Source organism: Pseudoalteromonas sp. S2721 (assembly GCF_005887425.1).
Taxonomy (GTDB): domain Bacteria; phylum Pseudomonadota; class Gammaproteobacteria; order Enterobacterales; family Alteromonadaceae; genus Pseudoalteromonas; species Pseudoalteromonas simplex.
Window position 1 is genome coordinate 1 of sequence record NZ_PNCZ01000055.1, and the last position, 57671, is coordinate 57671.

The following is a 57671-nucleotide window of genomic DNA, read 5'->3' on the forward strand; positions in this document are numbered from 1 at the left end:
AAAGACTCATCGAATGAAGAGGTTCAAAAAATTATAACTAACTCAAGAGCAAATATAGCTGAACTGGCTTTACTTTATGAAATGCCTGAACAAGTCCTTAATCGTGTTGTAGAGGCAGAAAAACATTCAGATAACCCAGAGAACTTAGCCGTGATGCAGTTTATTCGCTTTTTACTTGACGATAAAACGATTGAAGAGGTTTTTACTGCCTTAACCAGAATCCCAACGGACGTAAAATTAGCGTGGAACTTTAGTGAGATTAAAGATTACCTAACCGATAATTTTGAAGGGAAAAAGCAGCAACAAATACAAGCTGTTGTGCAGTATTTTGAGCAACATAAAGATATTGAGCAATTAAGGGTTGAATTAGGTATTGTAAGCTAGTCTTTTCCTTTTTAGCGCCATAAATGACAACCTACGTAGGACGTGCTTTAGCGCGTTGGTATGAGAGTTAAATGTCTTTAACCTTCACCGCGGGGTTACCTGCTACTAGAGTATTTGCCGCGACATCTTTGGTAACTATAGCCCCTGCGCCAATCACGGCATTATCAGCAACTTTAATACCCGCAAGTATAATAGCGCCTGCACCAATCCATACATTGTTGCCAATACTAATCGGCGCTGCAAAATTAGCTTTTGCTAAACGCTCGGTTGGGTTTATTGCATGCGATACCGCGAGTATTTGCACATTAGGGCCTATTAAGCAGTCATCGCCTATCGTAATTTGCGCATCAGTTAGCGGTGCATCGAGCATAGTACAGTTAATATTTATGAAGGTTCGATCACCTATTTTAATACCACTGCCATAATCACAATGAAAACCAGCTTCAATAACAACCTGCTCGCCACAGTGAGCAAACATGTCTTTTAGTCGTTTTAAATTGCCTTTACTTGGGCTTTTGGCAAATAAACGGCAAACTTCATGGGCATTTTTTCGTTGTTCGAGTAAGGACTTATCGAGGCTATTAAACTCTTTCATGGGGCATGTTCATGGTTATATTTGCCAATAGCTTAGCGTGTTGGTGATGAAGATCAAAATTAAAGCTGTGTAGGTTAACGATCATTCACTTGCCATTTATATTGTTTCGTTTAAAATCTCACAACTTTCGAAACGAAACTTATGTAATTCACTTTATGACAAAACGAAACACTCAACAACGTCGCCATACTATCTTAAGCCAAGTGAATGAACTTGGTGAAGTTGCTGTTGAAGCGTTAGCAGAGCAGTTTCAAACTTCTGAAGTGACGATACGTAAAGATCTGACAGCTCTAGAAAAAAGTGGCTTGTTGCTACGCCGCTACGGTGGCGCTATTGCATTGCCGCAAGAAATCGTTGCAAATAGCAACGAGAAAAGCGACTCGCTTCGCAAAATGGCAATCGCACAGGCGGCTGCAAAGCTTATTAAAGATCATAACCGCATCATCATTGATAGCGGTCGCACTACAGCAGCGATGATACCTGAGCTTGCCAAAAAGCGTGGTTTAGTGGTGATGACAAATGCTATTAATGTCGCTAACCGACTGCTTTCATTAGAAAATGAGCCAACACTTTTGATGACCGGCGGAACTTGGGATCCACATTCAGAATCGTTTCAGGGCCAAGTTGCAGAGAATGTTCTACGCTCTTACGACTTTGACCAACTGTTTATTGGTGCCGATGGCATTGATATTGATAGAGGTACTACAACCTTCAATGAATTAGTGGGGCTTAGCCAAGTGATGGCTGAAGCAGCCCGTGAAGTAGTGGTGCTGGTAGAGTCAGAAAAAATTGGCCGAAAAATACCGAATTTAGAACTGCCTTGGCAGCGTGTAACCACTGTTATCACAGACAACAACCTAAGCGCAGATAAGCGCGAGGCGATATCAGCATGTGGTGTACAGCTGATCTGTGCAGAAATTGAATAACCCGTAATAAGACCGACAACACCTTATTACGCATCATTTATGACAACACATACCGCCCAAAGTAGAGCGCTTTGGCATGTGCAAAAGGAGAAATTATGTGTGGAATCGTTGGGGCTATTGCAGAACGCCCAGTAAATAAAATTCTTGTTGAAGGCCTTAAACGCCTTGAATACCGTGGCTATGACTCAGCTGGTGTGGCTTTACTTAAAGGTACTGAGCTTAACACTGTAAAAACAGTGGGTAAGGTTGCTAACCTTGAAGCGGCACTTAACGATGCAGCAGTTAATGGTACTACTGGTATCGCGCATACGCGCTGGGCAACTCATGGTGGCGTAACTGAAGCGAATGCTCACCCACATGTTTCGAATAGCGAAATTGCCCTTGTTCATAACGGTATTATCGAAAATCATGCCAGCCTACGTGATGCGCTTAAAGGCGACGGTTATGAGTTTTTATCAGAAACAGACACTGAAGTTATGGTGCACCTTATTCACCAACTTCGCCAACAACACGATACGCTTTTAGCTGCAGTACAGGCTGCTGTGAAGCAGTTTGAAGGTGCATTTGGTACGGTTGTTTTTGATAAAGCGAACGACAACGAAATCATCGTAGCGCGCTCTGGTAGCCCACTGGTGATTGGTTTAGGTCTTGGCGAAAACTTTATTGCCTCTGACCAACTTGCTCTATTACCTGTTACACGTACCTTTATTTACCTTGAAGAAGGTGATGTTGCTCGTATTACTCGTGACAGTGTAGAAATCTTTGATGCAAATGGTGATGCAGTTGAACGCGAAGTGATTGAATCAAACATTACGCAAGATGCATCAGGTAAAGGCGAATATCGTCACTACATGCTGAAAGAAATTTACGAGCAGCCGCTTGCTGTACGTAACACCCTTGATGGCCGTTTAGTTAATGACACTGTAGCGATTGATGCCTTTGGCGAAAGTGCTCAGCAAATCTTTAAAGACGTAAAACACGTGCAAATTATTGCCTGTGGTACTTCATACCACTCAGGTATGGTTGCTCGTTACTGGCTTGAACAATTTGCTGGCGTGAGCTGTAATGTTGAGATTGCTTCTGAGTTCCGTTACCGCGAATCATTTGTACATGAAAACAGCTTACTTGTGACCATTTCACAGTCTGGTGAAACAGCCGATACGCTTGCTGCACTGCGTCTAACAAAACAGCAAGGTTACATGGCGTCAATGACCATTTGTAACGTACCGGGTTCATCGTTAGTACGTGAATCTGATTTAGCCTTTATGACTAAAGCCGGTGCTGAAATTGGTGTTGCATCAACTAAAGCCTTCACCACACAGCTTGTTGGCTTATTAATGCTTACGGCATCTATTGCCCAAGAAAAAGGCCTAGATCAAAGTGCGATTGTGAATGCAATCAAAACACTTCCTAACAAGTTAGAAGAAGCACTACTGCTTGCTGAAGGGATTGAAGATTTAGCTGAAGAGTTTGCTGATAAGCACCACTCACTATTCTTAGGTCGTGGCTCACAATACCCAATCGCGATGGAAGGTGCGCTTAAGCTGAAAGAAATTTCATACATTCACGCCGAAGCATATGCAGCGGGTGAGCTTAAGCATGGTCCTCTTGCGTTGATTGATGCCGACATGCCAATCATTGTTGTGGCACCAAACAACGAGCTACTTGAAAAGCTTAAATCAAACGTAGAAGAAGTACGTGCCCGTGGCGGTATTATCTATGTATTCGCAGACAAAGATTCAGCGTTTGAATCTGACGAAACAATGCGTGTAATCAACGTAAACCATGTGGATGACGTGATTGCTCCAGTTGTATATACAATTCCGTTACAGCTGCTTTCATACTATGTCGCGGTCATTAAAGGCACCGACGTAGACCAACCTCGAAACCTAGCAAAATCGGTAACGGTTGAGTAAGTTAAGAGTTTTATTTTTATTAAGGCGCAATATGCGCCTTTTTTTGTACCAGTAATTCTGTTAGCTTAAAAAATTACCAATTTTTCTTAAGGATAAGTCGTGCGACTATTTAAGTTATTCTGTATTAGTGGTTTTTTACTCTGTACTAGTCATGTAATGGCTCAACCCGCTGCAGATGATGCGGTTACACATTACAGCCAGCATACGCATACTATCGAATCAAGCAATCTTAGTGAGCAACGCACTGTCGTTGTGCAATTACCTAAAAGCTATCAAACACATCCAAACAAAAAGTATCCCGTTATTTATCGTTTGGATGGGGCTGGTAATTTACCATTGATTAATGCTGTGCTAGAGCGCTTACAAGAAAATGATCAAGCGCCAGAGGTGATTGTAGTTGCGATTGAAAGCACTAATCGACTTAGAGATTTTTATCCGACAGTGAACAAAGAACCACAAGGGCCTGTTGGCGAAGGCGGTGGTGCAGCAAAGTTTTTAGCTTTCGTAGAGCAAGAACTGATGCCTTTGGTTAATAAACAGTATCGTACGCATGATTATAGAGTTATTGCAGGAGCCTCAGCTGCGGGTGTATTTGCTCTTTATGCTATGCAGGCTGATCCTGAGTTATTTCAAGCGCACATTGCTTATAGCCCTGCGGTATGGTGGAACTATGGCGCCCCGGCTAAAAGTTTAAATACCTTTGTTACTAAAGCCAAAAGTATTAACAGCTATGTATATATGAATATCGGCGAAGAAGCCGGCATTATGCGCGAAAGATACAATAATATGCAGCAAACAGTGCAAAATAGTAAGGTGCAAAATTTGCGCTTTAAGAGCGATGCCTTTGCAGGCGTTTCACATAACCTAACCTCAGCCGCTGGGGCATTTAATGCGTACCATGGCTTATTTTTATCTAAACATATGCCTTTGAGTGCACTAGGCGATGATGTTTCATCAATTGATGCTTATTATCAACGTTTATCTCAGCAATGGGGTGAGCAAATAGCGCCACCAGACCGCGCTGTTCGGATGCTGGGTTACAGCTTAACGGATAACCAGCAATTTGAGCGGGCTATTGAGGTGTTTAAGTACAATATCAAAAACTACCCTAAATCAGCGTATGCACTGTCAGCTTTGTCATATGGCTATGAAATGCAAGGTAATGTTCGCCAAGCATTAGTTCAAATTGAGGCTGCAATCGCTGTTGCCGATGACTCTTATCCCTACCCAGATTACTTAAAAGAGACAAAAACGAGGTTACAAGGGCAGCTATAATTAAGCTGCCTTAAACAAATCAATGGTCTTGGTGATAATAGCTTAGGGTTTGTAGGGCAAGCGCAAATACATCTGCGCTGTTATCACCATTAACGTTTTTAACCACAGTCACCGCGACAGTAATGCCCGGCACAGTTTTCGCACTCACCGCAGATTGAAAGGCGGCATCAATCGCTTTTGGTAGTTCAGCTGCGCTGCTAACATGAGCTGTATCCTTTTTGAGTAACCTTGCAGTCACTCTTGTTATTATTTTTAAGGCATTTTTGATTGCTCAAATTTTCTCTAGATGACAACCCATAGGCGCTTAATTGCACACTTTTCACGTTGTGTTAGTTTGGATAAATATTAAACTGCACCAAAAATTTAGAACAAGTAATGTGTATTAGTTTGTATATACAAGTTTGAATATTAGATATTTAGTAAAAATAAACCCCGCATTGCAGCGGGGTTTTTTGCTTTTTAACAACCAGTTAAGAATTAAAAGTCAGTCGGTGCTGGTGGCACGGTGAGTGGCTTTTTCGGGTTGTCTTTTAGCTCTTTTAATAGCTCTTCTACGGCACGTTCAATCGATGGATCTTTACCTTGGTAGATTAACTCTGGGCGGTCAACAACCTTGATATCTGGAGTGACACCTTCGTTTTCGATGATCCAGTTGCCATCGTTATCTAAAATGCGGAATGTTGCCGCGATAACTTGGCCGCCATCGACAAGGCTTGGGTTACCTGAAATACCAATTAATCCACCCCAAGTACGGGTACCAATAAGCTTACCTAACCCCGCTTGGCGGAAGTAGTAAGGAATAGCATCACCGCCAGAACTTGAGTAACCATTGATCAGCATGGCTTTTGGACCATCATGAGCAAATTGTGGTGTTTTCGTTGGCTCAACACCGCGGCGCTTCCAATAGTTAAGCGGTTTACGGGCAAGCCAGGTGATCATGTGCTCAGGAATAAAGCCGCCGCCATTGTATCGGTCATCAATAATCATGGCGTCTTTGGTGGTTTGCGGCATGTAGTTTTTGAATATGGCGCGGTTACCTTCGTAGGCTGTATTTGGTAAGTGAACATAACCAATTCGGCCATTTGATAGCTTATCAACGTAGGCTGCACGAGAGTTAACCCAGTCTAAATAACGCAAACCTTGCTCGCTGGCTACAGGCTTAACGGTAACTTGCCATGCACCTTTGCTGCGCGGCTTACTGTTAAGAACTAACTCAACTTGCTCACCTTGAGTGTTCTCTAGTAGTTCGTAGAAGTTAGCGACGTCTTTTACTGAGCGGCCATTTACGGCAATGATGTAGTCGCCGTTATGTGCTTTTACCCCTGTTGTGCCAAGTGGTGAGCGGAAGTCTTCATGCCAGTTTTCACCTTGGAAGATCTGCTCAATTTTTACGTATCCTGATGGATCGCTGGCAAGTTTTGCACCCAATAAGCCGTGCTTTTTACGCTCTGCTTTTGGCATATCACCCGACTGCACATAAATGTGGCCTGAGTTAATTTCACCTGCGATTTCACTGAGAATGTAATCTAGGTCACTACGGTGTGAGATTGCATCAGCCATAGGTTGATACTTAGCTAAAATTGCGTCCCAATCTTGGCCGTGATGGTTTTCATCGTAGAACCAATCACGTAATGTACGCCAGCCTTCAACATACATTTGCTGCCATTCAATTTGTGGCTCAATTTTTAAGGTCATGTTACTAAGATCTAGCTTATTCGCTGCTAGGTCTTGTTTTGCTTTAGGCTCAATTAAGCTGTAATCGTTACCCGCATGTACTAACAGGTGTTCACCGTTGCTCGAAATAGTATAACTACGAACCCCTTTAGCCACGGTTTCAAGCTCGCTGTCGTGAGCTGTGCCTATCAATTGTAGGCCGCCATTAGCCAGTGTTAGCACGCCATCCTTTACTGCCGTTAAACCGCGATAATCTCCAGCTGGCGCATTTAAAGCGGTTACACGCTGCATAAAGTCACTGCTTTGCAGGGTATTTTTAGCTTTCTTGTCGTCATCTTTTTGTTTATCGCTGACGATCGCTGTTTCATCACTTTGTAGTGCGATAAGTGGTTTGATGCTGTCATTTACGGCTGCGGCATAAATACGCGTTGCACGATTAAACATGTAGTCAAACTCGTAGCTGCTAAAGGCTAAATTAAAGTCGCGCTCAGAACTAAAATACAGGTATTGACCATCAGGAGAGAAAGTTGGGTTTTGCTCATTGGTCATTTCATCCGTTAAGCGAGTCACTTTCTTTTTATCAACATTGTAGTGCCACAGTGAGGCATAGCGGTTTTCATTGTTTTTCACATACACAATGTCTTCGCTATTTGGCGACCAAGTATATTGGCGAATGCCTTCTTCATCGTAGATGCTGGTATCAATTTTGTGTTGTTTACCTGATTTTGCATCTATCCACCAGAGTGTGTGGTTTTTATCTGCAAATAATAGTTTTGAGCTATCTGGTGACCAAATAGGTGTAAAACGCCAAATAGTGCCGTTGCTGGTTAGCTGCTTGGTGGCATTATTTTTACTGCGGTCTTTTAAGTAAATTTCGTATTCGCCACTTTCATCGCTCATATAAGCAATATAACGGCCATTTGGCGACCAACTTGCGTCAATTTCGCGGCCTTTTGCTGTGTAAGATAAGTTACGTGTTGGGCCTTGTTTAACCGGTACGCTAAATAGCTCACCGCGGGCAGTAAAGAGTGCACGCTTACCATCATGAGAAATCGACATTGAGTCGATAAAGTCACTCACATTTTTTGTGTACGGCATTGCGTATTGACGCACACCAGCAATGTTAATGCTCAGCTTGCTGCTTTTTTGAGTTTTTGGATCAAAGCGATAAAGGAAACCACCATTTTCATAAACAACAGCATTTGGGCCAGCTGATGGCCACAGTACGTCAAAGTCTTTATGGTTGGTCAGCTTATTAGGCTCTGCGCCTTTTTGGTATTGATACAGGTTAAGGGTGTAATCACGGTCAGATACAAAGTAAATGTTGTCGCCAACCCAGGTTGGTTGCTGATCGGTAGCGCGGTTAGTAGTTAGCTGCTCTGAGGTATTGTTTTTTAGATCGTAAACCCAGACATCTTGTGCGCGACCACCACGGGTGCGCTTCCAAGTACGAAATTCACGGTCAATAGGCGTGTAAACATATTTACTACCATCTGGCGAAAGCATACCGCCGCCGGTTTCTGGAATAGCCAGAGGCTGCTCAAGGCCACCGTCAGCAGGCACCCTATATGGACGACCCATACGTTTACCCCACGGTGTGCGGTTAGCACGGAATACTACATTTTTGCCATCTGGTGTCCAATCGAGAACACGATAATCAAAACCGCCGCGTGGTGGCATTGGGCCAACATCGTTGTAGTAAGTCAGTTGTTTTAAGCCTGAACCATCGCTGTTAATTACATAAATTTGGCGGCTGCCATTGTACTCGGCTGCAAAGGCAATGCGTTTACCATCAGGTGAAAACTTAGGGAAGGTTTCAAAGCCAATATGGTCGGTTAAGCGTTTGCTCTCGCCTGTTTGCGTATTAGCAATGTAAATATCGCCACCATACACAAATGTAACGTTTTGGTTATGAATATCTGGAAAGCGCAGTAAACGCGTGTCTTTAGTTTCGTAAGCTGATGCCCAAGGTGCCAGTGTCGCAGCCATGGCCAGTGCCAACGTTGTTAGTTTTTTCATGGGATTACATCCTATTCTGGGAACTGTTACATCATAACAATTCAGTTTTAAATAGCGATGCAGTTGCGATGAAAGTCTGTTACAAAATATGAATAAAAAAAGGTTGGCACTAAATGCCAACCTTTGCGAGCTATGTAATACCATAAAACACAACTTCTTAGTGGTCGTGATCGTCACTTTCTTCTGCGATACCTAACCAAGTGATGGCTTTTGGTGCAAAAGTCAGTTCAAGATCACCTTCAATTTCAAGGTCTTCGATATGTACTTTAAGTACGTGCTGAGCGATAGGATCAGCAACGTAAGCAAACTCACTATTTTGTGACACAGTCATGCTGAAGTTCATGCCTTCTGGCATTGTTGTTACGTCTTCTTCAGTGATATCTACTTTACCAGCAAGTTCCCAGTGCATGTGGCCGTCGTGCTCATGGGCTTCAAGCACGTTTAAAAAGCCTAAGCTATCAAGTACTAAAAAGTGCTCTCCGCTTGCTGAGAATGAGTAAGATACAGCACTTGCGCCTTCATCAAGTTGCCACTCAAGCACTTCCATTTCAGCTTCGCTTGGATTGATACTTACAAGTACACCCGATGCAATTGCAATAAAGCTTTCGCTACCTTCATGGCCATATAATGTGCCAATACGTGTATCACCTAGCGCATCTATATTGGCGATTTTTTCTGCATGGTATTCATCGTCATGCTGGTGGGCTATTAGTACACCGTCACCACAACCAAATGCTACATAATCATGGTTTTGCGCTGCACCGTGTAAATCTGGGCAAGTAACTTCAAATGTTTGTTCAAGCTCATATTCACCGTCATGAAGGTGGAAAACACCCACTTGATCCGGCAGGATTTTAGCGTTTGAAGTGCTTTCGCTATCAGCACGACGCAAGGTTGCAACTAGGTGCTCGCCACGTGGCTCTGCAACACCGTGCATATTGATGTCGTACTGAATACCAGCAAGTGTCGCGGTTTCGTTAGTAATGTCGTTATCGGTTAACACTTCTACAGAAGCAACTGTACCTGCGTCGGCATTCCCATCGTAAAACACGGCCATTTGGCCATCATGTTTAACGATGTGAGTAGGGCGGCTGCCAGTTGTTAGCTCGTAGTCACTAAATGCTGGACCTTGTTTATAGTCATGTAAATGCTCGCCATGATCTTCACGCCATAAACCGCCATCGATAAAACCTAAGTAATCTTGGTTACGGTTAGCAATAACCGCATAACGGTAGCTTGGTGAAACATTTAGTGAGCTTGATTCATGAGTAAGCGAAAACGTTTCTAGTAACGAGTCGTCATCTAAATCAAAAATATTCGCTTCGTTGCTATCTGCTGCTAAAACCGCTAAACGACCCATTGAGTCAATGGTATAGCCATCGTCATGATCGTGATCATGGTCATCACCACCGTCGTCTGGAACCTCAATAGGATCTTTCTCAACAATATTTGTTTCTGCATCACCACATGCGGTGATCAGGGTGCTACTAATTGCCAGTGCCAATAGTTTTAATCTAAATAAGTGTGTCATGTAGGTTTCCTTTATTTGTAATTTTGTTTTAGAAGTAGCCGCGAACACCAAGCGCAAAACTACGCCCAGGACGTGGTGCAATATCTTTTAAGAATGAGCTATGAACGCGGGCTTCTGTGTCCGTTAAGTTAGTGCCTTTTAGGTAAAGTGAGACGTCTTGGTTCAATACCGATAAGTCATAAGAAATACTGGCATCAACAAGGGTGTAGCCGTCTGTTGTGGTTTCTTCTTGTGCTATGCGGTCTTGCTCTTGGTAGCGCGTAACGTGAATATTTGCCGTTAGGTTTTCGGTTTGATAGCTAAACTCAGTACCAAAACGCAGTGGTGGAGTACGCGGTAAATCTCCGCCGTCTTTTAGGCGAGCGCGTACATAATCAGAGAATAAGTCGACTTTAAATTCGTCGGTTAACTGCCAAGCAACTTGCGCTTCAAAACCATGTAAAACCACGTCGTCTGTTTTAAATAAATAAACCGGTAGTTCAGATGAATGATCGTGCTCATCTTCGTGAGCATGTTCGTCGCCATGGTCGTGATCATGGCCACTTTCTGCGTATAGACCTGTGTTGATCTGGTAATAATAGTTATCTACTTGGTTGTAAAACGCATTGAAGATAAAGCCAATATCACCTTCGGTTTTACGGAATGTCAGGTCGATATTATTTGCCGTTTCTAAATCGATAGCGTCTTCTGAAAGCTCAAAATGACCATCATGAGTGTCAAATAGCGCACCAACTTCATAAGTTGCAGTACCAATGTGTGGGCCGAAAGATAACAGCTCAGAAGCAGATGGAGCACGTTCAGAACGCGATACCGATAAACCTAGGTTATAACCCGGTGTAAAATCCCATACCACCCCTGTTGATATGCTTACCGGTGTAAACTCTTGGGCGACATCAAATACACGTGTGTAGTTTGATTCTTCGTGTCCATGATCATGACCGTGGTCGTGCTCATCACCGTCTTCATCATGTGCATGGGCGCCAATGTCTGGTAAAAGCACATTGTTAGCATCAATAGTAACTCGCTCAACACGGCCACCTAATTGCACTAAAAAATCGCCAAAATGCTTTTCTTCCATAATTGCAAAAGCAATACTTTCAGTAACAGACGGAGGGGTGAAGGCTTCAGAGCCTTGTGCTTCTACATCACTTTTTTTGTAATGAAAGCTAACGCCACCATTCCACTCATCAAATTGGCTATGCAGAATGTCAACGCGCAGCTCATTGGTTTCGTTTTTGAAGGTTGTGCCTACTGCACCGTGTTCGATTTCAGCGTGTTCGTAGTCAGTGTGGCCCGCACGTAAGTTAATTTTGCTTAGCCATTCACTGTCGATATTGTATTCACCAAGTAGCTGAACTTTGGTTTGTTCAAGATCAGCAAAAACGGCTTCTTCTTCGCTGTGCTCCTCTTCATGGTCATGTCCTTCATGCTCTTCTTCTTCACCATGAGTATGGCCAGGAATACCGTATTGGCGGTTAAACTGCTCAACCGCAACACCAAGGTAACCTTGCTCAAATAAATAGCTAGTGCCTAAAGTAAAGCCATCTGAGTCTTCATTACTGTTTTCTACTACGTACTTTGAGCTGTGCTCTGTGTCGTCAATATCGGCGGCAACAGGTACTTCGTAATCGTCTGATTCACGCCAGAATGCATCAGCATAAAAGGCAAATGACTCTGTCCCTGTGGTGGCATTAAACGAAGCAACTTTTTGCTCATCTACAGAGTTATGTTCTAGGTTCCATTCACCACGTGTTGTGCTGTCTGTTGGTACGCGACTATCAACTACGTTGACGACACCACCAATTGCACCGCTGCCATAAAAAAGAGTTGCTGGGCCACGTAATACTTCAATTTGCTGCGCTGTTGATGCTTCAGATGCCACTGAGTGATCAGGGCCAACACGTGACACATCACTGACATCTAAGCCATTTTGCGTAATTAAAACACGTGGGCCGCTTAAACCACGGATCACAGGGGTACTGGCAACCTTGGCATGAAAGTTTGTGTTAACGCCAGGCAGCTTTTCGAGGCTATCGCCAAGCGTTGATGCTTGTTGGCGTCGTAATTGTTCGCCAGATAACACACTAACAGGTGAGGCAGATTCCATCGCTGACATATGAATCGGCGTTGCTTCAACATCAATCACTTCAATCGGTGAGCGCTTTAGATTAAAGGTTGCGCTGTGGTCTTGGTCATTGGCAAGTGTGATATCTCGATGTAAGTGAGCATAACCTGGCGCTGAAATATGTAGCTCTTTTAAGCCGTTATTTAAGCCGCTGATTTCAAACTCACCTTTGTCATTGGTTGTTACTTTTTGATCAGAGCCTTCAAGGTCAACGGTGGCATTTGCAACCGCTTTGCCTTGGTTATTTAACACAACGCCTTTGATTGATTGCGCCAAGACACTGGCTGGTAATAACGTCGCTATGACGACAGCTATTTTTGATATGTTATTCATTAGTTACCACTCTTTTAGTACGTTATAATGTATCAATTGTGCTTTAATTGTTATAATGTATCAAGTGTGAATCGATGAATGAGTTTTATTCTTTTTTGTAACAGCATATTTATAGTGAGGTAAATGGAGTGGTTCGGGTTATGAAAGCAGCAAAGTTGGCAGTGATATGCTTTATGGTTGGATGTATTTTTTCAGCTCAAGGGCATCAACACCATCACCATTCACATGGTGAGGGAGTGCTTTTTGTGGTTCATGATCAAGATAAATGGCAGGTTAAGTTCATTTTACCGGCTGGAGATATTTTTGGCTTTGAGCATCAGCCCGAGACAGCTGAGCAAAAGCAAACTATTAAAAAAACATTAGCCCAATTAGCAAATTCACAGCAGCTAGTGACATTTAACGGCGAATGTAAGCTTATTCATGCTAAATTTGAAAACCCATTTGAGCATCACACTCATCATTCACATCAAGACCTTGAAGTTGAATACTCGTTTAGCTGTGATAAGCCCGTTTCTAAAGTCACTGTGACTCTATTTGCATGGACTGAAGCCATATCTGTTATCGAGGCGCAGTGGATCACAGAGCAAGCGCAAGGTATAGCAGAGCTGACTGCAACAAAGCCTTATATTGAGTGGCCGCATGAATAAACAGCGATTAACCAGCACACTTAATAAAGCAAAGCAGGTTTGCCTTGAGCATGGCAGAAAATTCACCGTTCAGCGCAAGCAGATACTGCAAATATTACTAACCACAGACGTGCCGCTATCAGCATACGAGTTGGCCAGTTGCTACAAGCTGCGCACAAGCTCTAGTGTATCTGTTATGTCTGTTTATCGAATCTTGAGCTTTTTGGAGTCGGTAAACCTTGTTCGCAGGCTTAATAGTGCTAACAAATATATTGCTTACGGTACCGACAGTGAGGTTCTTAAGCGTGAGATTTCTTTGTTTTTGATTTGCCGTCATTGCCAAAAAGTGGAGACTTTAGCGGTTTCACAAAGTGATGTTGCAAAGCTTTTCCCTCACTTTGCTGATGTGGGCTTTACCTCACAAACAAAGCAATTTGAAATGATGGGAGTATGTAGTGAGTGCCAAGCTAAACTTGCTTGATGCACTTTTTTTAATTCATGTGTTCTATTTTTTAGGAATTTTTCAGTGAAATTACAATTAATGATGGATAAGTTTGCCATCGGGTTATCAGCTATGTGTGCGATTCACTGCTTAGCTGTGCCAGTATTATTAGTTTTATTACCAAGTGCCGCTGCACTGGGTTTAGGTAATGAACAATTTCATTTTTGGATGTTGGCAGCTGTGTTGCCAAGTAGCTTATTAGCGCTATTTTTAGGGTGTAAAAAACATAAACGATATCAATTATTAATACTGGGGATTGTGGGTCTTGCTCTATTATTGTCGGCTGTAGTATTAGGCGAAAATATCATTGGTGAAGCTGGCGAGAAAGTGCTGACCTTATTAGGTTCATTATTTGTGATTGCAGGGCATTGGTTTAATTTTCGCTTATGTAATACAAAAGTAGATGAACACTGCCCTTGTCCTAGCGAACAGCGATAGGTTGCAGAATAAAATTGAGTAATGAGTGTTTAACTGATGACTTTAATTGGAGAGCTTTTTAATCGGCAGATACTTGAATTAGTGTTGATGATAACGATTGCAGCGGTGATCACCGCCTTTATTCCCGCAATAGAAGTTTATAAGCAGGCCCTACATACAAGCTTGTCGGCCAATAAGTGATTGACCAACACGCTTGTTCAGTAAAACTGATTTACTTGTAGAATACTTCTACAGTCCCTTTTACTTTTAATAGTAAAGGTTGGCCACGGCGATCAAGCGCTTTTGGTGAAGCGATTTTGATCCAGCCTTCGCTGATATTGTATTCTTCAACGTCAAAACGCTCTTTGCCGTTAAGTTTTACACCAATTTCATGCTCGAAAACTTCTTCCACATAAAATTTACTACGTGGGTTGATAGAAAGTTGGTTTGGTAATTCTGGTTTTTGTGTATCAGTCATAGTCGCGATCTGCATTGAATAAATTGTGCGCCATTGTAGGCAATAGCTGGCATTGGCTCAAGTATCTACATGGCAATTTTATTGTTTACTCGCAGGCTTGTTCTGAATGCTCTTCACGCATGGCTATGGCTTCACTCTTTTGTCGAAGTCGTGTGTTAAGTAGTAGTCAAAATGACGGGTTAAAAATTAGCAATAAAATGCATTGTTATACTATAACCTATTTTTTATTTGTGTTATTTTATAACAAATCATTTTGCTTAATTTCTATAATCAGACCTTATGAAGTACTCAACACTAAGTTTAGCTTTAGCTGCGGCGTTTGCAGCGAATACACATGCAGCTGATAACAGCGATATCGAAACAATCACCATTGAACACAAACAGGCGTTTCGTGGTGATATTCCAACAAAAGATTTACCGCAGTCGATCACCACATTAAGTAAAGACATGATGACTGATAACGGTGTTACTAAGTTTCGTGATGCACTGGATTTTTCTGCCAGTATTACTCGCAAGAATAATGGTGGCGCGCTGTGGGATAGCTATTCAATTCGTGGCTTGTCAGGAAACGAAAATATGCCGTCTGGGTATTTAGTTAACGGTTTTAGTGGTGGTCGCGGCTTTGCAGGCCCGCGTGATGTATCTAACATTGAATACATTGAAGTATTAAAAGGGCCAGGCTCAGCACTCTATGGCCGCTCAGAGCCGGGTGGTACCGTAAACATTATTACTAAAAAGCCACAGTTTTATCAGCAAGGGCAACTTCAGGCTGAGTTGGGTAGCGATGATCACAAGCGCATTCAAGGTGATTACACCAATGGTCTAACAGATGATTTAGCGTTTCGTATTAATGGCGCATGGCAAGATAGCGACAGCTTCAGAGACTATGTACACCACGACAAATTTGTTATTACGCCTTCGCTTTATTATCAAATCAACGATAACTCATCGCTGACTTATGAGTTTGAGTATGTTGACCAACAGCAAATGTATGACCGCGGTATTGTGGTGTTAAATGGTGATTTTGATACCGTGCCTGAGTCACGTTTTTTAGGTAACCCAAATGATGCACCAACTAAGGTGCACTCGCGCGGCCATCAATTAAATTACAGCAACGATCTAAACCAAGATTGGAGCGTGTTATTAGGTGCGAGTTATCGTACTGCAACGTTAACGGGTTATTCGTCAGATGCTGAGCTGTCACCATCGCGCCAGTCATTATTTGATGATGGCAGAACCTTAACTCGCCAACACAGATACCGTGACTATGAATCTGATGATTTATCGTTGCGCTTTGAATTAAGCGGTCACTTTGATGTTGCCGGTATTACTAACCATGTACTAATTGGTGTTGATGGTTACGACTATGAGCTGCGCACTGGACTTTATCGCTACCGTGGTGGTAATGGCACTTACACCATTGATATTTATGAGCCAGAGTACAGCACTACTGAAGGCCCTGAAGTGGGCATGCAGTACGAAAATAACGAACAACAAAATGCGTACGGTATTTATCTGCAAGATCAGCTCGATCTAACCGATAACTTAAAAGTGATGTTAGGTCTGCGTTTTGATGAAATTGAACAAGATATTTTTGAAACTAAGTCTGGTGTGGCATCAAACAGCAAAGAAAACCGCATTAGTCCACGTTTTGGTGTGGTTTACGCATTTAATGACGACGTTAACCTTTACTCAAGCTATTCAGAAGGCTTTTTACCACTGAGTGGCACCGATGCCGAAGGTAATCCATTCGGTTTTGAAGAAAGTGACTCGTTTGAAGTGGGTATTAAATTTAGCTACGCCAATATCAGCGGTACGCTTGCTTATTTTGATGCGAGCAAGAGCAACATGCTGGTGGCAGATCCAGTAAATGTGGGTTATTCAACACCTGTAGGTAAAGCAAATAGCACAGGCTTTGAGTTAGATTTAACAGGTTCATTGGGTGACAATACCGAGTACAACCTATCTTATGCCTATGTGGATGCCGAGACTGCAACAGACAGTCTAAATGTTGACTGGTTAGTGCCAATTCCTAAGGGCAGTCCGCTTGTGAACGTACCAAAGAATAACCTTTCGATTGGCTTAAACCATGACCTAAATCTATTCGCACAAGAAATAAAGATTGGTGGTCATTATCAATATGTGTCTGACCGCTTAGGTGACCCAGCTGATCTCACTTTCCGTTTACCGAGTTACCAAACGGTTGGTTTATTTGCTAAATGGCGAGCGACTGAACGTACTACGGTATCATTGAATGTTGATAACGTGTTTGATGAACAGTATATTGCCAGTTCTTACAATGCATTGTGGGCCTACCCGGGTGCGCCGACGCAATTTAAACTTGGCGTAAGTTATGACTTCTGAGCAAGTTAAAAGCCGTATTCACAGTATCGACATCATGCGTGGTGTCGTTATTCTGCTGATGTTACTTGATCATGTGCGAGAGCGATTTTTCTTGCACATGCAGGTGGCCGATCCCATGGTGGTTGATACAACTTCGCCGGGGCTTTTTTGGAGCCGCTTTGCTGCGCACTTTTGTGCGCCAACCTTTATCTTTTTAACCGGTTTGTCGGCGTGGCTTTATAGTCATCCAGCAAGTGGCGTGGCGCGTTCAGCACGAAGCTTTTTAATCAAGCGAGGGCTGTTTTTAATCGCCCTTGAAGTGACACTGATTTGTTTTTCGTGGATGGGTTACTACCACACCATTTGGCTACAAGTGATGTGGGCGATTGGCCTTTGTATGCTGGTGTTAGCAGCATTGATTAAGCTGCCACGCAACCTATTGCTGGTGCTTGGTTTAGTTATTGTATTTGGTCACAACTTACTGACGCCAATCAGCTTTACGCCCGATGAGTTTGGTTACTCGCTGTGGACGATTTTGCATGACCGAGGCTATCTATCACAAGGCGGTTTAATCGACGTCAAAATTAGCTACCCAGTGCTGCCTTGGATTGGCGTAATTTTGTTGGGTTACTGTGCAGGTCCTTTATATGCGCATACTCAATCGGCGGATTCACGTAAACGAGCATTACTGCTGTTAGCGCTGTTATGTGTGGGATTATTTGCGCTGCTGCGTGGTTTTAATATTTATGGTGAAACTTTGCCATGGCAAACGTTTAGTACCACAACCGAAACCATGATGTCGGTGTTTAACGTGACTAAGTACCCACCGTCACTGAGCTTTTTGCTGATCACGTTAGCAGGCATGTTTGTAGGCTTGTGGTTATTTGAAAGACCACTCAACCGCTTTACGAATGCGCTCCGAGTGTATGGTTCTGTGCCTATGTTCTTTTATATTTTCCACCTCTATGTACTGCTATTTATGTATCAAATAGGCATGCTGATCTGGGGGGCAAATCAAGGACAATATTTAGGAGTCAGTGATATATCAGATATTTGGTTTATTACTTTGTTGCTGGCAATAGGGCTTTACTGGCCAACCAAGAAGTTTAGTGAATACAAGCGTAAGGCTAACAAGCCTTGGTTAAAGTATTTATAACGAAAAATGCCGATATGCTAAGCATATCGGCATTACTTAACTATCCTAATTAACTCGTCCTTAGTTAATCTGAGATCTTTTACGACGAAGTGCCATCAGTGGTGCAACTGCTAGTAGTAACCAGCCGAATGAACCGCTTGATGATTTCTTGTCTTTTTCAATTTCTGTCTCTGGGATTACTGCCTCAGGGAAAGTACAGCTACCATTGTCAGTATTGGCGTTTTCATCATAGTTAGTTGCTGAGCTGTCAGTACAGCCAAGCTCTTCACCATCAGACATCACTGATAATACAAATGAGCTCATTGCTGCATCAGTTGGGTTAACGTTGTCGCTAACCTTTACTGTTACATCAATATCACCATGGAAGTGCGCCGCAGGTGTAATAGTCACAGTGCTACCTGAAGTGTGACCAGATACTTCATACGTGAAGTTTTCACCTAACACCTCGATTTGGTTGCTCACTTGGTTTTCGTCAGCATAAAGCACGTCAAAACTAATCGTTTCGTTCTCTGCGACCGACATATCAGTTAAGCCTGCCATTTCTAGGTTACCGATAACTTCAAGCTCAAGGGTGATGGTTTCATCATCTGCACCTTCTAAGCCGTTCACTAAGGTTAGTTGGTGAGTTTGGTTTGCTGCTTGTTCACCAATATAAGCCTGGAATTTTACGTCAAACTTAGAGATTTCAGGGCCTGTGTAGTCAAGACATACAACTAGGTCGTCGTGTAAGACTTCATCCATATTATTAAAGCCTAGCTTGTTACCGATATTTAAATCTATGGGTATGTCACCACTTATGAAGGCTCTGCCATCAGCGGCTTTTAGGCCAATAGAGCCCTGAGCATCGGCTAGATTAATATTGTCATACGCAAATAGTAGCTCATACTCACCTGGTTCATAATCAATCCCCATTCGCATAAACATCTCTACATCAATAAGTTGACCTTCGGTGTTGCTGCGTTGAATGTTATCCCATTCAAGTACTAACCACTCACGTGAAACTGTGTAAGTAGGGGTGATACCCGCATTGGCATCATAATTACCATAACCACCGTCCACACGCTCTGGGATCATGTTGTCACCAACCCAGAAAGGAGCGATAAGGTATGGCGGCGGAGGCGGCTGAGTGTAACCTTCTGGTAGGTCAACATGAAATGGTGATGTGCGACCTTGCGAACCAAATGTTACTAAGCCTGCGGGGTTGAGCTTTATAGCATCAAAGTGATACTTATTAAAAAATGGAAATGACACATCTAGATCTGTGTTCATTAGTTCTTTAAACGAGTACTCAAACTCATTGTAATATTGACCTTCAACTCCCTCAAGTGTTCGCCAGCCAAGTTCTCTTAGCTCTAAATAGTGAGGATCAGGCGAATGAGCCGCGGTTAATGAGCACATTTCATCGGTGATATTGGTAGTAATATTATAATTTCGGCCTACATCTTTTGTGGTTTCTTGTATGCCTACTAACGAAAGCATATTGTTATCTAACACTGGTTCAACAGGCGTTGAGTGTGTTGCAACAAGGCTATCAGGTATAATATTGATCCCATTAGGGAATTCTGTATTGAGCGCAAATTGACGTGCTTCATCCTCATTATTGGCAATGACACTAATTTCAAAGTCGACTAAATCACCGACAAATGTTTTTTCTTTGCTCGCCGTAAAAGTAACGTCCTTATCAACTTGCTCGATAATCACAGGTACAAAACCAAGATTGCCAATATCTTCTGGATTACTACCGATATCAAAGCCACCGAAGTAGATATCTCCTACTTCCATATCAGGTAAATTGTATGCAAGGTCAAGCTCAAAGTTATCGTAACCTGCTACGCTACTTGGTCCTGTCACAGTAAGTGAGCCATTGTCAGAGGTTGTAATTGCGGTTGCAAATGAAACTTCTATTCCTTCATCTACTTCACCGTAATCGTAGTTTTGCAAGTTCATATACAGAGTAAAATATTCACCTGCTTCAGGGTCTACAATGTTACAGAAGTTAGTTAGGGTGTAGCTAGTTGACATACATAGCGTTTCTTCAAAAGACGCAATGCCATCACCATTACTATCTTTACCCATAAATACCAATACGCGAGATTGTTCATTCATAACACTGGCGCTCAGCATTTTTGCGTCTTCTGGTACAGTGGTCCACTGAATGTGGTTGTTGTTTACAGCTTCACCGTCGACATCAACACTATCAAATGGGTCGCCTGGTGTGGTGTCGTTGAATAGGTGTACTGTTTCAACCTGACCTTTTACTAAGCCGTATGACTGTGTTGTTAAGTTGCTTATTTCACCCGTATTGAAAGGTCCTACTTTCATTGTTGCAGAGCGTCGGTGTGCGTCAATTTGAATAAATTCAGGTAAACCGGTGTCACCGGCAAATGTCCACACTGGCATCTCTAGAATCGGTGACTCAGGGTTATTAGAAGTCATGACGACTTGACCTTGATTGCCCGTGTAATCAATTAACTCTTGTGGCGTTGCTTGTTGGCTTGCTTCCACAGTAACAATGATACTTTGTGTTTCGCCAGCCCTGATATCAAAGCTGCTTGGCTCCACCGTTATTTTGCTGTTACCAATCCAATTTTCGGTATGTAGAGTCCAGCTTGCGTCTTCAGTTGCTGTAAAGGTTCTGATAAATGTACATTTAAAGCCGCAGTCATTATCAACCATGTAAGCCGTGTTTAATGCTTTTTCGCGGCCACCAAGACTTGGGTTTGCAGCAGCCATGTTAGCAATGCTTTCATCAAGCAATAAGCCTGTTTTATCTGCTCGCTCAACTTGCATTTTACCCGCACCCATTTCAGCAAGTGCTGCATCAAAGCCATCGTCTGCATAGTTGTTTAAGTATTGAGCAACTCCTAGCTGATTATTTGCAGTTAACATCAATGCAGATTGAATTTGCATTGGCGACCAGTCAGGATGAGATTGTTTTAACAATGCTGCCGCGCCTGCAACGTGTGGGCTCGCCATTGATGTACCAGACATAGATTGCCAATCTGAAGTTGCAGGATTATTTGTAAACGGTTGATCGTCTGATGATGGTGCGTAAATATCGACCCCAGGGGCTGCTACATCAACGAGTAAAGTATCAAAGCCAAAGTATGATGGACCACGACCAGAGAAATAAGCAATGCGGTCTTTATCCACTGCGTCTACGGTGCCCTCGGTTGCTTCAATGGTGCCTACGTGGCTGTCGCCTACGCTCAACCATTCTAGTAAGCTTGTACCATCAACATTTTTTATATGTATTGTAGGGATTGGGTAGGAAATAGAAGGAATAGTATAGCGATCATAAAAGGCACTTTGGTTATACACGATGAGGCCTTCAGCACCGCCCGCTTGTACATTTAATGATTTAGAATATAACGGATAAGAGCTGCGCTTACATACCACAATGACATCTTGTGCGCTTTCGTCAATAGCGGTTGCAGGATCATCAACTAAATCAAATGTACCTTCAGGGAATGGTTTGTCACAGTTAGCAAGTGCATAGCTAGAACTTTCATTCGGATTTTCAAAATCAGTCGCAGCAACAATTAAACCTGTTAACTCGTTAAAGTTGACACCAGCACCTTCAAAAGGACCAGGCGCTGAATTATCACCACCAGTTAAGTTTTTAAGTTGTTTATTGCCAAAGTTAACTTTGCTTGCAGGACTATATGCTGCAACAGTGGTAACCCAAGGAGAAGAGTGATCGGCTGTTGAATACTCAGGGCCACTGTTACCTGCCGCTACAGCGACAAATACACCACTTTCGGCTGCATTCATGAACGCTTGCTCAATTGGATCGCTCCATGGATCTTCTTCAAGACCGCCTAATGAAGCATTAAGTACATCAACATTATCAATAGCAGCTTGTTCAACGGCGGCTAAAATAGCGCTTGTTGGACAGCCTGCATAAGGGTCGCCAGAATTACCCGGCCAACATACTTGATATGAAATGATATTGGCATGGGGTGCCATACCTGATACTTGCGGGAAAGTTACATTGGTTTCTAAACCTGATGATTGGCTTTCATACTCAGTCAGTTTGTAAGGAATATCGTATAGGATATTACCCGCTGCTGTACCAGCAACGTGTGAGCCATGGCTATGATAGTCTTCACCATTTTCTGGGCGAGTCTCTTCAAATACCGAATCCACATAAGCTGCGGTGATCTCGGGATAAGAATAAACACCAATTAGCTTGTCGTTACACAGATCAGCAAATTCAGCGGTTGCACAGTCACCTAGGTACTTGTCGCCTAGTGGGTTGGTGTGAGTGTAGCCATCGCCGTCTACTGCTGCGAATGATGGGTGATCGGTATTGATACCTGTATCTATGATACCTACAACCGTGCCTTCACCTTTGTTGCTGCTAGGATTGCTAGCACTTGCGCTCCAAAGTGCAGAAGCACCTGTTTGTTCAATGGTATTAAAGGTATTTAGGCTGTAGATTTTTGAGCGAGTGATTTTCTTCACGCCAGCCACTTTAGCTAGGCGCTTCGCTTCATCTTGTGTCATTTTGGTGGTGAAACCGTTTAATGTCACATTAAATGTGCGCTCAACATTTAGTTGTAAGCCTTGTTGGCTCATTGCTGTATTAACAACTGATTGGCGCTTACTTGCTAGGTGGTTAGCGTAAGTTGCAATAGCAGGCTGCGCCATATTAAGCGTTGAGCGCGTTGATGCTTGTTGCGTCTGCATTACCACATCTTTAGTGCTCGCAAGCCCTTTAACACCACCTTGGTAAGTCGAAATTGGTGCATCGTCTAGTTGCACGATATAAGTTTGAATACCACTAACATCTTTCTCTGGTGTGAAAACGCGGCTTTGTTTTTTAACTGTGTTGTTAACCTTTTCTTCCCACACAAATTCATTGCTAACGGTTTGTTTTGGCGCATAGCCTGCCGGCTGTTCTGGCCATACTTGGTCATTTAGCGCAGCAGCAGACGTACCTACACCTAAGTAAAGTGCAGATGCGACCATCACTGATACTTTTTTCATATTGAACATGTGATCTAACTTCCCATGGATTTTATTTTTTTGGGGCAATTCCTAGCGGAATAGCAAGTTGGCTTGTAGTTATGTGAATTGAAAGACAAACTAAATGTTATGGTATAACAAATCTTTTTTAGCCAACAAACGAGCGGTTTTGGCGAAAAGCTATAAATATTGGGTTTTTCGCTTAAAAACCTTGCTGAATAGTTAAATATGTATGTGTTTTCATCAATAAAGCGTGAATAAATGGTTCACTTTGATACAGATTGATACATTTCTATAAAGGAAAGATGGGCCTAAATAGGATACTTGCTCTTGCTCCGCTTAAGGTTTGTGCGTTATCTAAGCTAAATTTGGCGTTGTTCCACAGGCACAGCTGCTTAACGATTGATAAGCCTAGGCCAACACCTTGGTAGCCTGTTTGGTGCACCGAAGCGGTTTTTGAAAATGGCTGCATAAGGCTGACGCGCTTGTGTTCTGGGATCCCCGGACCATCATCTTCAATCACTAACAAAGTGCCGTTTTTGCATTGTGAAAGCCTGATAAGAATTTGTGTTTTAGCAAAGCGAACCGCATTCCCGAGTAAGTTTTGCAATAAGCGTTGAAAGCTTTGTTTATCAACGCAAATTGCTGTTAATTCGCAGTCAAGACGAATAGCCAAAGGACAATAGCTTTGGAACTTAGTAATGCAGGGCTGTAATAGTTCGTCTGGGCAGTAGTCTTTCACTAGCAAGGCGGGTTCACATTGTTCAAGCTCGGCATAGGTTAAAAACTCTTCGACTAATAGCTCAAGTTCAATAATGTCTTGCAACACACTGTGCCGATAAGCATTGTTATCAACGACTGCTTCGAGGGCGAATTTAGCTCGCGATATAGGCGTTAAAAAGTCATGGGAAACAGCATTGATTAATTCACGCTGGCTTTGATTACGGTTATGAAGCGCTAATGCCATGTTATCGAAAGTATCGCCAATGCTCTTTAGCAGGCTAAAACGTGTGAAGTGCACTTGTGCTGTAAAGTCGGCGTTAGATATTTTACTACTGGCTTTGCGTAGCTTATTTAAGTCAAACAGCAGTGGACCTGTAAAAATCACCACAGCTAAGGCAAGGCTAGAGTAAAACAGTAGGCTCACTAAAGACTGATAACCCTGATCAGCAGGCTGGCTGTAGGGGCCAATGCTTAATAAGGTGTGCCTGTCATCAGCTAACTTATGAAAGTAAAGGTTGCTATTGGCATCGTTAACACTAATTACCTGACCTGCTAAAAGTGATGCCTGTAGTTGTTCACCAAGGTAAAAGTTTGCAAGAGGTGTGTGTTTAATAGCAGGATTATTGGGCGTAAGGCTTAAGATGCTTTCTGCTAATTGCTGTTCTGTACTGTAGCTCGGTGGGCTTGGAAAATAGGTTTCTAGTAACCAAGCGGCACTCCCTAGACAAACTGCTAGCGTTAAATACAAATAGCAAAATAGGCGTAGCAAACTGCATTACCCCCATGCTTGTGGAGAAAAAATATATCCTTTACCCCAAACAGTTACAATTTTTTGTGCTGGCACCGCTTCGTCACCGAGCTTTTTGCGTAAGCGGCTAATGCGGCCATCGATAGTGCGGCTTTGACCATCGTATTTACGGCCAATGGTGCCATCAAATAATTGGTCTCGACTGACCAACTGACCAGCTGATTGAGCTAGTTGGATCAGTATTTCGAACTCTGCACTGGTTAGTTCAAGTGGTTGGCTATACAAGTAAGCCTCGCGCTGAATGGTATTAATGCTTAAAGAACCAAAGCGAATGTTATGGGCGTTGTGAGTGGTACTTGTTGGCTTTACAGCTAGGCTGCGGCGAATGGTATTGTTAATTCGCGCTAATAAAATTGACGGGGAAACGGGTTTGGTTAGGTAATCATCGGCGCCTAGTTCAAGGCCAGTGATATGATCGACTTGGCTCTGCCTTGCAGTCATAAAAATAATTGGCGTATCTTGGACTTGTTTTAGTTCTTTAAATACCTCAAAACCATCTTCTGAACCTAATCCAATATCTAGCAAAATTAAATCGTATTTCTTACTGCTTGCTTGGTAACAAGCATGGCAACCACTGTCAAAATGTTCAATGATATAACCATGATTACTTAAATAATTAGAAACTAGCTGGGCAAGTTTTAAATCATCTTCAATGTATAAAATAGTATGCTGGCTCATCAAAAAATACTCCATGCGATATCACGACGACGTTTTTTTACGTGCTGGTGGAATAAACTAATTTCAGTGCTTTCTAAGGGTTCGAGCTGTTCGCTGAGTAGCTCTAACACAATGTTGCGATTGTTTTGCACTGTGATTGCAAAGTTCTGTCCTTGGCTTGGTTTATGGCAGAATAGTCTAATTTGTTGATCAGTAACGCGAATGCACACTGTTTTGCTGACTTCGGTGTACCAATTAATCGAGACATCCATCACACAGTCTTGCTCTGCCGTCACACAGTTTTCTGGTGATACTTCAATGTAGCCTGCTTTTGCGAATGTGCTGTCGATATATACGAGGCTACAGATGAGTAAAAATGAGAGAAGCTTGCTAAGTAACATCATTAGAAATTCCATGCAAAGCCAGCATAAAAAGACAGTAAGTTGCTGTCATTGATAAGGGGGCTATCGGCGATACCTGATGATAAGCGTTGGTATTTTATATCGCTTATAAATTGCCATTGTTGATTAAATTGATATTGGTAACTGGCTTTAAGGCTATATTTTTGACTAGAGCGACCTAAATAAGGGCTAAATCCAGCGCCCATTTCTTGCAACGCACTACCATAGTAGTAATCCACTAAACCAGCACTTAAATGCTGTAACTCTACGCCGAGCAAAACCAGATGTTGATCAAATAAAAACAAGCGCTGTGCAGACAATGCGCCTTGTAACCCTTTGTGATAGTTGGTGAGTTCCATTGACCAATACGCGCTAAAACGCCAGTTTTGCCAGTCAACGATTGCTTCAATACCGCTCATGGCCGACAGTTTACGTTTTGATATTTTAGTAATATCACCGCGGCGTTTTATCACCACTGGTGTTTCGACACCTGAACCGGGTGGTGGTGGCGTCATTGAGGGGCGACCGCTAGCTGTTCTAACCGCGGCTAATATAGCTGAATGCTTAGTAAAATATAGGCCATCCTCATTAAGTTGGGTGAATAACGACACTTGATAGTTATTGCCCCACACGGGGGTCCAAGCAAACTGAGTATTTGCAAATGAAAAGTCACCGGCGAATACCTCAATACGCGGTAGGGCATAAAGAGGAATGTCGTCTTTTTTATAAACCGGGTTGGCGAGCTGACCATAGCCTAAGCTTACACCAAGGCTTACTCCTTCATCTGCTAAATACGCAGAATTAGTGCTACTTGCCGTTGGTGAAAGGAAAAATGCACTAATTAGAAATAAAACTCGTAGCCCAAGCGAGCAACTACCTAGAACAGTCACAAATAAACAACCTAAATGAAAAGTCTCGTTAACATTAAGTCGTTATTAATGGCTTGAACAATGAAATAATGTACCAAATTGTAGCAAGGTCTGGCTCTTGTAATCTAAATTAGTTAAGGGAATTACTTGATAAATAAGCATATTTCACTACTTTTGCTTGGTTATTTTGAGCGGTGTTTTCATTTCTTTAGTTAGAAAAAGTTATTAACAATAAAATGGTGTTAAAACCTGCGCTTAGCGGTACAAAATGGGCCTAAATACACGTCATTACTGGCATAGCGCTTTATTAAGTTGCTATTTGGGTGAGTTTTTGCGATATTATTTATATTATAATATTAACAGGAAGCTAATAAGATGACTCTGCCTAGTTCTCAATCTGCAAATGCTATTCGCATACTTGCTGTCGATGCCGTTCAACAAGCTAACTCAGGCCACCCTGGTGCGCCGATGGGTATGGCTGATATTGCAGCTGTATTGTGGCAAAACTTTCACCGTCATAACCCATTAAACCCAGACTGGTCTAACCGTGACCGCTTTGTGTTATCGAATGGCCATGGTTCAATGCTGCAATATGCATTGTTACACCTTAGCGGTTACGACGTAAGTATTGAAGATATTAAGCAATTCCGTCAGCTTCACTCTAAAACACCGGGTCACCCAGAATATGGTTACACACCGGGTGTTGAAACAACGACAGGCCCATTAGGTTCTGGTATTGCTAACGCAGTTGGTATGGCAATCGCTGAAAAAACCTTAGCAGCGCAATTCAATAAGCCACAATTTGATATTGTTGATCACTTTACTTACTGCTTTATGGGTGATGGCTGTTTAATGGAAGGTATCTCGCACGAAGCATGTTCGCTGGCAGGTACATTAGGCCTAGGCAAGCTAATCGCATTTTGGGATGACAATGGCATCTCTATCGATGGTGAAGTAGAAGGGTGGTTTACCGACGATACACCTGCACGTTTTGAATCTTACGGTTGGCAAGTTATCCGTGATGTTGATGGTCACGATATGAATGCAATTGCGGGTGCAATCGAAGCGGCACAAAGCAATACTACGCAACCAACACTAATCTGTTGTAAAACAGTGATTGGTTTTGGCTCGCCAAACAAATCAGGCAGCCACGACTGTCACGGTGCACCACTGGGTCACGACGAAATCGCTGCAGTACGTGAGCAGCTAAATTGGCCACACCCAGCATTTGAAGTTCCTCAAGAGGTTTATAACGAGTGGAATAATCAAGCGAAAGGCCAAGAGCTTGAAGGTGCATGGCAGCAAAAGTTTGCAGCTTATAGCAAAGCACACCCTGAACTAGCAAAAGAATACACACGTCGTGTTCTTGAAAAAGCATTACCAGCTAACTTCGCTGAATTAGCTGATGAGTACATTGCTAAATGCCAAGCCGACATGCAAAACATTGCGACACGTAAAGCATCACAAAATGCGATCACTTTCTTTGCTAACCAGCTTCCAGAATTAATGGGTGGCTCTGCTGACCTTGCCGGTTCTAACTTGACCTTATGGCCAGAAGCAAAAGGTTTACAAGATGCAGCTGATGGTAACTACGTATTCTATGGCGTACGTGAGTTTGGTATGAGCGCAATCATGAATGGTATTGCATTACATGGTGGTTTCATTCCATTTGGCGCAACCTTCTTAATGTTTATGGAATACGCATGTAATGCTGTACGTATGGCAGCATTGATGAAAGCACAGAGCATTTTTGTGTATACCCATGACTCAATCGGTCAAGGTGAAGATGGTCCAACTCACCAGCCAATCGAGCAAATCGCTAACCTTCGCATGACACCAAATATGACTGCATGGCGTCCGTGTGATGAAACTGAAGCTGCGGTAGCTTGGCGCCAAGCGTTATTAAAAGAAACAGGCCCAAGTTCACTGATCTTCAGCCGTCAGGGTACAAAAGCGATGGCACGTGATGCACAGCAAGTTGCTGACATTGCTAAAGGGGGTTATGTACTTGTTGATAGCGAACAAGCTGCAGAGCTTATCCTTATTGCAACGGGTTCTGAGGTAGAACTAGCTGTGAATGCTGCTGCTGAATTAACAGCACAAGGCAAGCAAGTTCGCGTGGTATCTATGCCATCAACGAATCAGTTTGACAGCCAAGACAAAGCATACCGTCAAAGCGTGCTACCAGCGGGTACACCAAAGATTGCTGTTGAAGCTGCACACCGTGACTTCTGGTTCAAGTATGTTGGCCAAGATGGTGATGTACTAGGTATGGACACATTTGGTGAGTCAGCGCCTGGCGCAGTACTGCTTGAGCACTTTGGTTTCACAGTGGCAAACCTAGTTGCAAAAGCAAACGCATTACTTGCTGAATAATGTGACTGGCTAAAAATTATCGTAATCGCAACACGATAAGCCTGCCTTTGTGATGATGTGCAGGCAATAAAAAAGCCCGCAAACTTTGGTTTGCGGGCTTTTTGCTGCTTAAACAATCGGTTTAAACTAATTCGCTTAAGATTGACTCTAGTTTCTCTTGGTCAATTGCGAACTGACGAATACCTTGGCTTAGCTTTTCAGTTGCCATGGCATCTTCATTCATTTCCCAGCGGAAAGCCTGCTCGGTCATGGCTGCTGGCGCGTCTGCTTTTTCTGTTGCTGGTAATAGCTTTTGAGTTAATGGTGCGTCAGTTGCAGCTAGTTCAGCAAGTAATTTAGGGCTGATAGTTAAACGGTCACAACCTGCTAGTTCTTGGATTTCACCGATGTTACGGAAGCTTGCGCCCATTACAATCGTGTCGTAGCCGTGCTTTTTGAAGTAGTTGTAGATATGCGTGACTGACTTAACGCCCGGATCGTTAGCACCGTCGAAATCAGCGCTTGCATCTTGTGCTTTGTACCAGTCAAGAATACGACCAACGAATGGTGAAATTAGGTAAGCACCTACTTCGGCACAAGCGCGTGCTTGAGCAAATGCAAATACCAGCGTTAGGTTACAACGGATACCCTGTGCTTCAAGTACTTTAGCCGCTTGAATACCTTCCCATGTTGAAGCAATTTTGATTAACACGCGCGATGTATCGATACCTTGCTCTTTATATAGAGCAACAAGCTCAAGTGCTTTATCAATGGTTGCTTGAGTATCAAATGATAAACGCGCATCCACTTCTGTTGAAACTAAACCCGGCACTTGCTCCATTAATTTAGAGCCAATTAATACCGCTAGCTTGTCAGCTGCTTTTGTTACAACTTCAGCTGCGTCACTGCTTTGTGCTTTTGCCCATGATACGGCTTCGGCAGCAAGTGGGCGATATTTCTCAATTTGAATCGCGTTTAAGATTAGTGATGGGTTTGTTGTTGCATCTTGCGGTTTATATTCGTTGATTGCTTCAAAATCACCCGTGTCAGCAACAACGGTTGTCACTGCTTTAAGTTGTTCTAATTGACTAGACATAGTTATCTCATTCTTATCATACAAAAGTTAATGTAGTGGCTTTAACCTATTATTTGTGCTGAAAAAACAATCTAATCTTCCAGAGAAACTGCGCAATAAATCGCCCGCCAGCAGCAAATAATCCTGTTAATAATATTTTTATAATACCTTTACAATCTGGTATTGTTGATATTATCATACAAATAAAGATAATGACTAACAATGTTAGTAAGCAATTAGTGAAAGGTAATTATGTCTCGTTATACGTTGGGATTAGACTACGGGTCAGACTCGGTAAGAGCATTACTCGTTGATGTTGCGACTGGTGAAGAACTTGCCAGCCATTTAGTAAACTACCCGCGCTGGGCACAAGGCTTATATTGTGACCCAAGTAAGGATCAGTTTCGTCAGCATCCACAAGACTATATTGATAGCCTTGTAGAAGTAGTAAATGGTCTATGGTCACAAGTTCCAGCGGGTACTGCAGACAATGTAGTGGGTATGAGCTTTGATACAACTGGCTCAACGCCTGTGGCAATTAATAGCCAAGGTACACCACTGGCATTAACTGAAGAATTTGCAGAAAACCCAAATGCAATGTTCATTTTGTGGAAAGACCATACGTCTATTAAAGAAGCAAATGAAATCACTGCAGCTGCCACTAACAACGAAGTGAACTACCTTTCACACATGGGCGGTATCTACTCTTCTGAGTGGTACTGGGCCAAAGCATTACATATTTTCCGCGTTGATAGCAGTGTAAAAGCAGCCACTTATTCATGGGTTGAGCACTGCGATTGGATGACCGCGCTAATGTGCGGCACAACTCACCCTGAAGTATTAAAGCTAGGGCGTTGTGCAACGGGCCACAAACAAATGTGGAATGAGCAGTGGGGCGGTTTCCCACCAAACAGCTTCTTCAGCAATATCGATCCACTATTAGATGGTGTTGTTGATACGTTAAATGCAACCACAGAGCCAAGCGACCAAGTTGCCGGCAACTTAACTGCTGAGTGGGCCGAGAAGCTAGGTTTACCACAAGGTATTGTTGTTGGTTACGGTGCATTTGACTGTCACATGGGGGCAGTTGCAGCCAATGTTCGCCCTGGTGTTCTAACTAAAGTAATGGGTACCTCAACGTGTGACATCACTGTAACGTCTCAAGTGCAGCTAGGTGATACTTGCGTTAAAGGTATTTGTGGTCAAGTTGACGGCTCAGTGATCCCTGGAATGGTTGGCTTAGAAGCAGGTCAATCTGCGTTTGGTGATTTATACGCATGGTTCAAGAACCTCGTACTTTGGCCAACTCGCCAACTTACAAATTTATCTGACGCTGAGCAAGCGTTAGTTAACAAGCTAGAAGACTCAATCTTAGTTGAGTTATCAAAAGCGGCAGCTGCATTGCCTGTAACAAGCAACGATGTAACGGCGCTTGATTGGGTAAATGGTCGTCGTACGCCAGATGCTGACCAAAGCGTTGCCATGGCATTAACAGGCTTAAAAATGGGCACTGATGCACCTAAGTTCTTCAAAGCGCTTGTTGAAGCAACTGCGTTTGGCGCACGTGCTATCACTGAGCGTTTCCGTAGCGAAGGCGTGCCAATCGAGTCTGTGGTCGTTATCGGCGGTATTTCTAAAAAATCAGACTACGTAATGCAAACCTGTGCTGATGTTTGGAATTGCCCAATCGACGTTTTAGAAAGTGAGCAAAGCTGTGCATTGGGTGCGGCAATTATGGCTGCGGTTGCTGCAGGTGAGCACGCAACAGTAGAAGATGCTCAAAAAGTAATGGCGTCGTCAGTATGTCATCAGTACTTACCAAACCCTGAGCGCGTTGCTGTGTATGACGAGCTTTATGCTAACTACCAAGCACTTGCAAGCTATGTAAACGGAGACAAAGCATGAGTTTTACTGAACTAAAACGTGAAGTCTATGAAGCGAACATGGAGCTGCAACGTCGTGGCTTAGTAATTTATACCTTTGGTAACGTATCGCAAATCGACCGCGACAAAGGTGTGATTGCAATTAAACCAAGTGGTGTTTCGTACGACCAAATGAAAGCCGACGACATGGTTATCGTTGACCTTGAAAACAACATTGTTGAAGGTTCTATGCGTCCGTCTTCTGACACAAAAACACATGTTCATTTATATCGCCACTTTGATTCAATTGGCGGTGTAACACACACGCATTCGACCTATGCAACTGCATGGGCGCAAGCAAAACAAAGCATTCCTTGCCTTGGCACAACTCACGCTGACTATGTACACGGTGACATCACCTGTACTCGTGAGCTAACCGATGAGCAAGTGAATGGCGATTATGAATTAGAAACCGGTATTCAAATTACTGATGCGTATCAAGACCGCGATCCGAAAGCTGCACCTATGGTGATTGTTGCGGGTCATGCGCCTTTCACGTGGGGTAAAGATGCCGCTCAGTCTGTATACCATGCCGCGCTACTCGAAGAGATTGCACGCATGGCGTATTTAACACGCACTTTAGATCCACACGCAGCTGAACTTAAAAAAGCTGTGATGGATAAACATTATCTACGTAAGCACGGTAAAAACGCGTATTACGGTCAGAGCAAATAGCAAGAATTTAGAGGATTATTAACATGACGACGATGACGAAAGAAGTCTGGTTTGTTACCGGCTCACAACATCTTTATGGTCCTAAGGTGTTAGAAACGGTTGCCAAAGACAGCGAAGCAATTGTAGCGGGCTTAAACAGCGAAGCGAACCTACCAGTAAACTTGGTATGTAAGCCTACCGTTAAATCACCTGAAGAAATTCACGCTGTTTGCCAAGCGGCAAATACGGATCCTAACTGTGTTGGTTTAGTTTTATGGATGCACACTTTCTCACCTGCGAAAATGTGGATTGCTGGCCTAAGCGAATTACGTAAGCCTTGGTTACACCTTCATACTCAGTTCAATGCAGCCCTTCCTTGGTCTGACATCAACATGAACTACATGAATACGCACCAAAGTGCACACGGTGACCGTGAGTTCGGTTTCATCGGTACTGTAATGCGTAAAGAGCGTAAAGTTGTTGCAGGTCACTGGCAACGTGCTGACGTACAACAGCAGTTAGATGACTGGTGTCGTGCGGCAAAAGGTTGGGCAGAAAGCCAAACACTTAAAGTTGCGCGTTTTGGCGACAACATGCGTCAAGTTGCGGTGACTGAAGGTAACAAAGTTTCAGCGCAAATTACTTTTGGTTATGAAGTACATGCGTTTGGTGTCGCTGAGCTTGTAAAAGTGGTTGATACAATCACAGAAGACGAAATCGATGCACAGTTAGAGCTATATAAGCAAGACTATGTAATTGCTGACGAAACTCTACAAGACGATTACGCAGTGAAAATGCTACGCAACGAAGCACGTTTAGAGCTTGGTATGGAGCGTTTCTTAGAGAAAGGTGGCTTTAAAGCATTCACAAACTGTTTTGAAGACTTATCAGGTCTTTCTGGTCTTCCGGGTCTTGCTACACAGCGCCTAATGTCGAAAGGCTATGGTTACGGTGGTGAGGGTGACTGGAAAACAGCTGCTATGGTTCGCATCATGAAAGTAATGGGTGAAGGCCGTGAAGGTGGTTGTTCATTCATGGAAGATTACACTTACAACATGGGTGAGACTGACCAAGTACTTGGCGCACACATGTTAGAAGTGTGTCCTTCAATTGCAGCGCAAAAACCACGTCTTGAAGTTCACCAGCACACTATTGGTGTGAAATGTGATGTAGGTCGTTTATTGTTTACTGCAAAACCAGGTGCTGCAATCAACGTATCACCAATTGATATGGGTAACCGTTTCCGTATTCTAATTAACGAAGTAGACACAGTGGCTCCGCCAGCTGATTTACCTCACTTACCTGTTGCTTCAGCGCTTTGGGAACCAAAACCAAATCTATCTGTAGCATCAGCTGCATGGATCCACGCCGGTGGTGCACACCACACTGCATACAGCCAAGCAGTAACAACCGATATGATTATCGATTTTGCTGAAATGGCTGGCGTTGAAACGATGATCATCGATAACGATACGACGATCCGTGGTTTCAAAACAGAGCTTCGTCATAACGCAGCTTACTACATGCTAAAACGTGGCCTGTAAGAATTAGTACTTTATGTACTAGAACGTGCTGTGTGTGAGCACGTTCACCCCAAATTTTGTTGTCGATTAAGCCAGTGATGAGCCACGCTCTTCGCTGGCTTATGCTATTGTGAAGCGAAACTTTTTAGGAGTAGATATGATCGATTTAAGCGCCTACCAAGGCATTATTTTTGATATGGATGGCACCTTGATTGACTCAATGGGCAGTCACTTAAAGGCATGGCAAAAAGCTTGCGAAGCTTATGGGTATCCATTCGATTACGACTACATGTATAGCTTAGGCGGCATTCCGACCGTTAAAACAATTGAAATGCTTAACGAAAAATTTGGTTTAGATCATGACCCCTTGGTTGTGGCAAAAGATAAACACCAGTTTTGGGTTGATTTACAACATCATCCACTGGTGATTGACGAAACCGTCGCAGTACTTGAAAAGTACCATGGTGTATTGCCAATGGGTGTGGGCACGGGGGCTGATCGCGAGCATGCAATTGATCATCTAACAGAGACTAATTTAATTAATAAAATTGGTGCCTTAGTGACTGCCAGTGATGTTAGTAAAGGCAAGCCGAATCCAGAAACATTCTTAAAAGTAGCAGCGCTTTTAGGTGTTGAACCAAGTCAATGTGTGGTGTTTGAAGACACGCAAATTGGCTACCAAGCCGCCAAAAGTGCGGGGATGGATTGCATCATGGTGAAAGACGGCAAAATCCAACTTTAGCGATTAAATTTGCAATGACACCTGTATTTGTATTATAAAACTATAAATACAATTACAAAAAGGTTATTCATATGTCATTGCAATGTGTTTTCCAAGGTTTAAAAACAACTCATCAAACAGCCAGTTCGAACACGAAAAAGTCGCGCGGGCTTTATGCATTGTTGGTGACATGTGGGATTGCCCTTACACCAGCGTGTGCTCATCAAGGAGACAATATGACGACTTCCCCTTCAGCATCAATGACGGCCTATGGCGTACTTGCTGATCAAACGCCAGTTAATCAAGTAACGCTGACTAACAGCAATGGTATTAGCGTTGATGTGATTAACTACGGCGGCATTATCACGCGTATTGAAACGCCAGATGAAAAAGGCGAAATGGGTAATATTGTACTGGGTTTAGATAACCTAGAAGCATACACAAAAGCGACAACTTACTACGGTGCAATCATCGGTCGTTTTGGTAACCGTATCGCAAACGGTAAATTCACCTTAAATGGCACTGAATACCAATTAGCGACTAACGATGGTGACAACCATTTACATGGTGGTGTACAAGGTTTCGACAAAAAAGTGTGGAACATGACACCGTTCACGACGCAAAACAGCGCAGGTGTAACCTTAAGCTTAGTGAGCCCTGATGGTGACCAAGGTTACCCGGGTGAAGTGACGACAGAAGTGACTTACACGCTAACGAACAACAACACGCTAGATATGCAGTTTATTGCAACAACAAGCAAGCCGACCATCATCAATATGACGCAGCACAGCTACTTTAACCTAGCGGGTAAAGGCGACATTCTTGATCACCAAATGCAAATTAACGCAAAAGCAATTACGCCTGTGGATGGCGGCTTGATCCCAACTGGTGAGTTGATGGATGTGGCTGGCACACCGTTTGACTTCCGTACTGCTAAAGCAATCGGTCAAGATATCAAAGCAAGCAATGAACAACTGAAACTTGGTAAAGGTTATGACCATAACTTTGTGCTTAAAGACACGCCAAGCAATGAACTTGTTGAAGCGGCGACGGTTTACGAAGCAAACTCTGGTCGTACGTTAACAGTTTACACAGAAGAGCCAGCAGTACAGTTTTATTCAGGTAACTTCTTAGACGGTAGTACTCAGCAAGCGTCTGGCTTAGTGCATAATTTCAGAAGTGGTTTTTGTTTAGAGCCACAGCATTTCCCTGATGCACCTAATCAGCCAACGTTCCCAAGCACAACATTACTGCCAGGTGACGTGTATTCAACACGCATCGTGTACGAATTTGGTACAAAATAAAGGAACACAAACGTGAAAACAACAAAGCTTAAAAACGCAATGCAAAAGGCTGGTTTAGCTAGCCTATTTGCCTTGTCGTTTGGCGCTCTGACGGGCTGTCAGACTACGGCTGAAGACAACACAGCCAAAGCAGATGTCGCAGCCACAGCAAAAGCGCCAATTCAAGATGATGGTATTTTTACTAATCCTCTTTTCCCAAATGGCGCCGATCCATGGCTTGAGTATTGGGATGGTAACTATTACCTAACTACAACAACGTGGACTTCTGAGTTAGTGATGCGTAAATCACCAACATTAGCGGGCCTTGCAGATGCAACACCTATCAATGTTTGGTCTGATTCGAACCCTGAGCGTTGCTGTAACTTCTGGGCGTTTGAGTTCCATCGTCTAAAAGGGCCAAACGGCTACCGTTGGTACATGATGTACACAGCTGGTACTGATGGCACTTTAGATAACCAACACTTAAACGTATTAGAAAGTGCTGGTGATGATCCTATGGGTCCATACGAATACAAGGGCGCATTAATGCCTAACGTATGGAACATCGACGGTAACTACCTAACATACAAAGACAAGCTATATGTGATCTACTCACAATGGCAGGGTGATCAGCAATTAAACATTATTGCTGAAATGGAAAACCCATGGACTCTGAAGAAGAACTCACCACATACGGTGATCACGCGTCCTGAGTTAGATTGGGAAATCAGTGGTCGTAAAGTCACTGAAGGCGCTGAAATTTTACAGCACAATGGCCGTACGTTTATGACGTACTCAGCAAGCTTCTGTAATACGCCAGATTACAAACTAGGTATGCTTGAGCTTGTTGGTGACGATCCGCTTAAAGCGAGCAGTTGGAAAAAATACGAAAAGCCAGTATTTGAGCGTACAGAAGAAGTGTTTGGCCCAGGTCACAACGGCTTTTTCACATCGCCAGACGGCACAGAAGATTGGTTAGTTTATCACGGTAATGATTCGGTAGAGCACGGTTGTAGTGCGACGCGTTCATTACGTGCGCAAAAATTCACTTGGAACGACGATGGCACACCAAGCTTTGGTAAACCATTAACACCAGGCGTTGAAGTAGCTCCGCCATCAGGTGAATACGGCCCACTGGTAACGCGAGTGCAAGGTCAACGTTACCAATTAGTGAATGCAACAAGCGGCTTATGTTTAGACATTGCAGCTGATCCACAAGATGCACGTGCAGTTCAACGTCAGTGTGCAAGCACCAATGGTCAATGGGTTATTGATGCAACAACAGATGGTTTTGTTCGTTTAGCTAACCGTGAAGACAGCAAGTTCTTAGAGCTTGAAAGCTGTAATGACGCAGATAACGCTAAAGTACAATCTGCAGCATGGCGCAATAACTTCTGTCAGCAATGGAAAGTAGCACCAAGTACAGATGGTAATGTCTCTATTACTAACCGTTACACAGGCAAGCCATTAGCGGTTGCTGGTTGTTCTGCCGCACAAAACCAAGCGGTTTTACAGCAAAGCGACGCAACAGCGTGTGGCGACTGGCAATTACGCCCTATGGGCAGTGTTGTCGTATTAACCCAACAAAGTGGTAAAGCACTTAGCGTGGCTGGTACGGTTAAAGCGGGTACCAATGTTGAGCAACAAGCTTTTACGCATAAAGATGCACAGCAATGGTTCTTCACACCAACAGATACAGGCTATGTAAGTCTTAAACAAAGCGCTGACAGCGAGTTCTGTGCTGCGGTAGCTGATAACGCCCTAGTACCAGGTGCCAACGTAGAAATGGCGTCTTGTGCTGCGAAAACAGCACAGTGGCGTATTGCTCCGGTAGAAGGCGGTGGCGTGATGCTAATCAACCGCTACACAAAACAAGCGCTTGGCTTAAGTAACTGTGGTTTAGCTGAAAACACTAACTTCGCACAACAACCAGATTTAGGTAACAAGTGCCAAGTGTTCCATCTGCGTGAACCAAATTAAGTTATAAGTAAAAAATCGACTCAACCAAAGCCACTTCATTTATGAGTGGCTTTTTTTATAGCTGAAAGCTGCAAGTTAGCGAGAGTAAAGTTAGCGAGAGTAAAGTTAACGAGAGTAAAGTTAACGAGAGTAAAGTTAACGAGAGTAAAGTTCCAAGCTGAGCGGTGGGGTATGTTGGTGATATGTTTGTCTGCTCGTAGGGTATTGCTTTCATGACGTGCCAAGCAAGCGTGACGCCTACCATATTACTTGCCCTACTCATTCTTCGGGTAGCTTGGTTTGAGCGAAGCGAAACCCAACATAATCCATCTCAAACTTTGCAAACTCCTAATTAATAAAATAACCTAAAGGTTGCCACTGGCCATTATTTTTACTCAAACTGATTGTTTCCATGCCACTGTCTTGATTAATGAATTCGGTTTTAAATTTAATAACTAAATACTCGCCATCAGGTAATCCCGAAAGTGATGAATACTCTGAAGTGGAAAAGTAAGTTCTAGACATCACTCTACCAAGAGGAACTCGCGCGTAATCTAATGCTTTAAGCCATTTTGTTTGTGGAGTCTTTGCTTTAAATTGTGGATCAGTTTGTTCCCAGCTTTTTATATATTCACCATTGTCCACTAAAGTTAACCATGCTCTTGCGGTAAGAATTGGGTTTGTTTCATCGGCTGTGGCAAAAAAGCACACCCAAAGACATGTCATTAATAAAAATCTTTGTAGCGTAAATCCATTTACAGAAAGTAATAAAATTTGACGCATAACACGCCCTCACTTCGTTGATAGGGGGAGTCCATAGTACGATTGAGCTGGCTAATTTCTATACTAACAAAGTATTGCTCAGCGGGGTTTTGACAAGGTTAAGCTTTGATTTAATTCTAGGAGAGCTTTAATTTCGAACTTATTAGAAGGTTAAATCTTTTGTTTTCTTAATGTTATGGCTTTGATTTTAAAGTTAAATGTTTAACTTTTCTCTATTGTGGTAGTGTGCCTAGATGACAGATGAGATAACTGATTTTAGCCGCAAAGGAAGTTTCGTATTTCCGCACTCGATATTTCAGAGCCCGCATATTCACTGGGTTTTGACTCGCTTTTGGGTGTTATATGAGGAGTGAGCAAGGGGAAAGTTGCAAGAGCAAATCTTGAGACTTAAAGCTCAAAGCCTTCATCAAACTAACACACTCATTAGCACTCCGGGATCGCTAATACCAGCTTCTTTTAGCGCATCGCTAATTGATTGGCTAAGAGACATTATTTGCGTTTGGATTTCCATAACCATCTTGGTCTGTGTTTCAACTTGCACTTTTACAGTTTCATCTTCTTGGTTTTTGAGTGCTTGCAGTTTGGCTAATTGCTCTTTGGCAAGTTCGAGTTGTTCTTTGAGCTTTTCAAGTTGTTCAACCATTTTGCGAATATGTGCGGGGAGTTCGCTAGATACTTCTTCTTTTTGAGCGGGCTCTACTTCACGACCAGAGAGCTTATTCATTTCTTGGTTGCTGAGTTTGTAGCCTACTTTTGAGTTGGTATTACTGCTTGCTGTATCTGCGTTTGAGTTAGTTAACGCACTTGCTAATGAGTTAATAGCCATAATGAGAGCGATGAAAGTGAATGATATGTATGTATCGGCAAAAGGTACTAAAGCTTTAGAAAAAAGCCGGGTTTTCACCCGGCCTTTTCAGACAACAAATAGTTGAGGTGAGGCAGCTCACCTCACTTTGTTACTCTTGTGCAGGTGCTGCATCAAAGAGTGCTTTTATTTCTTCAGCGCTAATCGCACCGTTGAAAATTTTCAGTTCATCGATAGCACCGTGGTATGGCGTATCCCAGTAGTTAACACCTAGAGCAAACTCATTTGTTTCACCAGGAACCGTGAATACACGTGGGAAGCCATCGGCTTCTAGCTGTAGTTCACCGTTAACATACATCTTCAGTACATCACCGTTTGTACCATCAACAGTGAAAGCAACATGTGTCCACTCTTTTGCAGGAATACGGCTATCTAGTTCTGCATTATCGAAGAAGGCACCGTTATTTGCCCATAAACGCGTTAGCGCTGTGTCAGCCATCGATGGTACATAACTTAACCATGCGTTTGCACTTGCGCCGGCAAAGAACGCTGTTGTGTAATCTGTGAAGCTTTCTGGTTTAAGCCACATAGATACTGAGTAGTCATTAGTTGTGATTAGGTTATCCGGTAAACGAACACCTGAACCTTCTAGGAATACTGCTTGACCAATTACACCGTCAACATAGCTTACGCTACCGCCAGTATTATTGATGAACCCCCCCGTTGATTTACCCGCCGCGTATGCGCCGTTTAATGCACTTAGGTCACCTTCAAAGCTGTATTCAGCAGGTGCAAGTGATTTTAAGGTTACATCGAATGACTTAGTATCCGTAAAGTCTTTGTACTTAATAGTTGCAGTTAATGTCACTACTTGGTCGCCAGCAGACGCACTTGGTTGTGTCACAACAGCTGTGCCATTAACTGGTTTTAAGTACTCTTCGTTGTTTGACGTCCAGCTAATACCAGATACAAATGGACCTACTCGTGGTAATTCAAAGTTATCACGTACTGCAGATACATCACCTAAATCAAGCGCACTCTTTATGAATGCAGGGAAGTTATCTGGGTTGGTTTGGTTTGTCATTGCTGCAGCATTAATATTAAAACTATTCAAGGCATAGTCATATACAATGAATTCATCAATTTGACCTTGGAAAGGTAAGTCCCAACCGTAGTTCACACCCAGCGCAAAGTTACTAGATTCATGGCTGAACATATCGGGGCGAGGCATAGAGCCAACTAATACCCCATTCGAGTAATAGTTCATAACCCCTTCATCATAGCTAATAGCCACATGAGTCCATGCGCTTAGAGTCGCTTTTTGCGTATGGACTATTTGATTCCATAGCTCTTCACCATTATCACCAAGATAAAAACTCCAAATTAATGGATTTTCGGTAAAATGAGCAGCTCCAGCAGGTATGTAGCTAATCCAACGATTGACATTTTCTGCTGCAAAGAATAGTGGTGTGTAAGGATTGAGAGTGTCTGGTTTTGACCAAAAAGAAACTGTAAAACTGTCAGAGTTAATAATTTCATCAGGTAAGCGTACGCCGGTTGCACCGTCAAAGTTAAATGCTTTACCTGTTTGACCTTCTGCGTATGCAGCTGTACCAGCACCTACATTTAGTAGGTTGTTATCTGTTACACCCGCATCATCAAGATTATCCAGACTATCACTTAGTGAGTCTTCAAATGCATAGTGAGCAATCGCATTTTTAAACTCAGGGCGTGCTTCAAGGTTTACATTAAATGTCTTGGTTGTGCTCTCACCGTTTAAAGAGATATTAGCCGTTAAAGTAACCGCTTTATCACCGCGATCTGGCGTTGGAATGAATACTGAGCCTTCACTGGTGATGTAGTATTCATCGCTACTTTCCCAGTTAATTACAGCACCGTCTTTACCTTTAGTTGGTAATGAGTAACCTTCGTCAGCAATTGATAATTCAGTTTTGATATCTAGTGCTTCTTGAACAGTGCTCAGCACGTTTGTAGTTGCGGTAATTTCATCACGTTTACTTGCCCAAATGGTTGCACCTTCGCTTGATGTTGCTGATACAGTGACAACCATCGTTTTAGTTGCATCATCCCATTGCCATTTAGCGACACCAAAGTACGTACCAGAATCTAACTCAAGCTTAATATTTGAGTCATCAATCATGTACCAGATACCTGGATCATCACCTGTTACTGAGTGATCTTCATTTAGTGCAATATGCATTGAACGAATAGCATCTGTATTTACATCAGTGCCATGATTGATAAATTTGTAATAACCGTAAAGTTCATCTGCCACAACCATGTTGTCGCCTTCAAGCGGTACGTAGCGCTGCGGTGAAGCCATAGGCCAACCTAATGAGTTAATGAACATTTCATGTACGCGAACTTGGTGTGCTTCTGTATTTTCAGGGAACTCAGTAGACGTTTGTGGAAAACGCGTATGCGTGATTAATAAATGACGTCCTGTCGCTTCATCGTAGTAAGCAGAGTTATGGCCCGGTGATTGGTAGCCCCATGCAGGTGCTGTTTCGCCAAGTTCTTGCGTGTACTCAAAGCCGCCCATTAGTTTTTCACCAACTTCTAAGCCGCCTAATGTTGAAATATCGTTACCTGCGTTGTCTAGGTAAGGGCCATCCGGTGTTTTTGAACGAGCTACACGGATATTGTAACCACCGTTTAAGTCAAGGCCACCAGTAGAATAAAATAAGTAGTAATATTCACTTTCTGGACTGTACATTACGAAAGCACCTTCGATGAAGCGCCCAGCACCACCAAGAAGGTGTTTTCCATAGCCTTGACCAGCTTCTGGCATGCCCGCTTCTTCGTCCATAGCCAGTATAAAAATACCACCATGATGAGAACCGTACACCATCCACAGTTTGCCGTCTGTATCATAGAATGCCGCTGGGTCGATCACATTCGGATCTATGCCACCATCATAGGTCGTTTGCCCGTTATCTAGAGGGTATGCAGCAAACTCAGCTTCATTGCGATAGCCGCTACGTAAGAAAATGCCTTTGTTTGTATAAGGGCCTTCAATATTGTCGGCTTCAGCTAATCCTAAATAACCTCTATCCCAACAAATTTGATCATTAGTTATGTCAGTCGTTTTGGTATTGTCTTGTCCGCAGCTATTATAGTAGAACCAAAATTTACCATTTGGTGATTGAATTACATCGGCTGCCCAGTTACTAGGGTAACCATCGGTCCACTCAACGCCTTCGGCTATTTCTGCTAAGTAATTGTAATCAAACAACGGGCTTTCATTGACCTGTAATACATCTTGCCCGTCTACTTTTACTACTGAAGGCGAGGAAACCATTTCCCAGTTCAAGAGATCAGTTGATTTAGCGGCAGCAAGGTGTGAACCAAAAATATAATAAGTGTCGTCAACTTTAACGACAGAAGGATCGTGCACGCTTACATTGGTAACCATTACGCTACCTGATTCAGTGTATTCAACACTGCTGCTTACTGTCGGTTTTGCACTTTGCGGGTCGGCAACCGCTGGTGCTGTGTCAAGCTTAGTACCATCTTCTTTGCCACAACCTGTAACAGCCAAAGAGCAGGCTATGACCATGGCTAATTTATTTAATTTCATTTTATGTGTCCTCTTGAAACTGGGATTCATTTTTTTTATTCGATTGTTGTCAATAAAATTGCCGCGTGCCTATATCAAACTAATAAGAACGTAGTATTGTAATTTTATAGTATGATTTAAAATGTGCAAATACTTTTGCAAAGGTAATTGGTATGTAAACATGAAGTATCAGTGTTTACAATATGTACAGTGTGATTTTAATTTTCTCAAGTTGTCATTTTTGGCGTTTTTTTCGGTATTTTTGCGCTATTAGGGAAGTTTTTTACTTATCTGAAAGAGAGGATTTTCCGTTAAATTTGTTTATTTGTATTACATTTGAACATTAAAAAGGGCTCTTAAAGAGCCCTTTTTGATATTACTTGTCTTGTTTACTTAGACCTTCAGTGGTCATGATAATACGTTTAAGTGTGCCATCTTCGTTGTAGTAAAGTGGCTCAATCGCCACTGAGCGACGAAAACGCCCGCCACTTGGTTTGCCATCAATCGGTGGTACAGCACCAGTATGGTAAATAAAGTAGTCTTTACCTTTGTACTCGATGATTGATTGGTGGTTGGTTTCGCTGTTACCTGCGATCTCATTCAAGATACCTTTATATTCCCATGGTCCGTGAATACTTTTACTCATGGCATAACAGATCTTCTCTGGGAACTCACACGCGTACGAAACATAGTAGTTGTCGTTTTTCTTATGAACCCATAACGCTTCCGTAAAGTTAGGCAAGTCTAGCGTTTTAATTTCACCATCAAGAGACAGTAAGTCGTCGCTTAGCTTTACGTATTTTGGCATTAAGTTACCAAAGAACATGTAAGTATCGCCGTTTTCTTCTGTATAAATAGCAGGGTCGATGTCGTCCCAATCATTTGGCGTATGCTTGGTCATATCATCGGTAACCAATGCATGGCCAATCGCGTCTTTAAATGGACCTGTTGGTGATTTAGACGTCGCAACACCAATTGCAAAACCTGGTTTTGTGTCGTTGTGACGAACGGTTGTAAAGAAATAGAAAGTGCCATCACGCTCAATCATGTGTGAAGCCCATGCTTCGCCCTTAGCCCACTTAAAGTCGGTTGCTTTCATGATTGGGCCGTGTTTTTTCCAGTTCACCATGTCTGTTGATGAAAAGACTAACCAGTCGTGCATTTCAAAAAACACATCATTATTAGGTGCTTCATCATGACCTGTATAAAGGTATACGGTGTCATTGTGAACAAGTGCTGCTGGATCTGCAGTAAATACATCGGTGAATAATGGGTTTTGTGCAACGGCTAAGCTGCTCGAAAAAAGCAATGGCAGCGCTAACGCTTTCAATTTCTTCATGAGTGTCCTCTGTGACTAATAATTGTTGTTCGAACTGCAGCTTTTGTACTTAGAGCTCGCTCTGAATGACCAGATAATACACAGTGTATGCCTGATTATACTGAGTAACTGATTGTTTACATCGAAACAAACCAGTAAAAGTGCAGCAAAAAATAACTCTATATTGTATTATTGTATTTTTATCATAGTAGCACCAAAAAACGCCAGGTAAATAACTTGTTAGCCCTTTTTAGTTGCTCTGGATGAACAAAAGACAAATAAAACAAGCAAACAAATAAACGCTAAGTGACTGATAATAATGGGTCTACATAAATTCCCAAGATAAAAACGCAGCCCTTTTTTAGTTTGTAACGTGTTATAATTACAACGTTTTTTGTAAACACTATGGCACTAATTTTAATTTGGCTTTTTGAGTTGACTGTTAAATAATCATACAATATGATTAAAGTTCAGGCAGCAATGTATTAACATAATAAAATGTAGACACACTCGCGCACCGTTTTGACAACACACGATGCACAATGCAGTGGTCACTCTTCGGTAACTGAATGGGGAAAGTTCAGCGGACCGATATAACTATAATTTGGAGAACACCGCTTATGTTTAAAAGAACACACATAGCCAGTGCTGTAGTTATGGCATTTACCTGTCAATTTGCTTTTGCACAGGAGGAAGCACCAAACACTCCTGAGAATAACGTCGATGAGATGGAAGTTATTCAAGTATCAGGTATTCGCGGCAGTTTAAACAAAGCGCTAGATGAAAAACGTGCAAGCGTTCAAATCGTGGATGCAATTGTTGCTGAAGATATTGGTAAATTCCCTGATAACAACGTAGTAGAAGCACTACAACGTGTGACAGGTGTACAAACAACAGGCCGTGGTGCTGGTGAAGTAAGTGCAGTTTCAATCCGTGGTCTTACTGATGTTAATACCACAGTGAATGGCCGTGCTATCTTTACAGGTGCGGGTCGTGATGTGGCGCTGCAAGACATACCTGCAAGTTTACTTTCGGGTGTAACAGTTTATAAAACTCGTTCGGCGGATCAAATTGAACGTGGTATCGCAGGTGCGATCGATATCAAAACCCACCGTCCTTTCAACTTCGAAGGTGAAAAAGTTGTTTTAGCGGCACGTGCGATTTACTCAGATCAACCAGATGAAGTTGATCCAAATATCAGTGCGTTACTTTCTAACCGTTGGGAAATCGACGGCGCTGGTGAGTTTGGCGCACTTTTCAATATTTCTTATGCTGAAACACATTACCGCGATGACACCATCACAGCGGGTGCAGCGTTCCCATTCTTTACTGATAAACCACAGTACAACTACTCACCGTACTCACGTGTACCAAATGAATTTTGGACTCAAGGTACTGAGTTAGGTCTACCGACTGCGGCAGGTTCTACTTTAGACGTAAATGGTGAGCCAACTGAATACTTACTTGCACGTGATGCTATTTTTGGTACTTCATTCACTGGTCTTCGTAAGCGTCCAGCTGCGTCTGTCTCTTTACAGTGGGCACCTAATGAAACACTCGAAATCACAGCTGAAGGTTTCTACACAGGTTACGAAAACGAATCGCAAAACGCGATGTGGTTCTCAAATACATTCGAAAACGGTAACGGCTTCATCGAAACACCAACGGTGTTTGATGGCACTAACGTAGTTAAAGAAAAGCAAGCGATTGGTGCTGGCGGTTTCCAAAGTGGTGACTTTTCATATGGTAAAACAGATAGCTACTTATATGCATTAGGTGCCGAGTGGCAAGCAAGCGATTACCTAACCATCAACACAGAAGTTGTTTACCAAGACAGTGAGTACGAAACAGATTTCTTCGCAATGCGTTTTGACCGCACTGCATATGGCTTAGATGTAGACTTTAACGATAAAGACGGCGTACCAGGTATTGCGTTTTGGGATGATCCAAACACAGCGGTAAACGAAGCAGATATGGCTGCTATCGAAAACTGGAATGCAGGTACTGTTTATGACAATGGCGGCGGTAACGCGGGTGACGCATTAACTTTCACATTTGATGCTGAATACCTAATTGGTGGTACTTATTTTGATAAAGTGAAGTTCGGCGGTCGTTACGAAAAACGAACTGCGCAAGAGTACACGCGTGGTCAAGAGGCTGGTATTGCTAACACCTCAGTGGCTAGCTTAATTGAACAGCTAGCAGCGGCGGGGGCATCTGGCGATGGTACAGGCATTGTGTTCCAAGTTGATGACTATTTCGATGGCCGTGCTGATGTATTCAATAGCTTTGTAACTGCTGACGGTGGCTACATGCTAGATAACGGCGATGCTGTCCGTAGCGTATATGGCCTTGAAGCTGAAGACGTATACAAAACATTTGATATCGAAGAAAACTCGTACGCGCTATATGCAACAACTAACTTTTTCTTAACGGAAGATATCAGCGGTGAGTTTGGTTTACGTTATGTAAGCTATGAGCAAGACATGGACTTTGTTGCTGAGTCTGGCGGTATGAACTCAAATGTATTTGAAGAAAGCTCAGCAAGTGCTGATAGCAGCGCATTACTACCAAGCTTAGTACTAAACTGGAACATCACTGATGATGTAGTGGGCCGTGTCGCGTACACAGAAACACTACGTATGCCTAACTTTGCTGACTTAAACGCGCTGCAATACTGGTATGATCCTTTAACAGAAGGTGCTACCTACGGTACAGGTAATGGTGGTAACCCAGATCTTAAACCAACAGAATCAAAGAACTATGATGTATCACTTGAATGGTACTTCGCAGATACAAGCTCACTTTACGCAGCTTACTTTTACCGTGAAATTGAAGGCTTAGTTGTTGCGGGTCGTAAGCAAGTTGTGCGCGAAGGCGATGATGGCGTAACACGCCCATATGTATTAAGTGCACCAGTGAATGCTTCAAACGGTGAACTGTCTGGTTTAGAAGTTGGTTTAGTTTACTTCCCAGAAAACCTACCCGAGTACTTAAATGGTTTTGGTGTGCAAGCAAGCTACACGATGCTTGACTCAGAGCAAGATACACCTGAATTCAATGAGCTAGGTGAAATCTCTGGGTATGTTGATTCGCAAATGGCAGGTGTTTCTGATGAATCATACAGCATCGTAGGTATCTACGAGCGTGATTCATTCGACATGCGTTTATCTTATGTATGGCGTTCTGAGTTCTACACAGGTAACGAAGCGGCAATCTTTGCTAACCCGATTCAATTCTGGAATCGCCCTGAGCAAAGCTTAGATTTCCAATTTAGCTACAATGTGAATGATGATTTAGTAGTTACTTTTGATGCAACGAACATCCTAGATGACGTATATCAAAGCTATTACGGTGAAGGTAACGACAACCTATTTAACTTTGGTAACGGTATCTACTCACGCACATTCGCACTTGGTGCACGTTATTCTTTCTAAATTTCTTTTATAGACCTAAAAACCCCGGCTTTGCTGGGGTTTTTTATTGGTTTTTATAAACCAAACCATCGGTCGAAAAGAGTTGCGATTTAATAAGTATGATAATACTATTAATTAGATTAGCATTAAATTTACAAAAATAACGAACGCAATGGCCAAGCTGTGTAATATCTAAGGCTGTAAATTTATTTGATACGCAGTGTTGAAAACTTTTTAGCATTGCTTGAAATAGTGAGCGGCGGCTCATTATTGACCAATTAGGGTGTTGTTGTATGGAATCTCAAAAGTTATCCGTTGTAGAAAAGGTCGGCTTTGGTGCCGGCGACATGGCAGTAAATGTCATGGTTGCAGCGTTATTCTATTTTATGTCTTTCTTTTACACCGATATCTACGGGCTTGATCCGGTTGATATGGGTGTGTTGTTCTTAGTGGCGCGTTTTGTTGATGCCTTTACCGACCCTTTAATGGGGGTGATCACCGATAAAGTGAAAACCCGTTGGGGTCAGTTCCGTCACTGGTTCTTATTTTTATCTGTGCCATATGGTTTATCGGTCGTACTGTTATTTACCACGCCTGATTTCGACTACAACATGAAGTTAGCTTGGGCTTATGCCACATACTTGTTTGCGACCTTGATGTTTACCGGTGTTGCTATCCCTTATATCTCTTACATTGGTGTATTAACTGCCGATCCTAAAGAGCGTTTGTCAGCTAATGGCTACCGTATGTTCTTCGCTAAGATTGCCAATGTGGTGATCGTATTTTCAGTACCGCTGCTTGCCTCATATTGGGGAGATGGCAGCTTGTCGTATGGTTATAAACTGGCAATGGCATTAGTATCGGCTTGTGCCGTAGCACTATTTTTGTTTTGCTTTTTTACTACTCGCGAACGTATTACCCATGAGCCACAAACCGAAGGTGTACTTACACAATTAAAAGTACTTATTAAAAACGACCAATGGTTACTCCTGTGTGCAGCATGTGTGCTTGGTACGCTTGGCTATGCGATTCGTGGCAGTGTTGCTATGTATTACGCAACCTATTACTTAGGTGTACCAGATTTAGCGGGTGCCTTTACCAGTGCGGGTATTGCAGCATCTATTGTCTCAATGGTGGCAAGTACGTGGATCACCCAGCGCTACTGTAAAATGAAGCTATTCCGTCAATCACAAATTGCTGTACTATTTATTTCATTACTAATGTACTTTGTAGTGCAGCCTGGCGATGTGATGACGGCGTTTGTGCTTTATATCATCTTGTCATTTGTGGTTGATTTACATGCACCAGTATTCTGGTCTGCCATTGCTGAAGCCGTTGATTACGGTGAAATTAAAGACGGCGTTCGTGCATCGGGCCTATCGTTTGGTGGTATTTCATTCTGCCAAAAAGCTGGGGGCGGTTTAGCGGGCTTAGCAGGTGGTTTATTATTGGCATTTTTTGAGTACAAGCCTAACGTTGAGCAAACCGAATTTACCCTTATGGGCTTAGCACTGATGCTAACTATCATTCCGGGTGTATTCCACGCCTTACTAGGTCTGATTTTGAAAAAATACAAAATTACCGATGAGTACTATACGGATATGGTTATTCATAAGCGCCTACCAAAATAACCACTCTTTAAACGCACACACTAACTAAGTGTGTGCGCTTTGCTCTTTAAAATAATAATTCGCTGGGAGACAACAGTATGAACACATTCAAGGTTAGCTATTTAGCAAGCGTTTGCGCTGCAATATTAACTGTGACCGGTTGCAGTGAGCTGCCAACAGACAGTAAACAAGCCGCTTCAGTGGAGCATGCTGAACATACCAGCGAACAACATTTATTTGCCCTAAACCAAGTAAGTTTAAGCGCCAGCCCGTTTTTACATGCACAGCAAACTAATGTGCGTTATTTATTAGCTCTTCATCCAGATCAGCTGCTTGCTCCTTATCTGCGTGAAGCAGGTCTTGAGCCAAAAGCGCCTAACTATGGCAACTGGGAAAGCACTGGCCTTGATGGCCATATTGGCGGTCATTATCTTTCAGCCCTGAGCCTTGCATGGGCAGCCACAGGTGACGAAGAATTAAAGCAGCGTTTAGATTATATGCTGAGTGAGCTGGATCGCGCTCAACAAGCCACTGGTGGTTACTTAGGCGGTATCCCAAATGGCGATGAAATGTGGCAGCAGATTGAAAAGGGTGAAATCAAAGCTGATTTATTCAGCTTAAATGACCGCTGGGTGCCGCTGTATAACATAGATAAAATCTTCCATGGCTTGCGTGATGCATACGACGTAGCCGGTAGTGATAAAGCCAAACAAATGCTATTTAAGCTAGGTGAATGGTTCTTAGCGACCACTGCCAAGCTAACTGATGAACAAGTTCAACAAATGCTGTATTCAGAGCATGGTGGCTTAAATGATGTGTTTGCTGATATGTACTTTATTAGTGATGATGAGCGCTACTTAAAACTAGCCCGTCAGTTCTCTCATAACATCATTATTGAACCCTTATTACACAAAGAAGATAAGTTAACGGGCCTGCATGCCAATACGCAAATTCCAAAAATTATTGGTATGTTGAAGGTCGCAAATGCCAGCGATGACAAAGCATGGCAGCAAGGTGCTGACTTTTTCTGGAAAACAGTCAGCCAAGAGCGCTCAGTATCAATTGGCGGTAACTCGGTACGTGAGCATTTTCATGATAAAAGTGACTTCACGCCAATGGTTGAAGATGTTGAAGGCCCAGAAACCTGCAACACTTACAACATGATGAAATTGAGTAAGTTATTGTTCTTAAAAACCGGTGATACGCGTTATTTAGACTATTATGAGCGCGCCATATATAACCATATTTTATCGTCACAACACCCAGAGCATGGTGGTCTTGTTTATTTTACCTCAATGCGCCCTGGGCATTACCGCATGTATTCGTCAGTGCAAGATTCAATGTGGTGTTGTGTAGGCTCAGGTATTGAGAATCACAGCAAATATGGTGAGCTGATTTATAGCAATACCGGTAAAGAGCTATGGGTAAACTTGTTTATTCCAAGCACGTTAAACTGGCAACAGCAGGGCTTACAGATCACGCAAGAAAGCCAATTCCCAGATGATAACAAGGTCTCACTGACCGTGAATCGTTTGTCTGAGGGGCAAAGCACTGAGTCGGTAATTCATATTCGTAAACCGTCTTGGCAGCAAGGTGAGCTGAGCTTTACTTTAAATGGACAAGCTGTAAGCGCAACCGAAAAAGACGGTTACTACAGCATCAGCTATGCATGGCAAAGCGGTGATAAGCTTGCCTTTGAGCTTAGTCCTAAGCTTTATACTGAACAGCTACCTGATGGTCAGCATTATTATTCGGTGATGTACGGACCTGTTGTAATGGCCACTAAAGTACAAGCATTTGCAAATGAGCAGCTTAACTTTGTTGCTGACAATAGCCGCATGGGCCACATCGCCGCGGGGCCGACTTGTCCGCCAGAGGCTCTACCAATCATGCTGAGTGAGCCAGAAAAATTTATTGCCGACCTTATTCGTAAACCGGGCCAAGAGCTCGCATTTATCGCCGATAAAAATGTGGCGATTGCCAAGCAAGGTATCGATAACACTAAGAGCACAGAGCTAATTCCGTTCTTCCGCTTACACGATAGTCGCTATCAAGTGTATTGGCCTCAGCAAAGCGAAGCAGAGTTCACGCAATTTGTTGCCGATGCAAAAGCGGCTGAGCAAGCGAAAGAGCAGCTTCGTTTATTAACCGTTGATCAAATTACGCCGGGTGAGCAACAACCTGAAGTCGAACACGACTTTAAAGGTGAAGGAACCCGTGCGGGTGTTAATAATGGTCATCATTGGCGCGATGCGACAGGTTGGTTTGAGTATCAGCTTAGCAACCCAGAACAAAAAGCGGTTGCTTTGCGTGTTCGCTATTTTATTGGCGATGTAGATCGTCATTTCTCAATTAATTTAAATGGTGAGCAATTAGCTGGAGTTAGTTTGCCTGTAGGTAAACCAACGGATGAGTTCTACACCATTGATTACCCATTAACAGAAGCAATGAAAAAGTCGAAAACGCTTACTTTACGTTTTGCTGCCGACAAAGACTCTGTTGCCGGTGGTATCTATGGTATTCGTTTAATCAACGCACAATAAAGAGTTGGCTATGTTAAGCAACAATGTGTTTGCGACGGCTAAAGAGCATGTTTTACCGTCGCTTTTAGATAACAGCGCTGAGCAACACAGTTTTTACCAAACACCCACAGGGCTTGGTTATCGAGTGATTGAGCAAGGTCAGGGGGATAAACCTAGTTGGGATGCTACTGTGACTGTGCATCAACGCGTTACCCTTACAAATGGTCGGGTGTTATTTGATACTCGCAAGCAAGGCGTCGCTGTAGAGTACGAAATTGCAGAGGCGATAGTGGGCTTGCAAGAAGTGTTGCAATTAATGAATAAAGGCAGTCGCTTTGAAGTGCTTGTACCTGCACATCTGGCGCGTGATGTGTACAGCGCATTTATTGAAGAAAAGCATCAGCAAGGTTGCCAAAGCCCCATGCTTGTTGATATTACCTTGGTTGATTTTAGTTGATAACACCTACTTTCAACCTCAAACGAGGTCATTAAAGCAAATAAAAAACCTGCAATTTTGCAGGTTTTTTGTGTGTTGAATAATTACTTCTTAAGCTTGGTTTTGAGCTTATTTAGGTCGGCTGGGTTAACAACCGGCCAATTGTTTTTCCAACTCATAGGTAAAATACGTAGCTTTTGCACGCCGTTATCGGCTGTTTCGTAGGCGTGTAATACTAAATAGTCTTTGCCATCAAAGGTGTACGCAGCATTATGACCAAGGGCTGCCCAATCTTTATTACCTTCAATAACTAAACTACCACCGCCATCAACCATAGAGCGACCTTGTTGATCTAAGTATGGGCCTTCGATGTTTTTACTGCGGCCTACGCGCACGTTGTAAGTACTCTCTACGCCACGGCAGCATTTATCAAACGAAACAAATAGGTAGTAATAGTCGTTCTTTTTAAAGATATAAGGTGCTTCAATTGGGCCATGTTCCGTGTTTGGGCGACTCGCAATGTGATGCCATTTTTCAGGTTTTGCTAAGCGCACCATGTCATCATCAAGTTGTACTAGTTTAAGACCACCCCAGAACGAACCAAAGCTCATCCACGGTGTACCATTGTCATCTTCGATAATGGCAGGGTCGATAGCGTTCCAATCGTCACGCTCAGGCACAGATTCAACCACAATGCCGTAATCAATCCACTTGTAATCAGGTGATGATGGGTCAAGGGTTTCGTTAACCGTTACACCAATTGCTGAGGTGTTTTTGCCAAATGCAGAGACTGAGTAATAAAGATAAAACTTACCGTTTTTCTCGTACACATCGGGTGCCCATAAGTGGCCATCAAAACTTGGTGAAATACGCTTTGCCCAACTTGGCTCATCTTTAAAAACGCGGCCGGTAAGTTTCCAGTTGGTTAAATCTTTCGATTCATAATAGGTAATGCCTGGGCCTGTGCTAAATACATAGTACGTGTCGCCTTCTTTGGTCATTACCGGGTCGTGAACTTCAACTTGCTTTGCAGATACGGCTGCGGCAGAAAAAAGTAGCCCTGTTGAAAGCCACTTCATTGCGTGTGTCACCTTACTTACGGGTCTCATGCTTGAATACCTTTTGTTGTTTTAACTCTTGTGTTCATTCAGCTACTATATAATATGTAATACAATATTAACAATAAAATCGAGACGAAATACAGGACACATTATGCTCAAAAAATTATCTCGGCTAACGCTTCTTAGTGCGTTAAGCGCCTCGCCATTGTCAGCCTTTGCTGATGCTAATAGTAGCAAGACTTTAGCGCCAATTGATAACCCCATTGTACTCAAACGTGCTGATCCTTGGTTAGTTCGCGATGATAAAAGTGGCTGTTACACGTTTATAGGTAGTTCGCCGAAATTTGATGAAATTGAACTACGCCAAGCTTGTCGTTTAAACGATTTAAAATTAGCTGAGCCGAAGGTTATTTGGCAAAAGCGCGATAAAGGCCCAATGAGTGTCAACATTTGGGCCCCTGAGCTACATCAGATTGATGGCAGTTGGTATATCTATTTCGCCGCAGGTGATATCGAAAAACCGTTTAGTATTCGTATGTATGCACTTAAAAACGACAGTGCTAATCCGATGCAAGGTGAGTGGCAAGAAATGGGGCAAGTAACTAGCCACCTTGATAGTTTTTCGCTTGATGCCACAAGTTTTACGCACAAGGGGAAGCGTTACATGATTTGGGCGCAGCAGAACCAGCCTGCAACTTATAACTCAGCTTTATGGTTAGCTGAAATGGACTCACCAACATCAATTAAAGAACCCATTATCGCGATTACTAAGCCAACCCTTGATTGGGAAGTGCAAGGCTACAAGGTGAACGAAGGTGCTGCAGTCATCACCCATGACGATAAAATATTCGTCACTTATTCAGCCAGTGCCACCGATCATCGATATGCGATGGGCTTGTTATGGGCAGATGTGAATACTGATTTGCTTGATCCTGCTAGTTGGCATAAAAAGGCTGAGCCGGTGTTCACCACCAATGTTGAGCTAGGTCGTTTTGGCCCAGGGCACAACAGTTTTGTAAAAGCTGAAGATGGGGTAACCGATTTAATGATTTATCACAGTCGTGACTATAAAGAGCTGAAAGGCACACCACTCACAGATCCAAATCGCCATGCGCGAGCACGCATTATTACGTGGGATAAAAACGGTTTTCCAGTGTTTTCACCAGAACTCGCTGATTAAAAAAGGGCGCCAATTGGCGCCCTACAACTTTGGGAACGAACGATTACCAGAAGCGGTAGTAAATAAAGGCAGTAATACCAATAATACCCGCGGTATGAATGTAGTCCCACTTATCTAAGCCGGCAGCCACTTCTTTCATAGTTGCTTTATCTAGGCTTGAGAAAGTAAGACCTTTCAATTGTTCTTCGTCTGCTTGTTTGGTGAAAATACTTACCACAATCATAATCGCAACGACCACGACAAATAGCAGAATACAGTAATATAACCAGTTCATTGTGGTGATCCACGCAAATGATGAACCTGTTAAATCATCTTTAAATGGCAGTAATACTAAGCGGATCATACCAAGCACAAAACCTGATACTAAGCCCACAAAACCCGCTGTTGGAGTGATGCGTTTACTACATAAACCTAGTAAAAATACCGCAGCAATACCTGGTGCAATAAGAGACTGCACACTTTGCAGATATTCATAAAGCACATCGGCAATTAAGCTCATGACGGGTATCCATAAGAGACCTAATACAACAATCACGATAGTGGCAATACGGCCTACTTTCAGAAGGTGCTTCTCAGATGATTCAGGTTTGAATTTCTTATAAAAATCAATGGTAAATAAGGTTGCTGATGAGTTAAATAATGATGCTAAAGAGCTCATAAGAGCCGCTACTAAACCACCAATTACAATCCCCTTAACGCCGGCTGGTAATAGCTCAGCAACTAACGTTGGGAAAGCTTGGTCAGCACTTTCATAGCTAATAATACCTTTAACATTCAATGCGTATGCAATCATGCCTGGTACTAAGAAGATAAATACAGGAAGTAATTTTAAGTAACCAGCAAACATGGTACCGCGACGCGCTTCTTTAATGCCTTTTGCAGATAAAACACGTTGTACGATGTATTGGTCGGTACACCAATACCAAAAACCAATAATGAATGAACCAAATACAATGCCAGGCCATGGGAACTCAGCATCTGAAGCACTGCGAATAAGGTGCATATTAGCATCGTTGATACGCTCAACTTCTGCCCAGCCACCTACTTTATCTAGACCAACAACTAATATGACTAAGGAGCCAATAATGAGTACAGGGGTCTGCAACACCGAGGTCCACATAATGGCTTTCATACCGCCAAGTACCGTATAAATACCGGTGATAACCACTAGGCCAATAGCTGAAATCCAGAAGAAGTCGATGCCCCAAATGCTCTCGATACCTAAGATTGTTTTAAATGCGATACCGCCGGCATAAACAGTTACCGCAACCTTGGTTAATACATAACTAATCAATGAGATAACAGATAAGAAGGTACGTGATTTAGAGTTAAAACGGCGCTCTAAGAATTCAGGCATGGTGTAGACTTTACTACTCCAATAGAAAGGCACGAAAATCCAACCGAGTAGTAGAATGATCCACGATTGCATTTCCCAGTGAGCCAGTGCCATACCCGATTGTGCGCCTGAACCTGAAAGGCCCACTAAATGTTCCGAGCCAATGTTCGATGCGAAAATAGAGGCACCAATCACTAACCAACTTGCATTACGACCCGCTAAAAAGTAATCAGCGGTGTCTTCTTCTTTTTGTCGCATAGACATCACGACAACGCCTAGTAACAGGACAAAAAATCCTGCTAGCACTGCCCAGTCTAAGGTACTTAGTTCGACCATCGTGTGTTCCACCTAATTTTGAAAGAGAATTTTGCTTTTTTAGTTGTTGAATAAAAATATTATATTATAAATAAGGTAAGTGAAAGAGATTTGTTAAAATAAGGTGACAGTCTGTAGGTAAAATGGTGACTGTATTGTTTGAAATATAGACACTTGTATTAGGCTGTTTTTTGCTTGTTATTGATTTTAATCAATTATTTCCAGGATGACGGAATAGCTTTATAGATGTATCATATTACTCAGATCTTTTGAGGAACACACATGGCGCGTTTAGAAAATTTAAACCTATCACAACAAGTTACCAATGAGCTTGGTAAAGCAATAATTGTTGGTGATTATAACACTGAAACGGGGCTACCAACCGAAGCACAACTTTGTGAAGTGTATGGTATTAGCCGCACAGCTGTTCGTGAAGCAGTGAAAATGCTTGCTGCAAAAGGACTGATTTCTTCTCGTCCACGACAAGGTATTCGTGTTGAGTCGGCGGAGAACTGGAACTTATACGACACAAGCGTATTAAAATGGTTGTTAGAAAGCAGCCCATCACTTTACGTACTTAAAGAATTTCTACAAGTGCGCTTGGCGATTGAGCCACAAGCAGCAGCACTTGCAGCAAGAAAAGGCGACCAAGCAGCCATTGCAGAAATTAAAATGGCACTCGATAAAATGCAAGCGGCAGCAGAAGAGCCAGAAGGCGTAATGCATGAGCCAGATCTTGCCTTCCACACAGCAATTTTACATGCCAGTGGTAACCGTTTTTTCTATCAATTACGTGATTTCATTCGCACCGCATTACACGTGAGTATTCAACATACTACACCTGCTAAGGGCAATAAAAAGGCGATCGCTGAAGAGCACTTTAAAGTGTATAACGCGATTGCAAGCGGCGACCCTGAGCGTGCTAAAAACATGATGACGTACATGATTGATGAAGCAATGGCGTTTATTGAAAAAGAAATCGCCGACAAAGAAGCGGCTCAATAAGTATCGCTTCTTGACGTTGTAATTACTTTAAAACAAAAGGTTATCATGCCAAATTCAAACGAGCTAAAAACAGTTTACCCAAG

40 protein-coding genes and 1 pseudogene (1 of these 41 running past the window's edge) are annotated in these 57671 nt (G+C 42.8%); 23 read left to right on the forward strand and 18 right to left on the reverse strand.

Annotated features, from left to right (window positions below; all coding sequences use genetic code 11):
• Positions 1-384: pseudogene (locus CWC02_RS17385) on the forward strand (tetratricopeptide repeat protein); the annotation flags it as partial.
• 67 nt (positions 385-451) lie between these two features.
• Here CWC02_RS17385 and CWC02_RS17390 read toward each other — a convergent pair.
• Positions 452-979 (reverse strand): sugar O-acetyltransferase, encoded by a 528-nt coding sequence (locus CWC02_RS17390; protein ID WP_138619580.1) that lies wholly within the window; start codon positions 977-979, stop codon positions 452-454.
• 155 nt (positions 980-1134) lie between these two features.
• Between CWC02_RS17390 and CWC02_RS17395 the strand changes: the two genes are divergently transcribed.
• The 3 genes from CWC02_RS17395 (at position 1135) to CWC02_RS17405 (ending at position 5096) form a co-directional block, all read left to right on the forward strand.
• Positions 1135-1905, forward strand: a complete 771-nt coding sequence (locus tag CWC02_RS17395; protein WP_138619581.1) for a DeoR/GlpR family DNA-binding transcription regulator — start codon at positions 1135-1137, stop codon at positions 1903-1905.
• A gap of 95 nt (positions 1906-2000) precedes the next feature.
• Positions 2001-3821, forward strand: coding sequence for a glutamine--fructose-6-phosphate transaminase (isomerizing) (gene glmS, locus CWC02_RS17400; RefSeq protein ID WP_138619582.1), 1821 nt, complete (start codon positions 2001-2003; stop codon positions 3819-3821).
• 99 nt (positions 3822-3920) lie between these two features.
• Positions 3921-5096 carry an alpha/beta hydrolase gene (locus CWC02_RS17405; protein ID WP_502705409.1) on the forward strand — a complete coding sequence of 392 codons (1176 nt, stop codon included), beginning with the start codon at positions 3921-3923 and terminating at the stop codon, positions 5094-5096.
• A gap of 19 nt (positions 5097-5115) precedes the next feature.
• Here the strand turns inward: CWC02_RS17405 and CWC02_RS17410 are convergent, their stop codons facing one another.
• From CWC02_RS17410 to CWC02_RS17425, 4 genes are all read right to left on the reverse strand, one after another.
• Positions 5116-5334: a hypothetical protein gene (locus CWC02_RS17410; RefSeq protein WP_138619583.1), complete on the reverse strand. Its 219-nt coding sequence runs from the start codon at positions 5332-5334 to the stop codon at positions 5116-5118.
• A 239-nt stretch (positions 5335-5573) separates the two neighbouring features.
• Positions 5574-8789: a S41 family peptidase gene (locus CWC02_RS17415; RefSeq protein WP_138619584.1), complete on the reverse strand. Its 3216-nt coding sequence runs from the start codon at positions 8787-8789 to the stop codon at positions 5574-5576.
• A 157-nt stretch (positions 8790-8946) separates the two neighbouring features.
• Positions 8947-10320, reverse strand: a complete 1374-nt coding sequence (locus CWC02_RS17420) for a 5-methyltetrahydrofolate--homocysteine methyltransferase (protein WP_138619585.1) — start codon at positions 10318-10320, stop codon at positions 8947-8949.
• A 28-nt stretch (positions 10321-10348) separates the two neighbouring features.
• Positions 10349-12778, reverse strand: a complete 2430-nt coding sequence (locus tag CWC02_RS17425; RefSeq protein ID WP_138619586.1) for a TonB-dependent receptor — start codon at positions 12776-12778, stop codon at positions 10349-10351.
• 140 nt (positions 12779-12918) lie between these two features.
• Between CWC02_RS17425 and CWC02_RS17430 the strand changes: the two genes are divergently transcribed.
• From CWC02_RS17430 to CWC02_RS17440, 3 genes are read left to right on the forward strand one after another with little or no spacing between them, the layout of a single operon-like run.
• On the forward strand, positions 12919-13425 hold the full coding sequence (locus CWC02_RS17430; RefSeq protein ID WP_138619587.1) for a ZrgA family zinc uptake protein: 507 nt from the start codon (positions 12919-12921) through the stop codon (positions 13423-13425).
• Positions 13418-13885, forward strand: a complete 468-nt coding sequence (locus tag CWC02_RS17435) for a Fur family transcriptional regulator (protein ID WP_138619588.1) — start codon at positions 13418-13420, stop codon at positions 13883-13885. Before CWC02_RS17430 ends, CWC02_RS17435 begins: the two co-directional genes overlap by 8 nt.
• Positions 13886-13930: 45 nt before the next feature.
• Entirely contained in the window at positions 13931-14344 is a 414-nt protein-coding gene (locus tag CWC02_RS17440; protein ID WP_249364128.1) for a MerC domain-containing protein, read from the forward strand.
• Positions 14345-14555: 211 nt separating this feature from the next.
• Here CWC02_RS17440 and CWC02_RS17445 read toward each other — a convergent pair whose 3' ends face one another.
• On the reverse strand, positions 14556-14801 hold the full coding sequence (locus CWC02_RS17445) for a DUF3297 family protein (RefSeq protein ID WP_171040424.1): 246 nt from the start codon (positions 14799-14801) through the stop codon (positions 14556-14558).
• A 279-nt stretch (positions 14802-15080) separates the two neighbouring features.
• Here CWC02_RS17445 and CWC02_RS17450 point away from each other — a divergent pair, with 279 nt between their 5' ends.
• Together CWC02_RS17450 and CWC02_RS17455 are read left to right on the forward strand one after the other, a co-directional pair.
• The gene (locus tag CWC02_RS17450) at positions 15081-17165 is read left to right on the forward strand and encodes a TonB-dependent siderophore receptor (protein WP_138619589.1); all 2085 of its coding nucleotides are present in this window, start codon (positions 15081-15083) and stop codon (positions 17163-17165) included.
• Positions 17155-18300: an acetyltransferase domain-containing protein gene (locus tag CWC02_RS17455; protein WP_138619590.1), complete on the forward strand. Its 1146-nt coding sequence runs from the start codon at positions 17155-17157 to the stop codon at positions 18298-18300. Before CWC02_RS17450 ends, CWC02_RS17455 begins: the two co-directional genes overlap by 11 nt.
• 60 nt (positions 18301-18360) lie before the next feature.
• On the opposite strand, the gene CWC02_RS21080 is transcribed toward CWC02_RS17455, so the two are convergent.
• From CWC02_RS21080 to CWC02_RS17480, 5 genes are all read right to left on the reverse strand, one after another.
• The gene (locus tag CWC02_RS21080) at positions 18361-23301 is read right to left on the reverse strand and encodes a S8 family serine peptidase (RefSeq protein ID WP_138619591.1); all 4941 of its coding nucleotides are present in this window, start codon (positions 23299-23301) and stop codon (positions 18361-18363) included.
• A gap of 262 nt (positions 23302-23563) precedes the next feature.
• Positions 23564-24763 (reverse strand): ATP-binding protein, encoded by a 1200-nt coding sequence (locus CWC02_RS17465; protein ID WP_138619592.1) that lies wholly within the window; start codon positions 24761-24763, stop codon positions 23564-23566.
• Positions 24764-24769: 6 nt separating this feature from the next.
• Positions 24770-25480: a response regulator transcription factor gene (locus tag CWC02_RS17470; RefSeq protein ID WP_166341275.1), complete on the reverse strand. Its 711-nt coding sequence runs from the start codon at positions 25478-25480 to the stop codon at positions 24770-24772.
• Positions 25480-25863, reverse strand: coding sequence for a DUF3019 domain-containing protein (locus CWC02_RS17475; protein WP_171043862.1), 384 nt, complete (start codon positions 25861-25863; stop codon positions 25480-25482). The genes CWC02_RS17470 and CWC02_RS17475 overlap by 1 nt, the downstream gene beginning before the upstream one ends.
• A complete protein-coding gene (locus tag CWC02_RS17480) occupies positions 25863-26750 on the reverse strand; it encodes a MipA/OmpV family protein (protein WP_138619594.1) in 888 nt (295 codons plus the stop codon). Before CWC02_RS17480 ends, CWC02_RS17475 begins: the two co-directional genes overlap by 1 nt.
• A 354-nt stretch (positions 26751-27104) precedes the next feature.
• Here CWC02_RS17480 and tkt point away from each other — a divergent pair, with 354 nt between their 5' ends.
• A complete protein-coding gene (gene tkt, locus CWC02_RS17485; RefSeq protein WP_138619595.1) occupies positions 27105-29105 on the forward strand; it encodes a transketolase in 2001 nt (666 codons plus the stop codon).
• A 121-nt stretch (positions 29106-29226) separates the two neighbouring features.
• Here tkt and tal read toward each other — a convergent pair whose 3' ends face one another.
• Positions 29227-30180, reverse strand: a complete 954-nt coding sequence (gene tal, locus CWC02_RS17490; protein ID WP_138619596.1) for a transaldolase — start codon at positions 30178-30180, stop codon at positions 29227-29229.
• Between the two features lie 231 nt (positions 30181-30411).
• Between tal and CWC02_RS17495 the strand changes: the two genes are divergently transcribed.
• From CWC02_RS17495 to CWC02_RS17520, 6 genes are all read left to right on the forward strand, one after another.
• Entirely contained in the window at positions 30412-32064 is a 1653-nt protein-coding gene (locus CWC02_RS17495) for a ribulokinase (protein WP_138619597.1), read from the forward strand.
• The gene (locus tag CWC02_RS17500; RefSeq protein ID WP_063528078.1) at positions 32061-32756 is read left to right on the forward strand and encodes an L-ribulose-5-phosphate 4-epimerase; all 696 of its coding nucleotides are present in this window, start codon (positions 32061-32063) and stop codon (positions 32754-32756) included. Before CWC02_RS17495 ends, CWC02_RS17500 begins: the two co-directional genes overlap by 4 nt.
• A gap of 23 nt (positions 32757-32779) precedes the next feature.
• The gene (gene araA / locus CWC02_RS17505) at positions 32780-34279 is read left to right on the forward strand and encodes an L-arabinose isomerase (protein WP_054552271.1); all 1500 of its coding nucleotides are present in this window, start codon (positions 32780-32782) and stop codon (positions 34277-34279) included.
• A gap of 136 nt (positions 34280-34415) precedes the next feature.
• The gene (locus CWC02_RS17510; RefSeq protein ID WP_138619598.1) at positions 34416-35000 is read left to right on the forward strand and encodes an HAD family hydrolase; all 585 of its coding nucleotides are present in this window, start codon (positions 34416-34418) and stop codon (positions 34998-35000) included.
• 71 nt (positions 35001-35071) lie between these two features.
• On the forward strand, positions 35072-36283 hold the full coding sequence (locus CWC02_RS17515) for an aldose epimerase family protein (RefSeq protein WP_138619599.1): 1212 nt from the start codon (positions 35072-35074) through the stop codon (positions 36281-36283).
• A gap of 12 nt (positions 36284-36295) precedes the next feature.
• Positions 36296-38242, forward strand: a complete 1947-nt coding sequence (locus CWC02_RS17520) for a family 43 glycosylhydrolase (RefSeq protein WP_249364129.1) — start codon at positions 36296-36298, stop codon at positions 38240-38242.
• A 327-nt stretch (positions 38243-38569) separates the two neighbouring features.
• Here CWC02_RS17520 and CWC02_RS17525 read toward each other — a convergent pair whose 3' ends face one another.
• The 4 genes from CWC02_RS17525 to CWC02_RS17540 form a co-directional block, all read right to left on the reverse strand.
• A complete protein-coding gene (locus CWC02_RS17525; RefSeq protein WP_249364130.1) occupies positions 38570-39004 on the reverse strand; it encodes a DUF4019 domain-containing protein in 435 nt (144 codons plus the stop codon).
• Between the two features lie 406 nt (positions 39005-39410).
• Complete coding sequence (locus tag CWC02_RS17530) at positions 39411-39830, reverse strand: hypothetical protein (protein WP_138619600.1); 420 nt, start codon at positions 39828-39830, stop codon at positions 39411-39413.
• Positions 39831-39960: 130 nt separating this feature from the next.
• Positions 39961-43410: a LamG-like jellyroll fold domain-containing protein gene (locus CWC02_RS17535; protein WP_138619601.1), complete on the reverse strand. Its 3450-nt coding sequence runs from the start codon at positions 43408-43410 to the stop codon at positions 39961-39963.
• Positions 43411-43765: 355 nt separating this feature from the next.
• Positions 43766-44728: a glycoside hydrolase family 43 protein gene (locus CWC02_RS17540; RefSeq protein ID WP_138599117.1), complete on the reverse strand. Its 963-nt coding sequence runs from the start codon at positions 44726-44728 to the stop codon at positions 43766-43768.
• A 599-nt stretch (positions 44729-45327) separates the two neighbouring features.
• Between CWC02_RS17540 and CWC02_RS17545 the strand changes: the two genes are divergently transcribed.
• The 4 genes from CWC02_RS17545 (at position 45328) to CWC02_RS17560 (ending at position 52712) form a co-directional block, all read left to right on the forward strand.
• On the forward strand, positions 45328-48144 hold the full coding sequence (locus CWC02_RS17545; protein WP_138619602.1) for a TonB-dependent receptor: 2817 nt from the start codon (positions 45328-45330) through the stop codon (positions 48142-48144).
• 272 nt (positions 48145-48416) lie between these two features.
• Positions 48417-49754: an MFS transporter gene (locus CWC02_RS17550; RefSeq protein ID WP_054562984.1), complete on the forward strand. Its 1338-nt coding sequence runs from the start codon at positions 48417-48419 to the stop codon at positions 49752-49754.
• 77 nt (positions 49755-49831) lie between these two features.
• Entirely contained in the window at positions 49832-52276 is a 2445-nt protein-coding gene (locus CWC02_RS17555) for a glycoside hydrolase family 127 protein (protein WP_138619603.1), read from the forward strand.
• A 10-nt stretch (positions 52277-52286) separates the two neighbouring features.
• Positions 52287-52712: an FKBP-type peptidyl-prolyl cis-trans isomerase gene (locus tag CWC02_RS17560; protein WP_138619604.1), complete on the forward strand. Its 426-nt coding sequence runs from the start codon at positions 52287-52289 to the stop codon at positions 52710-52712.
• Positions 52713-52795: 83 nt separating this feature from the next.
• On the opposite strand, the gene CWC02_RS17565 is transcribed toward CWC02_RS17560, so the two are convergent.
• Positions 52796-53800: an arabinan endo-1,5-alpha-L-arabinosidase gene (locus CWC02_RS17565; RefSeq protein WP_054552282.1), complete on the reverse strand. Its 1005-nt coding sequence runs from the start codon at positions 53798-53800 to the stop codon at positions 52796-52798.
• A 103-nt stretch (positions 53801-53903) separates the two neighbouring features.
• Here CWC02_RS17565 and CWC02_RS17570 point away from each other — a divergent pair, with 103 nt between their 5' ends.
• Positions 53904-54932: a glycoside hydrolase family 43 protein gene (locus tag CWC02_RS17570; RefSeq protein WP_138619605.1), complete on the forward strand. Its 1029-nt coding sequence runs from the start codon at positions 53904-53906 to the stop codon at positions 54930-54932.
• A gap of 43 nt (positions 54933-54975) precedes the next feature.
• Here the strand turns inward: CWC02_RS17570 and CWC02_RS17575 are convergent, their stop codons facing one another.
• Complete coding sequence (locus tag CWC02_RS17575) at positions 54976-56604, reverse strand: sodium:solute symporter (protein ID WP_055020596.1); 1629 nt, start codon at positions 56602-56604, stop codon at positions 54976-54978.
• Positions 56605-56865: 261 nt separating this feature from the next.
• Here CWC02_RS17575 and CWC02_RS17580 point away from each other — a divergent pair, with 261 nt between their 5' ends.
• Both CWC02_RS17580 and CWC02_RS17585 read left to right on the forward strand, forming a co-directional pair.
• Positions 56866-57588, forward strand: coding sequence for a FadR/GntR family transcriptional regulator (locus CWC02_RS17580; protein ID WP_054552285.1), 723 nt, complete (start codon positions 56866-56868; stop codon positions 57586-57588).
• Between the two features lie 45 nt (positions 57589-57633).
• On the forward strand, positions 57634-57671 hold the start of the coding sequence (locus CWC02_RS17585; protein ID WP_138599112.1) for an SDR family NAD(P)-dependent oxidoreductase. 742 nt of this gene lie beyond the right edge of the window; the window shows 38 of its 780 coding nt (coding positions 1-38); its start codon is at positions 57634-57636; its stop codon lies beyond the right edge, outside the window.

Bases quoted from the DNA above. Each gene is read 5' to 3' on its own strand.
- CWC02_RS17390 (WP_138619580.1), bottom strand. From the start codon at position 979: ATGAAAGAGTTTAATAGCCTCGATAAGTCCTTACTCGAACAACGAAAA.
- CWC02_RS17395 (WP_138619581.1), top strand. From the start codon at position 1,135: ATGACAAAACGAAACACTCAACAACGTCGCCATACTATCTTAAGCCAA.
- glmS (WP_138619582.1), top strand. From the start codon at position 2,001: ATGTGTGGAATCGTTGGGGCTATTGCAGAACGCCCAGTAAATAAAATT.
- CWC02_RS17415 (WP_138619584.1), bottom strand. From the start codon at position 8,789: ATGAAAAAACTAACAACGTTGGCACTGGCCATGGCTGCGACACTGGCA.
- CWC02_RS17420 (WP_138619585.1), bottom strand. From the start codon at position 10,320: ATGACACACTTATTTAGATTAAAACTATTGGCACTGGCAATTAGTAGC.
- CWC02_RS17425 (WP_138619586.1), bottom strand. From the start codon at position 12,778: ATGAATAACATATCAAAAATAGCTGTCGTCATAGCGACGTTATTACCA.
- CWC02_RS17430 (WP_138619587.1), top strand. From the start codon at position 12,919: ATGAAAGCAGCAAAGTTGGCAGTGATATGCTTTATGGTTGGATGTATT.
- CWC02_RS17435 (WP_138619588.1), top strand. From the start codon at position 13,418: ATGAATAAACAGCGATTAACCAGCACACTTAATAAAGCAAAGCAGGTT.
- CWC02_RS17445 (WP_171040424.1), bottom strand. From the start codon at position 14,801: ATGACTGATACACAAAAACCAGAATTACCAAACCAACTTTCTATCAAC.
- CWC02_RS17450 (WP_138619589.1), top strand. From the start codon at position 15,081: ATGAAGTACTCAACACTAAGTTTAGCTTTAGCTGCGGCGTTTGCAGCG.
- CWC02_RS17455 (WP_138619590.1), top strand. From the start codon at position 17,155: ATGACTTCTGAGCAAGTTAAAAGCCGTATTCACAGTATCGACATCATG.
- CWC02_RS21080 (WP_138619591.1), bottom strand. From the start codon at position 23,301: ATGTTCAATATGAAAAAAGTATCAGTGATGGTCGCATCTGCACTTTAC.
- CWC02_RS17470 (WP_166341275.1), bottom strand. From the start codon at position 25,480: ATGAGCCAGCATACTATTTTATACATTGAAGATGATTTAAAACTTGCC.
- CWC02_RS17475 (WP_171043862.1), bottom strand. From the start codon at position 25,863: ATGATGTTACTTAGCAAGCTTCTCTCATTTTTACTCATCTGTAGCCTC.
- tkt (WP_138619595.1), top strand. From the start codon at position 27,105: ATGACTCTGCCTAGTTCTCAATCTGCAAATGCTATTCGCATACTTGCT.
- tal (WP_138619596.1), bottom strand. From the start codon at position 30,180: ATGTCTAGTCAATTAGAACAACTTAAAGCAGTGACAACCGTTGTTGCT.
- CWC02_RS17495 (WP_138619597.1), top strand. From the start codon at position 30,412: ATGTCTCGTTATACGTTGGGATTAGACTACGGGTCAGACTCGGTAAGA.
- CWC02_RS17500 (WP_063528078.1), top strand. From the start codon at position 32,061: ATGAGTTTTACTGAACTAAAACGTGAAGTCTATGAAGCGAACATGGAG.
- araA (WP_054552271.1), top strand. From the start codon at position 32,780: ATGACGACGATGACGAAAGAAGTCTGGTTTGTTACCGGCTCACAACAT.
- CWC02_RS17510 (WP_138619598.1), top strand. From the start codon at position 34,416: ATGATCGATTTAAGCGCCTACCAAGGCATTATTTTTGATATGGATGGC.
- CWC02_RS17515 (WP_138619599.1), top strand. From the start codon at position 35,072: ATGTCATTGCAATGTGTTTTCCAAGGTTTAAAAACAACTCATCAAACA.
- CWC02_RS17525 (WP_249364130.1), bottom strand. From the start codon at position 39,004: ATGCGTCAAATTTTATTACTTTCTGTAAATGGATTTACGCTACAAAGA.
- CWC02_RS17530 (WP_138619600.1), bottom strand. From the start codon at position 39,830: ATGGCTATTAACTCATTAGCAAGTGCGTTAACTAACTCAAACGCAGAT.
- CWC02_RS17535 (WP_138619601.1), bottom strand. From the start codon at position 43,410: ATGAAATTAAATAAATTAGCCATGGTCATAGCCTGCTCTTTGGCTGTT.
- CWC02_RS17540 (WP_138599117.1), bottom strand. From the start codon at position 44,728: ATGAAGAAATTGAAAGCGTTAGCGCTGCCATTGCTTTTTTCGAGCAGC.
- CWC02_RS17545 (WP_138619602.1), top strand. From the start codon at position 45,328: ATGTTTAAAAGAACACACATAGCCAGTGCTGTAGTTATGGCATTTACC.
- CWC02_RS17550 (WP_054562984.1), top strand. From the start codon at position 48,417: ATGGAATCTCAAAAGTTATCCGTTGTAGAAAAGGTCGGCTTTGGTGCC.
- CWC02_RS17555 (WP_138619603.1), top strand. From the start codon at position 49,832: ATGAACACATTCAAGGTTAGCTATTTAGCAAGCGTTTGCGCTGCAATA.
- CWC02_RS17560 (WP_138619604.1), top strand. From the start codon at position 52,287: ATGTTAAGCAACAATGTGTTTGCGACGGCTAAAGAGCATGTTTTACCG.
- CWC02_RS17565 (WP_054552282.1), bottom strand. From the start codon at position 53,800: ATGAGACCCGTAAGTAAGGTGACACACGCAATGAAGTGGCTTTCAACA.
- CWC02_RS17570 (WP_138619605.1), top strand. From the start codon at position 53,904: ATGCTCAAAAAATTATCTCGGCTAACGCTTCTTAGTGCGTTAAGCGCC.
- CWC02_RS17575 (WP_055020596.1), bottom strand. From the start codon at position 56,604: ATGGTCGAACTAAGTACCTTAGACTGGGCAGTGCTAGCAGGATTTTTT.
- CWC02_RS17580 (WP_054552285.1), top strand. From the start codon at position 56,866: ATGGCGCGTTTAGAAAATTTAAACCTATCACAACAAGTTACCAATGAG.